This is a genomic window from Pseudomonas sp. NPDC007930, assembly GCF_042958985.1.
In the GTDB taxonomy this organism is placed as follows: Bacteria; Pseudomonadota; Gammaproteobacteria; order Pseudomonadales; family Pseudomonadaceae; genus Aquipseudomonas.
On record NZ_JBIBKC010000002.1, the window covers coordinates 1 to 57,121 of the forward strand.

Below are 57,121 nucleotides of genomic sequence, written 5' to 3' on the forward strand. Positions count from 1 at the left end.
CTGTCCCGCGCGCTCTAATCGTAACAAAGCCAAAGGCGGCTGCCCCTTCGGGTCAGCCGCCTTTGGCTTTTAATCAGGTCGGATCACCTTGGCTCTAATGCCGTGCGCCCCCTGTTTGCTGCGCGACAGCGCGGCGCCTTGGCGGCGGGGCGACTCCCACCAGGTCTGTGTTGTCCTTGATTTCCGAGACAATATAAATCTGGTGGGAGGCCGGCTGTGCCGGGCGAAGGGTCCGCGAACCCGGCTACTGCGCCGAAGGGTTGCGGATCTTCTCGATCGTCGCGAAATCCGCCGCGGTCTTGCCCAGCAGCCGCTGCGGGCTGTAGTCGGCCAGCAGCGCCGGGCGCGTGCCGTGTAGCAGCTCTTCGGCAATCAACTCGCCCAACGCCGGGGCCAGGGTGATGCCGCTGTGGGTGGCGGCCAGGTACAGGCGGCGCTGGGCGCTGACGAAACCCAGCGCCGGCAGGCCGTCGGCCGGGCGCGCCCGTTGGCCCACGGCGATGCGTTGCAGCCGCGCGCCTTCGCTGTTACGCACGCGCTTGGCGAGCCGCGCCAGCAGTTCGCGGGCGATCTCGCCGTCGGCGGCGGGCGGCGCGGCGGGGTCGGCGAGGTCGTCGAGGTCCAGCGCCTGCAGAATCAACCCGCCTTCGCCGTCGGGGCGCAGGTTCAGCTCCGGGGCGATCAGGTTGATCGGCAGCGCCGTGGCCAGCGGCCCGGTATAGCCGAGGAAGCTGCAGCCGACGCTGCCGGGCCGGTCGGCGTCGATCATCGCCAGCTCAATGCCCATGCCCGCCAGCAACGGCGCGCTCCAGCGGCCCACCGCGCTCACCGCGTAATCGCCGGCCCAGTGCTCGCCATTGGCCAGTTGCAGGCGGATGCCCTGGGGTGTTTCCTCGATGCCCGCCACTGCGGTGTGCTCGCGCACCACCACGCCCAGGCGCTGCAGTTCCTGGCGCAGGAAGGCGACAAAGCGCGCGGGGTACACCAGGGCTTCTTCGGCGAACCGCCAGAGGGCGACCGCCTCGGCCGGCAGGCGCAGGTCCGGGGCCACCCGGGCGAGCGCTTCACGGTCGGCCAGTTCGGCGGCGTAGCCCTGGCTTTGCAGGCTGTGCGCGCGGGCATTCAGGCGCGCGGCCTCTGCCGGGTCCGTTGCCCATTCGTAGGTGCCGCATTCGTCGAGCCAGCGCGGCTGGCCGCTGTGCTGCCGCTGCAGCGCCTGGTGGGCACGCATGCCAGCCACGTTCAGCGCGTGGTAAGCCGCCGGCGCCTTGCCGTTGGAGTTGACCCAGGCGAAGGTGGTCTGGCTGGTGCCGGCGCCCAGTTGGTTGGCTTCCAGCAGGGTGACCCGGGCCCCTTGCAGGGCCAGGGCGCGCGCGGTGCAGAGGCCGATCACGCCGCCGCCGATCACTGCAAGGGTGGGGTTCACGTGGGGGGGCCTCGGTTCAATGGGTGAAGGGGGGATGGTAACAGCCAGGCGGCAGGCATTTGGGTGAATTTTACCGCCTTTCGCCCTCCCGTAAGGGCCGCGGCGGGCAGCCTAGCCAGCCCGCACCATCACCCAATCGCGGTGCACATCCGCGCCACAGAGAAACTGCGTTTCCCCCACCTGCACAAAGCCGTTACGCCGGTAAAAGGCGATCGCGCGGGGGTTCTGGTCGTTGACCGTCAGCCGCACCGGCCCGGGCACGCTGGCCAGGGTCGCGGCGAGTAGCGCCTGGGCGGCGCCCTGGCCGTGGTGCTGTGGCGCCACGTAGCAACGGCTGAGTTCGGCCAGGCCGTCGGCAGCGGCGATGCCCAGGGCTGCGGCGGCATGGTCGACCAGGCTGTAGCCGGCCACTTGGCCGTCGTGCTCGAGCACCCACAGCTGCTGGGCCGGGTTGCCCAGCGCGGCGGCGAAGCGGTCAGGGCCGAGGTTGCCACGGATATAGGCGTCGATTTCGCCCTGGGGCGTGCCCGGTGGGCAGGCGAGGGCGAAGGTCTGGCGGGCCACGGCGCTGATGGCCGCGGCGTCGGCGGCGGTGGCGGGGCGTACGTGCATGCTCGGGCTCCGGTGGGGTCAGGGTTCAGGTGGCCAGCGCCAGGCGGGCGTGGCCAGGTGTTCAGCGAAAAAGTCCGACAGCGCCTGGATTTTCCGCGGCCGGCTGCGCGCGGACGGGGTGACGAAATACAGCCCGCCGCGGGTCATGTGCCAGTCGGGCAGCAGCCGTTGCAGTTGGCCGCTGGCCAGGTACTCGGCGGCGATGAATTCGGGCAGCTCGGCGATTGCCAGGCCGTCGAGCAGCACTGGCAGCAGGGCATCGGAGTTGGTCACCCGCAGCGGGCCGCTGGGCACCACGTCTTCTTCCTCGCCGCTGCGTGCGTGGGTAAAGCGCCACACCTGGCTGCGCGCGCGGTAAGCGTAGCTCAGGCAGGGCCGCTGGCTGAGCTCGCGGGGGTGGCTTGGGGTACCGTGCTCCGCCAGGTACGCCGGGGCCGCCACCAGGTACTGGCTGACCGCGCACAGCCGCCGCGCCACCAGGGAGGAGTCCGGCAGGGCGGCAATGCGCAGGGCGGCGTCGAAGCCGTCGGCGATCAGGTCGGCCGCGGCGTCGGCCAGGTGCAGGTCAACGCTCAGCTCTGGGTACTGGCGCAGCAGCCGCGGCATCAGCGGTGCCACCCAGCGCAGGCCGAACGACATCGGGATCGCCAGGCGCACTTGCCCGCGCGGTTGCACGGAGAGGTCCTGGGCCTCGCTTTCGGCCTCTTCGGCGTGGCGGTAGAGCTCACCGGCCTTGCCGGCCAGGCTGTGGCCGAACTCGGTCAAGGCCAATTGCCGCGAGGTGCGGTTGAACAGCCGCCCACCCAGGCGCGCTTCAAGCCGCGCCACCGCCCGTGACACGGTCGGCACCGACACCCCCATCACCCGCGCGGCGCCGGCGAACGAGCCTTCTTCGGCCACCTTGGCGAACATCGCCAGCCCTTCGAAATCCGGAAGTTTGCTCATGTTCACCGCTGCAAGGATACGTGCCGGGCGATTCTATTTTGAAAGGCCCGCCCACTCAATGCCGATGCAGCCAGGCGAGAAACCCGCCCTTGGGCGGCGCCACCGGTTTGAGCAACAGCGAGCGGCTGTTGGCCTGGCGCAAGGCGTGCAGCTTTTGCAGGGCCTGGCTGACGTCCACGCGGTTGGCCAGGCAGGCGCGGATCACGCTGCGCTCCACGCTCAATACCTGGCAACTGGTCAGGGCGGTGAAGCGTGCCAGGTTGGCGCCGTCGTCGAGCACGCTTTGCTCGCCCAGCACCTCGCCGGGGCCCATGCGCCCGGCCTCGAGGTACTCGGCGGCGCCGGGCTCGGGGTTTTTCAGGGTCACGCTGACCACCCCGGCGGCGATGATCACCAGCGCCTCGGGCACCGCGCCGATGTCGAGGATCACCTGCCCGGCAGCCACCTCCTGCAGCGCCAGGGCCTCGGCGAGGCGGTCTTTTTCCTCGGCGCTCAGCGCCTTGAATACCCGCACTTCGTCGAGCAGGGCGCGGCTGCGCGAGGCCTGCTGGTTGGCCTCGCCCGGCCAGTGCACGCCAGCGGCCTCCAGGTGGCGGTAGGCCAGGTCGAACAGCGCATTGCGCACCTCGGTCTTCTGCCCCAGGTGGGCAATAAAGCCACTGGCGCTGTACTGCGTGACCTCGGCGCCGGCCTCTTTCACCGAAGCGCTGGGGGCCGGCTCCGGTAGCAGCGCGTGGGTGCCGCGCAGGGCGCGCTCCAGGGCGTCGAGCACGCGGCCGGGGCGCACGTGGTTGGGGATCGACAAACTGATGCTGACCCCGTGCAGGTTGGCCGGGCGGCTGAGGTTGACGATCCGCGCCTTGGCCGCCACCGAGTTGGGCACCACGGCGGTGGCGCCACTGGCGGTGAACAGGTGGGTGGCGCGCCAGTTGATGTCGAGCACGCGGCCCTCGGTGCCGTCGATGCTCACCCAGTCATCCACCTGGTAGGGCTTGGTGGCGTTGAGCACGATGCCGGAGAACACGTCGCTGAGGGTGCTCTGCAAGGCCAGGCCGACGATGATCGCCAAGGCCCCGGAGGTGGCCAGCAGGCCTTTGACCGGCAGTTCGATCACGTACGCCGCGGCGGCCACCACCGCGGCGAGAAACACCAGCGCGCCGACCACGTCGCGCAGCAGCCGGCCGCTGTGGCCGATGCGCTGGCTGAGCACAATGCCCAGCACCTCGCTCAGGGCCCGCGCGGCGAACAGCCACCAGATGATGGCCAGCACCAGCGCCGCCATGTGCGCCAGCAAGGCGTCAGGCCACGGCGCCGGCTGCAGCGGGCTGATCCCGGCGCGCAGAATCACCGCGCTGTAGGCCAGCAGCAACAGCACGCGCACGGCCACCCGCAAGGGTTGGGGTTTGATCAGGCGGCCTTGCCAGAGCACCAGGTCCGTGGCGAACAGCGCCACGGCGCAGAGCATCCATTCGGTGGGGATCGTTAGCATCTGAGGTGTGGTCCTTGATTTCCTAGGCAACACAGAACCCATCATTGAGGGTCAAAAGCCCAGTCTTTTCCAAGTGATTTTACCGAGCGTATGACCTGACTGGCCCATCGCCCGGCACAGCCGGCCTCCCACCAGATTTGTGTAACTGCTTGATTTACGAGGCAACACAAAACCCGTGGGAGGCCGGCTGTGCCGGGCGATGGGCCCTTGAGCCAAGCGCCGAGCGTAACCGACGGCGGGGGCCGCAGCCAGCGGCTCGGGCGGCGGAAAAACGCCTGCCTCTCGCTCGGCGGCCACTGTTGTGCCATTTGTTGGCGCTGTTCAAGCCCGGGCCCGGTACCTGGCACTATAGTGCCGCCATTTTATTGGCAATCTAGAAATAGAGTGAGCTATGGTGTCATTTTAAATATCTATAATAAACATATAGATAGGATTGGTAGTTAAAGCTGAAAATAATCTTTGCCGTTTAGGTGACAACCGGCGATGGGCAAGCATTGCCGCCACCGGTACGCCCCCTCACTATCGGCAGCAACCGCCGAATTCATGAAGAACGGGCGGCGCCTAAGGATGAGGTAAACAGCGATGATGATGGTCTACTACATGGTCATGACACTCTGCACCGGGCAGGAAGGCTGCCTGGATGAACGCAAGCCGGTGGCCTTCGCCACCCAGGCCGAGTGCCAGAGTTCGATCAGTGAGATCGAGCCGCGCCGTGGGGTGAAGTACCGCTGCCACCGTGGCCCGCAAACCCTGATCAGCAACGACATCCGCGCCAAGAGCAAACCCCACCTGGCGACCCGCGCCACGCCGGCGGCACTGCCGGCCAACGCCATCGCCCAGCCCTGAATCGAATAACCGCTAAAACTGTATTTGAAGGGTTACTCGAATTCCGCCCGCAGCCAGGCCTGCACCTGGCGGCACGCTGGGTCATGGTCTTTGTCTTCGCGCACGATCAGGTACTGCACTGACTCGCTGAGCGTCAGTGCCTCGCGCAGCGGGCGCACCAGCCGGCCTTGCTCCAGCCAATGGCGTACCAGGTGGTCCCAGCCCAGCGCCACCCCCTGGCCGTCGAGGGCCATCTGCATCAGCAGTGGGTAGTCGTTGCTGCTCAGCCCCGGCGGCGCGCCGCGGCTCGGTGCTTGCTGGCCCTGGCCGTGGAAGGCGAACCAGACGTTCCAGTCGACCTGTTCGCTCAACTGCGCGCGGCCGTGCGGGTGCAGGTCGAGCAGCGCCGCCTGGCGCAAGCCTGCCAGGCTGCCCAGCTCGGGCTGGGCCGCCAGCAGGGCCGGGCTGCACACCGGGTACACCACTTCATGGAACAACCGCGTGCGCCGGTAGCCGGGGCGCAGGTCAAGGGTTTTCGAAATGAAGATGTCTGGTTCCATGCCGGGCTCCAGGTCCCAGGCGTGCTGGGTGGTGATCACTTGCAGGTCGAGCCCGGGGTGGGCTGCGCGCAGCGCCTTGAGCCGCGGCGCCAGCCACAGCGCCGCCAGCGCCGGCGAGCAGCACAGGGTGAGGCTGTGCGGGTCGGTTTGTTCGCGGCGGATGCGTTCGGTGGCCTGGAAGATGTTCAGGAACGACACCTGGGCGGCGTCGAACAGCGCCGCGCCGGCGGCGCTGAGTTTCAGCTCACGGCCGCCGCGCACGAACAGCTCGCTGCCCAATTGCAGCTCCAGCTCGCGGATCTGCCGGCTGATCGCCGCCTGGGTCACGCACAAGGCGTCGGCGGCCTGGGTGAAGCTGCGGTAGCGCGCCGCCGCCACGAACGAGCGCATCGCCTTGAACGAGGGCATGCGCAGCAAGGCTTGGTCGGGCAATACGGGTTTGGCCATAACAAAAGTGTCCGGGTTCGGCACAAAAAAAGTCGGTTCAGCGGCGCCGGGGTGGCCACTACACTGTGGGCATTTCCCGCCGGCTCACTCAGGAGGCCACATGCCGTACCGCAGCGCAACGGATGCGTTCATTCAAGGCGCCCGCGCGCTCGCGCCACTCGCCCCCGGGGTGGTGCCGTTCGGGCTGGTCACCGGGGTCACCGCGATCGACCTGGGCATGACGCCAGCCACGGCGATCGGCATGACCCTGCTGTTTTATTCAGGCTCGGCGCAAATGGCTGCCCTCGAGCTGATGCGCCACGGCGTGTTGCCGGTGGCGATTTTGTTCACCGCGTTGATCATCAACCTGCGCTTCGTAATGTACAGCGCCACCCTGGCGCCGCACATGCACCACCTGCCGCGGCGCGGGCGCTGGTCGCTGGCCTACCTGCTCTCGGACCAATCCTTTGCCCTGTGCAGCCTGAAGCTGGCCAACGGCGAGCTGGGCCGCTACGCCTACCACTATTACGCCGGCACCGCGGTGGCGATGTGGCTGGCCTGGCAGCTCTCGGTGGCCGCTGGTGTGGGCTTGGGCGCAGGCATCCCGGCCAGTTGGCAACTGGGCTTTGCGATTCCGCTGTCGTTCCTGGCGCTGCTGGTGCCGGCGGTGCGCAACCTGCCCAGCCTGGGCGCGGCCATTGTGGGCGGGGTGCTGGCGGTGGTGGCGATCGGCTTGCCGTACAACCTTGGGCTGGTGCTGGCCTCGCTTGGCGGCATCGCCACCGGCCTGCTGCTTGAGGGCGCCAAGGGCCGCGCTGCGCTGGCCCGGCGGGAGGCGCCATGAACGAGCCGTGGGTGTGGGGGTTGTTCGTCGCGGTGGGGCTGGGCACCTTTGCCTTGCGCCTGTCATTCGTTGAGCTGCACGGGCGCTGGCGGCCGCCGCCGGTGCTGCAACGGGCACTGGCCTATGTGCCGGCCAGCGTGCTGGCGGCGCTGGTGCTGCCGGCGGTGGTGTACCCCGGCGGGCACGCTGCGTTCAGTTGGGCCAACCCGCAACTGCCGGCGGCGCTGGTGGCCACGGCGGTGGCCTGGTATACACGCAGCACGCTGCTGCCGCTGGTGGCGGGCATGCTCACGTTGTGGGGGCTGATGTTCATCCTCGGCTAACCGTCGCAACCAACGCACCGCCGCGGTGGTCTCAGCGTGTGGCTGGGCACTATGGGCGCGGGGGCGCTGGGGATGAACGAACAAGCGGCGATCGACACACTCACGGCGCAGGTGGCGCAACTGCAGGCGGAACTGGCCGGGTTGCGCGCCGGGCCGGCGCCCAGCGTGGCGGAAAAATACCAGGCCCTGTGCGGCATGATGGACGCCGGCTTCTGCCTGATCGAAATGAAATTCGGCGCCGATGGCCAGCCGCTGGACTACAAATTCCTCGAAACCAACCAGGCCTTCGAGCGCCACACCGGCCTGCGCCACCCCGAAGGGCTGTGGATCCGCGACATCGTGCCGGACCACGACCAGCACTGGTTCGACGTTTACGGGCGGGTGGCCAGCAGCGGTGAGCCGGTGCGCTTCGTCGAGCGCGCCGACGCGCTGGACCGGGTCTACGAGGTCCACGCTATGGCCATCGGCCCCGCCGGCAGGCGGCAGGTGGCGGTGCTGTTCAATGATATTTCCGCGCACCGCAACGCCGAGCGCGCCCTGGCGCAGAACGAGGGCCATTGGCGCGGGCTGTTCGAGCGGCTCAACGATGGGTTCATCCTCGCCGAACTGGTGCGCGATGCCGCTGGCGTGGCGGTGGACTGGCGCTACCTCGACGTCAACCCGGCCTGGGCCCGCCTGGTAGGGCTGGATGCTGAGCAGTCCAAGGGCAAAACCCTGTATGCGTTGTTCCCCGGCATCGAACGCTGCTGGGTTGAAGATGCCGTGGCGGTGATCGAAAGCGGCCGCGCGGTGAGCTTCCAGCGCCAGATCGGCGCCCTCGGGCGTTGGTATGAAGGCCGCATCAGCCATTTGGCCGATGACCGCTTTACCGTGATCTTCCAGGAAATCACCGAGGCGCGCCGCAGCCAGGTACGCCGCCAGGGCCTGCTGGAGCTGAGCGACAGCCTGCGCGAGGTCGACGACCCGGCCCAGGTGCCGCACATTGCCGCGCAGAAAATCCGCGAAGTACTGGAAGCCGACAATGCCCTCTACGTTGAAGGCGGCGAACCCGCGGGCCCGAGTGCCGCGGGCGCGATCGTGGCGATCCCGTTCGGTGACCGCGAGCCGCTGGCGGCGATCTACATCGCCAGCGCCGAGCCCCGCGAGTGGGGCGCCGAAGACCTCGCCTTCGCCCGCGAAGCCGCCGCCCGCGCCGCCAACGCCATGGGCCGGCGCCAGGCCGAGGCCGAGCTGCGGCGGATCAACACTTACCAGGAGGAGTTGATCCAGGCGCGCACCGACGAACTGCTCAAATCCGAAGAGCAACTGCGCCAGTCGCAAAAGATGGAAGCCGTCGGCCAGCTCACCGGCGGCATCGCCCACGACTTCAACAACCTGCTCACGGGGATTTCCGGCAGCCTCGAGTTGCTGCAGGCGCGGGTCACGCAGGGGCGGGTCAACGAGCTCGACCGCTACCTCAACGCCGCCATGGGCGCGGCCAAGCGCGCCGCCTCGCTGACCCACCGGCTGCTGGCGTTCTCCCGCCGGCAAACCCTCGACCCGCAGCCCACCGACGTGGCCCGCCTGCTCGTGGGCATAGAGGAGCTGATCGGGCGCACCGTCGGCCCGGAAATCCACACCCGGATGTTCGCCGCGCCCGGCACCTGGGCCACCTTCATCGACCCCAACCAACTGGAAAACGCCTTGCTCAACCTCTGCATCAACGCCCGTGACGCCATGCCCGGCGGCGGCGAGCTGATCGTCGAGGCGAGCAACCTGGAGGTGGGCCCGGCGCTGGCGGCGCGCATGGAACTGCCGGTGGGGCAGTACGTGTCGGTGTGCGTCAGCGACAACGGCCAGGGCATGCCCGAGGCGGTGGTGCAGCGCGCCTTCGAGCCGTTCTTCACCACCAAGCCGCTGGGCATGGGCACCGGCCTGGGGCTGTCGATGATCTACGGCTTCGTGCGCCAGTCTGGCGGGCAGGCGCGCATCCATTCGGTGGTGGGCGAGGGCAGCACGGTGTGCCTGTACCTGCCGCGCCACCACGGCGAGCTGGGTACGGCGGCGGCGCCGCCGGCCGAGGCAATGCCGCGGGCGGTCGATGGCGAGACCGTGCTGGTGGTCGACGACGAGCCCACCGTGCGGGTGTTGGTTACCGAAATCCTCGAGGAACTCGGCTACAGGGCCATCGAGGCCGCCGATGGCGCCTCGGGCTTGAGCATCCTGCAGTCGAACGTGCGCATCGACCTGGTGGTGTCTGACGTCGGCCTGCCCGGCGGCATGAACGGCCGGCAGATGGCCGACGCGGCGCGGCTGAGCCGGCCGGGGTTGAAGATCCTGTTCATCACCGGCTACGCCGAGAGCTCGGTGATCGGCCGCGACCGCCTCGACGCCAACATGCATGTGATGACCAAGCCGTTTTCGGTGGATGCGCTGGCGGTGCGGATCCGCGGGCTGATCGAAACCGGCGGCTGAAGCGCACCGAAGCGGGGCGCGACGCCCCAAAATTGGGCTGAAAATTACGAGTGGCAAAGGCCGTGGAAGCCGGCTGTGATTGGTTTTGCTGCGCGCATGGCCTGACTGGCCCCTCGCCCGGCACAGCCGGCCTCCCACGGGTTCTGTGTTATCCAGTAAATCAAGTACTTACATAAATTCGGTGGGAGGCCGGCTGTGCCGGGCGAGGGGCCCTTAAGCTCATGCACGGAATCACCCAAGCTCACAGGCTGATCCACCCCCTAAACCCAGAATTGGCACGGCAATCGCATCCCCACATGGCATGCAGGAGAAGTCACACTTCGCGGCATCACAATTTGCAATGGCTGACTAGGGTTCCGGCTCGCTGACGCGAGTGGCTGGTCCGAGAGTTGGCGACCTCCAGTTGAGGTTACACGGCGGGATAAAAGCCCGGGAGACAGCACGCCTTCATCGGTGTCGCGAAGCTCCTGGCCGCCCATGATCAACTGGAGATAGACCATGCAAAAAAGCCGTTTGATGGCACTGTGTGCCGCCGCCTTCAGCGCCGCGCTGAGCTTCAACACCCTGGCCGCCAGCAAAGATCACTTCAACGTGTGCTGGACCATCTACGCCGGTTGGATGCCCTGGGAATACGCCCAGGCCCAAGGCATCGTCGACAAGTGGGCGAAGAAATACGGGATCGACATCAAGGTCACCCAGCTCAACGACTACGTCGAATCAATCAACCAGTACACCGCCGGCCAGTTCGATGGCTGCACCATGACCAACATGGACGCCCTGACCATCCCCGCCGCCGGCGGGGTAGACAGCACCGCGCTGCTGGTCACCGACTTCTCCAACGGCAACGACGGCATCGTCATCAAGGGCCAGGGCAAGACCGTGGCCGACCTCAAGGGCATGGACGTCAACCTGGTCGAGCTGTCGGTCTCCCACTACCTGCTGGCCCGCGCGCTGGATACCGCCCAGCTCAAGGAAAAAGACCTGAAGGTGATCAACACCTCGGACGCCGACATCTCCGCCGCCTTCGACACCGACCAGGTGCAGGCGGTGACCACCTGGAACCCGATGCTCTCGGACATCAAGGCCAAGCCGGGGGTGACCGAAGTGTTCAACTCCAGCCAGGTGCCCGGCGAAATCATGGACATGATGGTCGTTAACAGCCAAACCCTGAAAGACAACCCCGCCCTGGGCAAAGCGCTGGCCGGCGCCTGGTTCGAAGTCGCGGCGCTGATGCACAGCCAGGGCGCCGCCAGCGACGCGGCGCTGGAGCACATGGCCAAGGCCTCGGGCACTGACCTGGCCGGCTACAAGGCGCAGCTGGCCACCACCAAGCTGTTCTACACCCCGCAAGAAGCGCTGGCCTTCGCCAACAGCCCGGAACTGCCGAAGACCATGGCCAAGGTCGCGGCGTTTTCCTTCGAGCACGGCCTGCTCGGCGAAGGCGCGAAAAACGCCGATGCGGTGGGCATGAGCTTCGCCCACGGCGCCACCCTCGGTGCCACCGGCAACCTCAAGCTGCGCTTTGACCCCACCTACGTACAGCTGGCCGCCGACGGCAAGCTGTAACGGAGCCCCCATGCGCCTGATCAACCGCCACCCCGATCGCCCCGGCCGTTTGATGCTGGTGATCCTGCCGTTCGCTTTGCTGCTGTGCGCCTACTTTCTGGGCTCGGCGGCGCGGCTGAACGAAAACCCCAACGACAAGCTGCTACCCAGCGCCAGCCAGATGGCCAGCGCCGTGGAGCGCATGGCCTTCAGCGAAGACAAACGCAGCGGCGGCTACCTGCTCTGGCAAGACACCGCCGCCAGCCTGCAGCGCCTGGCCATTGGCCTGGGCCTGAGCGCCGTGCTCGGGCTGTGCCTGGGCATTGCCTCCGGCGCATTGCCGCTGTTCGGCGCGCCGCTGTCGCCGTTGCTGGTGGTGCTGTCGATGGTGCCGCCGTTGGCGATCCTGCCGATCCTGTTCATCGTGTTCGGCCTGGGCGAGTTGGCCAAGGTGATGCTGATCGTGATCGGCATCACCCCGATCCTGGCCCGCGACCTCGAGCAACGGGTACGGGAAATGCCCGCCGAGCTGTTGATCAAGGCGCAAACCCTCGGCGCCAACAGCTGGACGCTGATCTTGCGGGTGATCCTGCCGCAATTGCTGCCGCGCTTGTTGATCGCACTGCGGCTGGTGCTCGGCTCGGCCTGGTTGTTCCTGATCGCCGCCGAGGCGATCGCCTCCGAAGACGGCCTTGGCTACCGGATTTTCCTGGTGCGGCGCTACCTGGCGATGGACGTGATCCTCCCCTACGTGGTGTGGATCACGCTGTTGGCCTGGCTGATGGACTGGGCACTGAAGGGCCTGGGTCGGCGTGCCTTCCCTTGGTACGAGGGGGGCCGGCCATGAGCTTCATTCAAGTGCGCAACCTCTGGCAGCAGTACGGCGACCATGTGGTGCTCGAAGGGCTGAACCTCGACGTGGCCGAGGGCGAGTTCTGCACCCTGGTGGGCACCTCCGGCTGCGGCAAGTCGACCTTCCTGCGCCTGCTGCTGGGCCAGGAGCGCGCCAGCCGTGGGCAGATCCTGCTCGATGGCCAGCCGCTGGCGGGCGAGCCAGACCCTAGCCGCGGGGTGGTGTTCCAGCGCTACTCGGTGTTCCCCCATTTGACCGTGCTGGACAACGTCGCCCTTGGCCTTGAGCTGCCCCGCGCGCCCTGGCTGGGCCGCCTGCTCGGCGGGCACAAGCGCGAAGCGCGCGAGCAGGCCGCGGCGCTGCTGGCCAAGGTCGGCCTGGGCCAGGCGCTGGGCAACTACCCGGCGCAGCTCTCCGGGGGCATGCAGCAGCGCCTGGCGATTGCCCAGGCGTTGATCATGCGCCCGCGGGTGCTGCTGCTCGACGAACCGTTCGGCGCGCTTGACCCCGGCATCCGCAAAGACATGCACGCGCTGTTGCTGCAACTGTGGCGTGAAACCCACCTGACCGTGTTCATGGTCACCCATGACCTTTCTGAAGGCTTCAGCCTGGGCACCCGGCTGATGGTTTTCGACAAGGTCCGCGTCGACCCGCAAGCCCCCCAGGCCTATGGCGCCCGGGTGACCTACGACCTGCCACTGAACAGCGCCCGCAGCGCCGCCCGGGCCGCCGCGGCGCCGTTGGCGGCGGTGTTTCCAACCCCTACAGGGATTTGACCGATGACTGAACCCACTGTATTTGCCGAAGACCTGCTGCCTGGCGGCGGGCATTTGTCGTTCGTGCTCAAGCGCGGCCAATTGCTGCGCTTGGTCGACGTAGAAGGCGGCGCCAACGTCAGCTTGATGCTGTTCAACGCCCATGAAAAAACCGAGCGGCTGAACCTCCCCGACAGCCTCAAGTGCCAGCACACCGCCAAGCTCACCGCCGGCCACTGCCTGTATTCCGACATGGGCCGGGTGCTGGCGGCGATCACCCGCGACACCTGCGGCTGGAGCGACAGCCTGGGCGGCGTGCTGGACGCCGCCGAGGTGGCGGAAAAATACGGCGCCGGGCGCTACCAGGAGCTGCGCAACGGCTTCTACCGCAACGGCACCGACAACCTGCTGGTGGAAATGGGCAAATGGGGCCTGGGGCTAACCGACCTGAGCATGGTCCTCAACCTGTTCAGCCGGGTAGACGTGACTGCCGACGGCAGCCTGCGTTTCGCCCCAGGCAACGCCAAGGCCGGTGACTGCATCGAGCTGTACGCGCCGATGGACACCTTGTTCGTGATCACCGCCCTGCAGCACCCGATGGACCCCACCCCGGAATACGCGCCCAAACCGGTGCAACTGGCCTTCCTGCACGCCGATGCCAGCGTGGCCGAACACTGCCGCACTTCACGCCCGGAAAACACCCGCGGCTTCATCAACACCGAACGGCTGTTCGCCTGAGGAGCCAGCATGGCACACGCACTGACCCCCGACACCGCGGTGTACCGCGCCACCGTACCGGCCGGCGAGCCCTGGCTGACCGAAGTCAAGGCCGGGCAAACCCTGCGCATCCTTGACCTCGAAGGCAACCAGGCGGTCGACACGCTGTTCTACAGCGCCGCCAACCCGCGCGAACGCTACGACGTGCAGCGCACCCTGCGCCGCCAGGGTAACGTTTACCTGGGCACCGGCACGGTGCTGTACTCCAACCTGGGCCGGCCCCTGCTGACCATCACCGAAGACAACTGCGGCCGCCACGACACCCTGGGCGGCGCCTGCGCCCAGGAAAGCAACACCGTGCGCTACGCGCTGAACACCCGGCACATGCACAGTTGCCGCGACAACTACCTGCGCGCCTGCTGCCACGACGGCCGCCTGGGCAAGCGCGACATCAGCCCGAACATCAACTTCTTCATGAACGTGCCGGTCACCGCCGAGGGCGGCCTGACCTTCGAGGACGGTATCTCCGCCCCCGGCAAGTACGTGCAACTGCGCGCCGAAATGGACGTGATCCTGTTGATTTCCAACTGCCCGCAGCTGAACAACCCGTGCAACGCCTACAACCCGACCCCGGCGCAGATCCTCATCTGGGACTGACCACCGCGGCGCTGTAAGGCCAGTGCGGGGACGGCCCCGGCACTGCGTTGAAACCCTGCGGGACGGCCCGCAACCCAGCCGAGGCGGGCACAGCCGGCCTCTGGGGAACTGCCATGTTTAGCACCCTGTTGATTGCCAACCGCGGCGCCATTGCCTGCCGCATCCTGCGTACCCTGCGTGAACTGCAGGTCAACGGCGTGGCGGTGTACGCCGACGCCGACATCGCCAGCCGCCATGTGCTCGAGGCCGAGCAGGCCATCAGCCTGGGCGAGGGCGCCGCCGCCGCGACCTACCTCGCGGTCGATAAGATCCTCGCCGCCGCCCGCGCCAGTGGCGCCCAGGCGATCCACCCCGGGTATGGGTTTCTCTCGGAAAACGCCGCCTTCGCCGAAGCCTGCGAGCAGGCCGGGATCGCCTTTGTCGGCCCCACCCCGGAGCAACTGCGGGTGTTTGGCCTGAAACACACCGCCCGCGCCCTGGCCCGGGCCCAGGGCGTGCCGCTGCTCGAAGGCACCGAGCTGCTCGACAGCCTCGACCACGCGCTGAGCGCGGCCACCGAGGTGGGCTACCCGGTGATGCTGAAAAGCACCGCCGGCGGGGGAGGGATCGGCATGCGCGTGTGCCGCGACGCCGAGCAACTGAGCGAGGCCTTCGACGCGGTCAAGCGCCTGGGGCAGAACAACTTCAGCGACGCTGGGGTGTTTATCGAGAAATACATCGAGCGCGCCCGCCACCTCGAGGTGCAGGTGTTTGGCGATGGCCAGGGCGAGGTGCTGGCGCTGGGCGTGCGCGATTGCTCGGTGCAGCGGCGCAACCAGAAGGTGCTCGAGGAAACCCCGGCGCCGAACCTGCCCGCCGGCATGGCCGAGGCCCTCTGCGCCGCGGCGCTGAAGCTGGCCAAGGCGGTGAACTACCGCAGCGCCGGCACGGTGGAATTCGTGTTCGACAGCGCCGCCGAGCAGTTTTACTTCCTTGAGGTGAACACCCGCCTACAGGTGGAGCACGGGGTGACCGAGCAGGTGTGGAACGTCGACCTGGTGCGCTGGATGGTCGAACTGGCCGCCGGCACCCTGGCGCCGCTGGCCGAGCTGCGCGCGCGATTGGCGCCGGAGGGCCACGCGGTGCAGGCGCGGCTGTACGCCGAAGACCCGGGCAAGGATTTTCAACCCAGCCCCGGCTTGCTCACCGCCGTGGCCTTCCCCGCGGCCGAGGGCCGCGCCCGGCGCATCGACACCTGGGTCGAGGCCGGCTGCGAAATCCCGCCGTACTTCGACCCGATGATCGCCAAGCTGATCAGTTGGGCGCCCAGCCGCGAGCAGGCGCGCCTGCAACTCGACGCCATGCTCGGCGCCAGCGAGCTGTATGGCGTGCAAACCAACCGCGGCTACCTGCGGCAGATCCTCGCCGATGCGCCGTTCGCCAGCGGCCAGCCCTGGACCCGCTGCCTCGAAGGGCTCGCCTACCAGGCGCACACCTTCGAAGTGCTCAGCGGCGGCACCCAGACCACCGTGCAAGACTACCCCGGGCGCCTCGGCTACTGGGCGGTGGGGGTGCCGCCGTCGGGGCCGATGGACAGCCGCGCGCTGCGCCTGGGCAACCACCTGCTGGGCAACCCCGCCGGCAGCGCCGGGCTGGAAATCACCATGAGCGGGCCGGCGTTGCGCTTCAATGCCGAAGCGGTGGTGGCAGTCACCGGCGCCGCGCTGCCGGTGACCCTCAACGGCGCCGCGGTGCCGATGAACACCGCCGTGCGCATTCCGGCCGGTGGCCTGCTCAGCCTGGGCACGATCAGCGGCGCCGGCGCGCGCAGCTACCTGCTGCTGCGTGGCGGCGTGCAGGTGCCGGATTACCTCGGCAGCAAAAGCACCTTCACCCTCGGCCAGTTTGGCGGCCACGGCGGCCGCGCCCTGCGCGCCGGCGATGTGCTGCAACTGGCGCCGCTGCTCGACGCTGCCGCCGGCGCCGAACTGCCGGCGCAACCGGCGTTGCCGGCGCTGCGGCACATCCGGGTGATCTACGGCCCCCATGGCGCCCCGGAATACTTCACCGAGGGTTACATGGGCAGCTTCTTCAGCACCGACTGGGAAGTGCACTTCAACTCCAGCCGCACCGGCGTGCGGCTGATCGGGCCCAAGCCTGAATGGGTGCGCAGCGACGGCCGCGAAGCCGGCCTTCACCCCTCGAACATCCATGACAACCCCTACGCCATCGGCGCGGTGGATTTTACCGGCGACATGCCGGTGATCCTTGGCCCCGACGGCCCGAGCCTGGGCGGCTTCGTGTGCCCGGTCACGGTGATCGAAGCCGACCTCTGGCAACTGGGCCAGCTCAAGGCCGGTGACCGCCTGCGGTTTGTTCCGGTCGGCCTGGCCGAGGCCCGCCAGTTGGCCACCGCGCCATTGCTGGGCACGCCCGCCACGGTGCCCACCGCGCAGCCGTTGCCCTCGCCGGTCGTGCTCGACCTCGGCGCGGGCGACACCCGGCTGGTCGCCCGGGTGGCCGGAGACACCCACCTGCTGCTGGAAATCGGCGCGGCCGAACTCGACCTGGTGCTGCGCTTTCGCGCCCATGCGCTGATGCAGGCGCTGCAAGCCAAGGCCCTGCCCGGGGTGATCGACCTGACCCCAGGCATTCGCTCGCTGCAGGTGCACTACCAGCCCGAACAACTGCCGCTGGCCAAGCTGCTCGCGGTGCTGGCCGGGGAGTGGGATGCAGTGTGCGCCGCCGGCGACCTGCAGGTGCCGTCGCGCATCGTGCATTTGCCGTTGTCCTGGGATGACCCAGCCTGCCAACTGGCCATCGAAAAGTACATGACCACCGTGCGCAAGGACGCCCCCTGGTGCCCGAGCAATCTGGAGTTCATCCGCCGCATCAACGCCTTGCCCAACCTCGATGAGGTGCAGCGCACAGTGTTCGAGGCCAGCTACCTGGTGATGGGCCTGGGCGATGTGTACCTCGGCGCGCCGGTGGCCACCCCGCTGGACCCACGCCACCGCCTGGTGACCACCAAGTACAACCCGGCGCGCACCTGGACCGCCGAGAACTCGGTGGGCATCGGCGGCGCCTACCTCTGCGTGTACGGCATGGAAGGCCCTGGCGGCTACCAGTTCGTGGGCCGCACCCTGCAGATGTGGAACCGCTACCGTGAGGTCGAGGCGTTCGCCGGCAAGCCCTGGCTGCTGCGGTTTTTCGACCAGATCCGCTTCTACCCGGTCACGGCGGATGAACTACAGCGCATCCGCCGTGATTTCCCCCTGGGCCGCTTCGCCCTGAACATCGAGCACAGCCAGCTGCGCTTGGCCGACTACCAGCGCTTCCTCGCGCAGGAGGCCGAGGGGATCGCGGCGTTCCGCGGCCAGCAGCAGGCGGCCTTCGAGGCCGAGCGGCAGCGCTGGATCGCCAGTGGCCAGGCGCACTTTGAAAGCGAAGAAGCCGCCACTGACAACGCCGAGGAGGCGCCGCTGTTGCCGGCACACACCGGGGTCGACAGCCCGATCGCCGGCAACCTCTGGCAGGTGCAGGTGGCGGTGGGTGACGCCGTCGAGGCGGGTGCGCCGCTGGTGGTGCTGGAGTCGATGAAAATGGAAATACCGGTGCTGGCGCCCTGCGCCGGGACCGTGCGCGAGGTGCGCGTGCAGCCTGGCTCGGCGGTACGCGCCGGCCAGCGAGTGGTGGTTCTGGGCCCCCTGGGCGAAGGAGAAACAGCATGAAGATCGATCTGCAACTGGGCGCGCTGCGCGATTATTACCTGAGCGGCGAAGGCACCCCGCGCAGCCTGATCAGCGCGCTGCGGGCTGAGGCCGAGGCGCTGAACCCGGCGTTCAAGCTGTTCATTCACCTGCTCAGCGAGGCGGAGCTGGCGCCGTACTTCAGCGCCCTCGACGGGCACAGCCCGGCCAGCCTGCCGCTGTACGGCGTGCCGTTCGCCATCAAAGACAACATCGACCTGGCCGGCATCCCCACCAGTGCCGCCTGCCCGGCCTTTGCCTACACCCCGGAGCGCTCGGCCACGGTGGTGCAGCGCTTGATCGAGCTGGGCGCGGTGCCGCTCGGCAAGACCAACCTCGATCAGTTCGCCACCGGCCTCAACGGCACCCGCTCGCCCTATGGGGCGTGCCGCAACAGCGTGCTCGCCGAGTACCCCTCGGGCGGCTCCAGCGCTGGCTCGCCGTTGGCGGTGGCGCTGGGCCTGGCCAGCTTTGCGCTGGGCACCGACACCGCCGGCTCCGGGCGGGTGCCGGCGGCGCTGAACAACCTGGTCGGGCTGAAGGCCAGCAAGGGCCTGGTGCCCACCGCCGGGGTGGTGCCGGCCTGCCGCACGCTGGACTGCGTGACCACCTTCAGCCACAGCGCCGCCGACGCCAGCCGCCTGCTGGCACTGCTGGCGCAGTTCGACCCGCGCGATGAGTACAGCCGCGCCAACCCCAGTTGGAACGACGCCAGCGCCTTTGGCCAGGTGCGGCCGTTCCGCTTTGGCGTGCCGCGCCCGCAGGACTTGGAATTCTTTGGCTGCAGCGAGGGCCCGGGCCTGTTCGCCGCTGCCGTGGCGCGCTTGCAAGGCTTGGGCGGCGAGGCGGTTACGCTTGACCTGTCGCCGTTCCTCGAAGCGGCCCGGCTGCTCTACGACGGCCCTTGGGTGGCCGAGCGCTACAGCGTGGTCGGCGAACTGGCCCAGGCCCAGCCCGAGGCGCTGCTGCCGGTGATCCACGCGGTGCTGCACAAGGCGCCGCAGGTCACTGCAGTGCAGACCTTCCGCGCCCAATACCGGCTGCAGGTGCTCAAGGCCGAATGCGACCGCCTGCTGGCCGGGCTCGATTGCGTGCTTACGCCCACTATCGGCCGCCCGGTGACCCTCGCCGAACTGGCCGAAGAGCCGGTGCTGCGCAACGCCGAGCTGGGCTATTACACCAACTTCATGAACCTGCTCGACTACGCCGCGGTGGCAGTGCCCAGCGGTTTCATGGCCAACGGCCTGCCCTGGGGCGTGACGCTGTTCGGCCGGGCCTTCACCGACCAGTACCTGCTCAGCCTGGCCAACGCCTACCAGGGCGGGCCAGCCCCGGCGCAACCGGCGCGGCATGACCGCGCCCGGCTGGTGGTGTGCGGCGCGCACCTCGACGGCCTGGCCCTCAACGGGCAATTGCAGCAGCGCGGCGCGCGCTTGCTGCAGGCCACCCACAGCGCACCGCACTACCGCCTGTACGCCCTCGCCGGCGGCGGAGTAAAGCGCCCAGGCATGGTGCGGGTCGCCGAGCAGGGCGCGGCGATCGCTGTGGAAGTGTGGGAACTGCCCAGCCTGGAACTGGGCTCGTTCCTCAACGGCATCCCCGCGCCGCTGGGGCTGGGCAAGGTGGAGCTGGCCGACGGCAGTTGGGAGACCGGGTTTATCTGCGAGGGCTATGGCCTGGCCGGGGCGGTGGACATCACCGAGTGGGGCGGCTGGCGGGCGTGGTTGGCGGGGGCTTGAGGCGGGCTTGACTGGCCCCTCGCCCGGCACAGCCGGCCTCCCACCAGATTTGTGTAAGTCCTTGATTGACTGTGCAACACAGAACCCGTGGGAGGCCGGCTGTGCCGGGCGAAGGGCCCTGAAGGTCATGCACGGAATCAGCAGTGCTCACAGTGGCCTCACACGCTCCGCCACTGCCGCGGGCTGACCCCGAACCAGCGGCGGAACGCCCGGGAAAACGCGCTGGTTTCCGAATAGCCCAACAGCGGCGCCAGCTCGCTGATGCTCAGGCTTTGCTCGCGCAGGTGCCGCAGCGCCAGCGCCTGGCGCACCTGCTCGACCAGTTGGCTGAAGCTCAGGCCGTGCTCGCGCAAGCGCCGTTGCAGGGTTGCCTCGCCGATCTGCAAGGCGCAGGCGATGCGCTCCAGGTTCGGTTCACCCAGGTGCAGGTGGTCACGCACCGCCGCCTGGGCGCGGCCGAGCAGGTCGGGCTGGGCCGGGGCTTCGCCGAGTTGGCGCAGGGTGTCTTTGACCAGCATTAGCAGCATCGGGTCGGCACCCGGCATGGCCACGCCGGCCAGGTCACGCTTGGGGATCAGCAGGCTGTTGCAGGCCTGGCCAAAGTGCACCGGGGCCTGGAACGCCTCGCGGTGGGCCTGCCAGTCGGCCGGGCGGGCGTGTTCGAAGTGCACCTCGCGCGGCGCCCAGTGGGGGCCCAGGGCGTGGCGCACAAGGTTCAGCGCCATGCCCAGGGTCAGCTCGGCATCCTGGCGGCACTGGCCGATGGCAGCGTGGCGCACCTGGTAATCGAAGCGGTAGCACTCGCCTTGGTCTTGCAGGGCGATCAGGGTGTCGTGCTGGTGCAGCGGGAAGGCTTCGGCAAAGTTGACCAGGGCCTCTTCCAGGGTGCCCGAGCACAGCCCCACATAGCCCAGCAGGCCCAGCGCCTGCGGGGTGAACTGCTGGCCGTAGCGCAGGCCGAAGTTGTCACAGCCGGTTTGCCGGGCGGCTTCCTCGAGCACCTGGCAATAGTTGGGCAAGGCCAGCGACAGGGTAGGGTGGCGCAGTTGCTCGGGGTCGATCCCGGCGTGGCCGAATACCCGGTCGAGGTCGCCACCGTGGCCGAGGATGAACCGGTCCAGGCCGCTGGCGGCAGCCGACAGTACGCCCTGGTTGGCGCCACGGGGCAGGGAAGCGGAGAGGGGCTGGGCCGAGTTTTGCAACATGTAGCAGGTTCGCCAGGTAATTTGTATGAAACTGTTTCAAGCAAACCCCGTACCTGTTTCATATTCAAGGCGTTGTGGCGCTTTGCGCCATGCCAACCATAATCAAAAAAGCCCGGTTCTGGTGCAGGGGCAGGCATTTCGCCCCAGGCTGGAACACCCCGGTAAAACTTGACCGCAGCGCGCCAAACGCGGTTTTTACGGTCAAGTCTTGCGGGTTTCCCGTGGTTATTCTGCCGCCATGCCAATTTCCGGCTTCCCTTGCGAGGTGTGACATGACCGCGACAAAACTCAAGCCCACATTGGGCACTTTGCACCTGTGGGGCCTGGCCGTGGGCCTGGTGATTTCCGGTGAATACTTTGGCTGGAGCTACGGCTGGGGCACCGCCGGTACCCTGGGCTTTCTGGTCTCGACGCTGCTGGTGGCGGTGATGTACACCTGCTTTATCTTCAGCTACACCGAGCTGACCACCGCCATCCCCCACGCCGGCGGCCCGTTCGCCTACAGCCTGCGCGCCTTCGGCCCCGGCGGCGCTACCGTGGCCGGCATCGCCACGCTGATCGAATTCGTTTTCGCCCCACCGGCGATCGCCATGGCCATTGGTGCCTACCTCAATGTGCAGTTCCCCGAGCTGAACCCCAACGTCGCGGCCGTGGGCGCCTACCTGGTGTTCATGGGCCTGAACATCATTGGCGTGAACATCGCCGCCACCTTCGAGCTGGTGGTCACCGTGCTGGCGGTGCTCGAGCTGCTGGTGTTCATGGGCGTGGTCGCCCCGGGCTTCAGCTTCAGCAACTTCGTGCTGGGCGGCTGGGCTGGCTCAGACACCTTCAGCCCGGCGGCGATCAGCGGCATCTTCGCGGCCATCCCGTTCGCCATCTGGTTCTTCCTGGCCATCGAAGGCGCCGCCATGGCCGCCGAAGAAGCCAAAGACCCGAAACGCACCATCCCGCGCGCCTACATCGCCGGCATCCTCACCCTGGTGGTGCTGGCCCTGGGCGTGATGATTTTCGCCGGGGGCGTGGGTGACTGGCGCGCGTTGTCGAACATCAACGACCCGCTGCCGCAAGCGATGAAAACCGTAGTGGGCAACAACTCGGCGTGGATGCACATGCTGGTGTGGATCGGCCTGTTCGGCCTGGTGGCGAGCTTCCACGGGATCATCCTCGGTTACTCGCGGCAGTTCTTCGCCCTGGCCCGCGCCGGCTTCCTGCCGCCGAGCCTGGCCAAGCTGTCGCGCTTCCAGACCCCGCACCGGGCGATCATCGCCGGCGGCGTGGTGGGCATCGCCGCGGTGCTGAGCGACGGCGCGGTCAACCTGCAAGGCATGACCCTGACCGCCGCGATGATCACCATGTCGGTGTTCGGCGCCATCGTGATGTACATCATGAGCATGCTCAGCCTGTTCAAGCTGCGCCGCAGCGAGCCGCATCTGGAGCGGACCTACCGCGCCCCGGGCTACCCGCTGATCCCGGGCATCGCCCTGGCGCTGGCGGTGGTGTGCCTGATCGCGATGGTCTGGTTCAACCCGCTGATCACGGTGATCTTCGCGGTGCTGATGGCCCTGGGCATGGGCTTCTCGAAACTGGTCCGTGGCCGCAACGCCATCGACCCGCAACTGGCAACGGAGGTTTAACCGATGGCAGGCTTCGCCCATATAGTCGCCGGCACCACCTGGCGTTTCGAGAACCTGCGCGAGCTGATGGCCAAGGCCAGCCCGGCGCGGTCCGGTGACTATCTGGCCGAGGTCGCCGCCGCTTCCGACGCCGAGCGCGCAGCGGCGCAGATGGCCCTGGCCGACGTGCCGCTCAAGCGCTTCCTTGAAGAGGCGTTGATCCCCTACGAGGCCGACGAGGTCACCCGGCTGATCATCGACAGCCACGACCGCGCCGCCTTCGCCCCGGTCAGCCACCTGACCGTGGGCGGCTTTCGTGACTGGCTGCTGGGCGACCAGGCCACCGAGCAGAGCTTGCGCGCGCTGGCCCCGGGGCTGACCCCGGAGATGGCCGCGGCGGTGTCGAAGATCATGCGCATCCAGGACCTGGTGCTGGTGGCGCAGAAGATCCGCGTGGTCACTGCCTTTCGCAATACCGTGGGCCTGCGCGGGCGCATGAGCACCCGGCTGCAGCCCAACCACCCGACCGACGCCGCCGCCGGCATCGCTGCCAGCGTGCTCGACGGCCTGCTGTACGGCAACGGCGATGCCATGATCGGCATCAACCCGGCCACCGACAGCCTTGGCGCGATCAGCGAACTGCTGAAGATGCTCGACGGGGTGATCCAGCGTTACGAGATCCCTACCCAATCCTGTGTGCTGACCCACGTGACCTCTTCGATCGCCGCGATCGAGCGCGGGCTGCCGCTGGACCTGGTGTTCCAGTCCATCGCCGGCACCCAGGCCGCCAACGAGAGCTTCGGCATCAGCCTCAAGCTGCTGCAGGAGGGCTACGAGGCCGGGCTGAGCCTGAAGCGCGGCAGCGTCGGGCAGAACCTCATGTACTTCGAAACCGGCCAGGGCAGCGCGCTGTCGGCCAACGCCCACCATGGCGTCGACCAGCAAACCTGCGAAGTCCGCGCCTACGGCGTGGCCCGGCATTTCAAGCCGTTTCTGGTCAACACCGTGGTCGGCTTCATCGGCCCGGAGTACCTGTACAACGGCAAGCAGATCATCCGCGCCGGCCTCGAAGACCACTTCTGCGGCAAGCTGCTCGGCGTGCCGATGGGCTGCGACATCTGCTACACCAACCATGCCGAAGCCGACCAGGACGACATGGACATGCTGCTCACCCTGTTGGGCGTGGCCGGCATCAATTTCATCATGGGCATCCCGGGCTCGGACGACGTGATGCTCAACTACCAGACCACCTCGTTCCACGACGCGCTGTACGCGCGCCAAGCCCTCGGCCTGAAGCCGGCGCCGGAGTTCGAGGCGTGGCTGGCGCGTACCGGCATCCTCCAGCAGAACGGTGGCCAGTTGCGCCTGGGCCGCGAAGTGCCGGCGGCGTTCCGCCAGGCCCTGGCGCAGCTGACCTGAGGTAACCATGCACGACGAACACGACTGCAGCCCCGCCCAGCCCGATCCCTGGCACGCCTTGCGCCAGCTGACCCCAGCGCGGATCGCCCTGGGCCGCGCCGGTACCAGCTTGCCAACCCGCGCCCAGCTCGACTTTCAGTACGCCCACGCCCAGGCCCGCGACGCGGTGCACCTGCCGCTGGACGCCGCGGCGATGGGCCAACTGCTGCGCGAACAGGGCCATCAGGTACTAGACCTGCACAGCGCCGCGCCCGACCGCCACACCTACCTGCAACGCCCTGACCTCGGCCGCCGGCTCGACGCCGCCAGTGGCGAGCAGCTCGACGCCTGGGCCGCCGAGCACCCCGAGGGCTATGACCTGGCGCTGGTGCTGGCCGATGGTTTGTCGTCGCTGGCGGTGGAGCGCCACGGGCCGCTGATGGTCGAGCGCATCGCCGAACTGGCCGGTGCCGAAGGCTGGCGCCTGGCGCCGGTGAGCGTGGTGCGGCAAAGCCGCGTGGCCCTGGCCGACGAAGTGGCGCAACGGCTGAAGGCGAAGATGGTGGTGATCCTCATCGGCGAACGGCCGGGCCTGAGCTCGCCCGACAGCCTGGGGCTGTACTTCACCTATGCGCCGCGGGTGGGGCTGACCGACGCCGCGCGCAACTGTATCTCCAACGTGCGCCTCGAAGGCATGAGCTACGCCATGGCCAGCCACACCTTGTTGTACCTGATGCGCCAGGCCTGGCAGCGGCAGTTGTCGGGGGTCAACCTCAAGGACGAGGCCCAGGTGCCGGTGCTTGATGGGCCGGCGGCGCGGGTGGGGAATTTTCTCTTGCCGGAGTGATGGCGGGGCCTCTCGAACTGCGGCTACTCAAGCACCTTCAGGGCTTCTTTGAGGCGATTAACCTGTGAGCTCTGCTAATTCCGTGCATGAGTTCCAGGGCCCATCGCCCGGCACAGCCGGCCTCCCACCAGATTTGTGTAAGTACTTGATCTATTTGGCAACACAGAACCCGTGGGAGGCCGGCTGCGCCGGGCGATGGGCCCTGAAGCTCATGCCGAAATCAGCAGGGCTCACAGATCGATCCCCTCCATGAAGCCCTGAAATGGCTTAAGTGAACAGCACTCCGGCTGTGCCGGGCGATGGGCCCTCAAGCCCTGCCCAGCATGGCCGCCCCGATCACCGCCTCGCCACGGTCCAGCAGTGCCTGCGCGGCCCCGGCGATGTCCGCCGCGGCCTTGTTCTGCCCCAGCTTGAACTTGCCTTGCAGATCACGGATCGGGATGCTGATGCCGACGATGGCCGCGGCCATCTGCTCGAGGTAATCCCGCGGCGCGTCGCTCATCTTCCACGGTTTTGGCTGGCTGGCTTCGTGCTGGCGCGTGAGCTTGGCCACCAGGCCGCGCACGTAGCGGGCATCGTCGTGTACCCGCAGCGGGCCGCGGGCGTGGACCACACGGTAGTTCCAGGTGGGTACCTGGCGGTGGGTTTCATGCTTGCTGGGGTAGCTGTTGGGGGTGATGTAGGCATCGCCGCCGCGAAACACCACCAACACCTCGGCGCCCTCGGCCAGCGCCTGCCACAGCGGGTTGGCCCGGGCCACGTGGGCGTGCAGGGTGCCCAGCGGGCCTTCGCCGGCTTCGAGCACGAACGGCAGGTGGTCGGCGTCGAGCCCCTCTGGCCCCTGGTGCATCAGGGTGGCGAAGGGGAACTCGCGGATCAGCCCGTGCAGGCGGTCTAGGTCGTTCACGGCAAACGCGGTGGGCAGGTACATGGCGCCTCCTGGGGTCGATGGGGCCATTCTCACCCGGCCAATGGCCCCCGTGAAGAGCCATTGGCCTGCGCTTTTACCGGGCCATTAGCTGAAGTCTTCTTCGTAGAACTCCAGCGGGCCGCGCTGGCCCACGGCGCAGCGGCCGGCTTCGAGCTGGCGCAGCTCGACCCGCCGCACCTTGCCGGAAATCGTTTTCGGCAGCTCGCTGACGAACTCCAGCCGGCGCACCCGCTTGTACGGCGCCAGGTGCTCGCGGGCGAACGCCAGCAAGGTCGCGGCGGTGTCGCCATCGCCGCGGGCGCCATGGGCCAGCACGAGGAACGCCTTGGGCACCGCCAGGCGCACGGGGTCGGGGCTGGGCACCACCGCCGCCTCAAGCACCGCCGGGTGCTCGATCAGCGCGCTTTCCAGCTCGAACGGGCTGATGCGGTAGTCCGAGGACTTGAACACATCGTCGGCGCGGCCAATGAAGGTGATGTAACCGTCGCCGTCGCGCTGGGCGGTGTCGCCGGTGCGGTAATACCCGCCCTGCAGGGCCTCGGCGGTTTGCTCCGGGCTGCCTTCGTAGCCGAGCATCAGCCCCAGCGGCCGCTCGGCCAACGGCAAGGCCAGCTCACCCACCTCGCCGGGTTGGCCGTCGGCATCCAGCAGGCTGACCGGGTAGCCCGGCAGCGGCCGGCCCATCGAGCCGGGCTTGAGGCGCTGGCCAGGGCTGTTACCGACCATCGCGGTGGTCTCCGATTGGCCGAAGCCGTCGCGCAGCCACAGGCCCCAGGCGGCGTGCACCTGCTCGATGATCTCCGGGTTCAACGGCTCGCCCGCGCCCACCAGCTCGCGCAGTTGCAGGCGGCCGCGGTAGTGCGCGAGGTTGTGCTTGATCAACAGCCGCCACACCGTGGCCGGCGCGCACAGGCTGGTGATGCCATACCGCTCGAGCACCGCCAGCAGGCCTTCGGCGCTGAACCGCGCGGTGTTGTGGATGAACACACAGGCGCCGGCGTTCCACGGCGCGAACACGGAGCTCCAAGCGTGCTTGGCCCAGCCTGGGGAGGAGATATTCAGGTGCACGTCGCCCGGTTGCAGGCCGATCCAGTACAGCGTCGAGAGGTGGCCCACCGGGTAGCTCTGGTGGCTGTGCAGGACCATCTTCGGCTTGGAGGTGGTGCCGGAGGTGAAGTACAGCAGCAGGGGGTCGCTGGCCTGGGTGGGGCCGTCGGGGTGGAAGCTGTGCGGGTACTCCAGCGCTGCCTCGTGGCGCACCCAGCCAGGCACCTGGGCGCCTACGCTGATGCGTGTGCAACCGCCGGCCAGGCCGTCGAATTTACCCGTGTGGGCGGCGTCGGCCACCAGGTGCCGCACCTGGCCACGGGCGATGCGGTCGGCCAGGTCTTCGGCGGTGAGCAGCGGCGTGGCCGGGATCACCACCGCGCCAAGCTTGAACGCCGCCAGCAGGGTTTCCCACAGCGCCAGGTCGTTGCCGAGCATCAACAGGATGCGTTCGCCGCGGCGCACGCCCAGCGCCCGCAGGTGGTTGGCCACCCGGTTGGAGCGCTCGCTGAGGGCCTGGAAGCTGTAGCGCTGTTCGCTGCCGTCTTCCTCGACGATCCACAATGCCGGGGCGCTGTTGCCCTCGGCCAGGCTGTCGAAGTAGTCCAGCGCCCAGTTGAAAGTGCCGAGCACTGGCCAGCGGAACTCGCGCAGGGCGCTGGCGTAGTCGGTGCGGTGGGTGAGCAGCAGGTCGCGGGCAGCCACGAAGGCTTGGCAGTCGGGGGTCATGATGAGGCCCGTTTTTGTTGTTATGGGTGCGGGGCAGTATAGGCGGCGTGGGCGGGGGTGCCGAGGCGGGGGATATGCGGGTCGGACAGGCGAAAATGTGATGGGGGCAGGCATCGGGGGCCCTGCGCCCGGCGGTGCCAGGCGAAGGGCCAGCCAGGCTTAAACCGGGAACAGTTCGCTGAGCTTCATCGCCAGCATCATGTCGCCCTCGGTGCGCAGCTTGCCGCCCATGAAGGCCTGCATGCCGTCGGTTTCACCACTGACGATGCCCTTGAGGGTGTCGCTGTCGGTGACCAGGGTGACGTTGGCGTCGGGGTTTTCGCCCTCCTGCAGCTCGCAGGTGCCGTTCTTGACGATCAGGTTGAAGTGTTTTTCTTCATCGATGCGAAAGCCGAAGATCAGGTCCAGGCCGCTGGCGGCGGCGGGGTTGAACTTGGCTTTCATGGCGGCGATGGCGGCGGAGACGTCGGTCATGGAGGTGTCCTGTGAACGGTGGCGGAAGGCACTCGCCCAGCGAGCGATGAGGGCAGGTTAGGAAAAACTTCCCGCGGCTGTCAATGGCATTTCATACGATCGTTTCAAAAGGTTGTTTAATCACGTAACAGTCGATCGCTGGCCGGCCGCCGAGCGCGCCGGTATGCTGCCTGCATCGCCGCGCCTGGCACGGGCGCACCAGCCGTTTCAAAGGAGACACCGTGGAGTTTTTCACCGATTACCTGGGCTTTCTCGCCAAGACCGCCACCCTGGTCATAGCCATCCTGATCGTGCTCGCGGCCGTGGCCTCGCTGCGTGGCAAGGGCCGGCGCAAGGGCGGCCAGTTGCAGGTGCACAAGCTCAACGATTTCTACAAGCAGCTGCGCGAGCGCCTCGAGGCCAGCCTGGTCGACAAAGACGGCCTCAAGCGCCTGCGCAAGCAGCAGGCCAAGGCGGCCAAGGCGAAAAAGAAAAACAAGGACAGCGGCGAGCGGGTGTTCGTGCTCGACTTCGACGGCGACATCAAGGCCTCGGCCACCGAAAGCCTGCGCCAGGAAATCACCGCGCTGCTCACCGTCGCCACCCCCAAGGATGAAGTGGTGGTGCGCCTCGAGAGCGGCGGCGGGCTGGTGCACAGCTACGGCCTGGCCTCCTCGCAGCTGGCGCGCATTCGCCAGGCCGGGGTACCGCTCACCGTGTGCATCGACAAGGTCGCCGCCAGCGGCGGCTACATGATGGCCTGCATCGGCGAAAAAATCCTCTGCGCGCCGTTCGCCGTGGTCGGTTCCATCGGCGTGGTCGCGCAGTTGCCGAACATCCACCGGCTGCTGCGCAAGCACGACATCGACGTTGAAATGCACACCGCCGGCGAGTTCAAGCGCACCCTCACGGTGATCGGCGAAAACACCGAAAAAGGCCGGGAGAAGTTTCAGGAAGACCTGGAAATCACCCACCGCCTGTTCAAGAACTTCGTGGTGCACTACCGCCCGCAGCTCAATATCGAAACCGTCGCCACCGGCGAAGTGTGGCTGGGCGTGAGCGCGCTAGACATGAAACTGGTCGACGAAATCAAGACCAGCGACGAGTACCTCGGCGAGCGGGCCAAGGTCGCCGAGGTGTTCCACCTGCACTTTGCCGAGCGCAAGTCGCTGCAAGAGCGGGTCGGCCTGGCCGCCAGCCATGGCGCCGAACATGTGTTCAGCCGCGTGTGGGGCAGCCTGGCGCAACGCCACTGGTGGTAAACCCTTAACACCGGTGCGGCGGCGGGCGAGGGCAGGGTAGCCACCCTTTCCTTGAACGAGGCCGCACCCGATGGAACACCTGCTTCCCCACTCCGCCGTATTCAAGGCGCGCCTGCCGAGCTGGTTGCTGCAGGCCAGCGCCGAGGCGCGTGACACCCTCAAGGCGCTGACGCTGCACGCCCAGCGCTGCACCGATGCGCTCAACAGCCCACTCAGCGCCCTGCCGGCCATCCGAACCTTTGCCCTGGAACAACTGCAGCCGGGCCTGAGCACAACCTTCGGCATGGCCCTGGACGCCGAGGCCACTGTGTTGGCGCGCAGCTATCGGGTGCAGTGCGTACCGCCGCAATCGGACCTCGACCCAAACAAGTCGGTTGGCGACCTGATCTCGCTGTTTTGCCCCACGGATACCGTGCGCAACACCTTATTGCACGCGGCGCTGGGCAACTACCCCACCGCGGTGGGCTTCAACGTGCCCGAAGAAGCCTTCAGCCTTGAAGGCCACCCAAGCCTGGACGCCAGCCGTTTCGTGGCGCTGGTGTACCAACTGGACATCGGCAGCGCCTACCAGGCGCGCTTGGCGGAACTGCTGCCGGAACCCGCGGAGCCTGCTTCGGGCGTGCAGGCGGCCTACAGCGCTTGGGCCGCCGCGGCGCTGGCGGTAGCGGCGTTCGAGGCGCAGTTGCAGGGCACCCTGAGCGCCGCTGAGGTGGCCCAGCTCAACGCCGGCCTGCCGGTGCACGGCGTAGAGCTGTTCGGTAAACCCTTGCACGGGCTGTGGGCTTGCCCCTTGGGTGAGCAATGGTTGTTGTACCAACCCACCGCCATGGGCGAGGTACTCAAGGGCTACGCCAGCGAGCAGGCGCTGCAGGATGACCTGGTCAACCGCCTCAAACAGCCCAAGGGCCGGGCGGCCCTGCTGCGCTGCGCCGCGCTGGCCGCCCAGCCGCACCTGGCCGACCAATTGAACGCTAACCTCGGCCCGGCCACGCCTGGCGCTGCCGAGGCGCCGCCCAGCGACGCCGAACGCAGCGTGCTGCAATGGGCCGCGGCCACCCAGCCCAGCGCGAGTGACGCCTACGGCGCCTGGCGCGGGCTGTTGCTGGCCAACGCCGCCACCGTGGCGGTGCCGGCCAGTGATCTGCGGCAGCAGGCCCATGAGCGTTTCATCGCCCGGTTGGTCAACGACGCCGAGCAGGTACTGTTCACCGCCGCCATGCTGGTGCCCGGCTGCCAGCCCTTGGGCCTGGCAGCATTGGCGGTGTTCGTGCACGGCATCGCCGACCAGGTGTACGAGGGTTACCACGCCTGGCAGTTGGGGGATCGCGAGCAGGCCACCGAGCTGCTGTTCAATACGGCCGCCAACCTCGCCGCCGGGGTGCTGGCGCAGCGCCTGAGCAGCCGTTTCGCCGGCCAGTTGCAGGTGCTGGGCGACGCTGCCGAAGCGCGCCTGTGGAAACCCGAGCCCGCCGCCTATGGTGCGCCGGCCGACGTGACCGGCGAGCCAGATACCGACGGCCTGTATAGCGCTGCCGGGCGCCGCTGGCTTGCGCTGGAGGGCCAAGCGTACCCGGTAACGGGGGAGGGTACCGAGCTGCAACTGGCGGTGCCGGCCAACCAAGTGGCGGCCGCGCCAGAACTCGAGCCGGCGCTGGCCGGGGGGTGGCAATGGGCACACAACGAACCCTTGGGGTGGCAGGGGATTCACCTGCTGCGCCAGTTCAGTGAGTTGGCCGATACCCCCAGCGATGCGCTGGCACTGCGCGCCTGGCGGCTGTCTCAGGTGCCAGAGCCTGAGCTGCGCTATGCCCGCGCCAACGACCAACCTTTGCCCGCTGCCCTGGCCTATTGGTTACGCCGGGCGGGCTTGCGCCAGGCGCTGGGCGAGTGGGCCATGGCCCTGGAAGCGCACGGGCAGGCACCGGTCAATGAGCCTGAGGCGTTGATCCAGTTGTTGAGCGTGCCGCAGTGGCCTGCCCGGGTGGGCCTCGACTGGCAGTTGGGGGAAGCCCAAGGCCAGCTTGGCGACAGCGCCGAGGTATTTGTTACGGTCGATGCCAGCAACCTTCAGGATGGCCGCTGGCACGCCGAGCTGCTGGCAGCGATGAGCCCCGCCGAGCGCCAGGCGCTGGCCGGCGAGGGCGATAGCGCCGAACAGGGCGCGGCGCTCGCGCGGCAGTGGGCCACGCAACTGCGCGCCCATTTGCCGCAAGTGCTCGAGCGCGCCTTGCGTGGCGATTCGTTGTATGAGCGCGGCGTGGTGGTGCTGCGGGCGTTCCCGGGGCTGCCGACCGAGTACGCGCAAGCGTTGGTGGAGGGCGCCGATAGCGCCGAGCGCACGGCGCTGGCGGCCGGTAAAGTGCCCCAGGTCATGGCCGAGCAGGCCGTGCGTGCCCTGCGCCGCCTACGCGTGGCGCGCGCCTTGGAAGCGCTGGACGCCGGCGAGCCTGGTGACGACCGCGACCGGCTGTTCATGGCCAACCTGGCGCGCTTGCCGAACTGGCCAGCGACCTTGCGCCTGCGCCTGACCAGCAACTCGTACGTGCGCACCGCGTTGGGCGATGCCGGCCCCGAGGCGGCGCCCCTGCAGCACATTTGCCGTTTCGAGGGCGTTTATCGGCGCGAACTGGGCGGTGAGTTCGGCCCACCGCTGCCCCTGGAACAGGCCGTGTACGAAAGCCTGCCGGCCGATACCCAAGCCGCCTGGGCGGGCAGTGAAGGCGTTACCCGGTTGAGCCAGCGGGTGCAGGCGCTGGCCTGGGAGGACCTGCCCCGGGCCCGCGCCGACCTGGCCATCCAGCCAGAGCAGGCCGCGACCGCCAACCTGCCGCGGCGCCTGAACGGCGGCATCGGCTATGCGCTGTCCGGCCGCCCGCGCATGCCTTACCCGGCGGGCCACTCGCCGCTGCTCTGGCGGCTGGGGCGGTTGTACCCAGGGTTGGGCCGGGCAGCGCTGAGCGAGCTGCAGCAACAGCTGCAGCTTAGCCAGCCGCGGCCGTTGACCGAGATCGTCAGCCGCCTCGAGGCGCAATGGACCACGCTGGACCGTGGCCTGCGCGATTGGCAGCGCAACCCCGCGAATAACATGGCACAGCCCGCGCTACGTGAGGCCCAGCAGATACTCCGCCAACGCATGGCTGAGGCGTTGCGCGCCTGTTGGCGGCGTGAAAGCCTGTTGGCCGGGCACAACGCCGAACTGGCCGTGGGCCTCGACCTTTCGTTTTTCGACATAGGCGAATTGCCGCCGCTGGCGGTGGATCTCAGCCACGTGCAGATCCTGCGCTTGTCCGGCCTGGGTTTGAACGACGGGTTCGAGGCGTTCCTCAGCACGTTTACCGGTGCGCGCGAAGTGTCGCTGGATTACAACCTGTTCACCCGCCTGCCTTCGGCGCTCGGCCGCATGCCGAACCTGGAGTGGCTGAACGTGGCCAATACCGCGTTGGAGGGCAGCGATACGCTGTTCGATGGCTTGGTGGCGGGCGCGCCGAACCTGGCCACCCTGGACGTATCAGGGGTGCCGAGCTTGCCCGAGGCCGCGCTGCGGCGCTTGGGCGAGTTGGCGCACCTGCAGGTGCTGCGTTGGGACCGTGCCGCCGGGGTTGACGACGCTCAGCTCGCGGCCATCGGCCAGTTGACCGCGCTGCGCCGGCTCAGCCTGGAGCAGAGCGGTATTCGCTTGAGCGCTGCCAGCCAGGGTTTCCTGCGCCCCTTGCAACATCTCAAGGTGCTGAACCTGAACGGTAACCCGCTGGGCCTGGCGCCCGACCTCACCGGCCTGGCCGAGCTCAGCGAGCTGCAACTCGACGGTACCTTGTTGGAGCAGCCGCCCGAGGGCCTGGTGGGGGTCCTGGCGGCGCGCCCACCGCAGTTGTACCGCATTGATCTGAGCAATAATCAGATCCGCCAATTGGGCGAGCTGTTGCCGGCGCTCGAGGGGTGCGCGCGCGACGGCTATACGATCACCGTGGAACTGGACGAGAACCCGGTGCAGGCCGCCGAGGTAGCCGCCTTGGAGGCTATCGACGTGGTCATCAGCCACCACGCCGACCAGTGGATCGCGCCCGCGTCAGCAGTACAACGCGCGGTGCGCCAAGTGCGCGGGGTGACCCTGGGCGCTGCGTTTCTCGACTGGATCAGCGCGCTTGCCAGCCGTAATTTCGCGACCAAGCGGCGCTGGACGGCGTTCTTGGGTGAGCTGCTCGACAGCAACCAGCAGTTCGCCAGTGAACGGGCATCGATCGCGACTTTCGAGCAACGCCTGAGGGCCTTCCAGCATCGATTGTTCGCGCAGATCTACGACCCGATCCCGCCCACCTTGCGCGGCTTCGAGCGCCAGTTGGCGGCGTTTCGCGCAGCCCAGCAGATTGACATCGTGCAGGGCGACGACCCGTACGACGCGCTGCTGCGCCACCTCTACGACCTTTGGCAAGGCCTGCTGCGCGAGCGGTATGGCGCCGAAGGCGTGCAGCCGCGCACCCAGCGCGGGGCCTTCGTTGAATTTTTGCTCGAGCGCCAGGACGAGCTCAGCCAGATCGACCTGGAGCCGAGTATTGCCGAGCAGGATTGGCGCCCTTACCTCAACCTGATCGACCCGCGCTGGACCACCGAGGCCGAGCGTTGGGACGCCGCCTTGGGCGTGCTCGAAGACGCCGCGAGCGAGCCGGTGGACGCCGGGCAACTGCCGGTGGAATTACTTGAGCAGTTGCAGGCGCCGAGTGAGCAGCTACCGCGCGCCTGGCTTGGGCTGGGGGCGCCGGCCGATGTGGTCGAGCCGGTCGACGATGTGGCCTGGCGCGTCGACGGCGTGGCGCAAACCGTGCAACTCACTGAAGACCAGTACCGCCGCGCCGCGCAGATTTACCGGCGTACGCGGTTGTGGCTGCAGGAGCGCCTGGCGCGGGAGATCACCGAGGCGGCGGTAACGCCGTGGTGGGAGCCGGTCGAGGAGTAACGCCGTGGCGGCCTATCGCCCGGCACAGCAGGAGTGCTGTTCATTTAAGCAATCAGAGCGCTAAATTGAGGGTGAAAAGCCCTGGTTTCTCCCGAGGGTTTTATCGAGCGCATGACCTGACTGGCCCCTCGCCCGGTACAGCCGGCCTCCCACGGGTTCCATGTTGCCTCGCAAATCAAGTACTTACACAAAACTGGTGGGAGGCCGTGGTCCGGCACTCCGGCTGTGCCGGGCGAGGGGCCCTGAATCCCACCCTCACTGGGCCTGCGCGTTGCGCGCATGGCGGTACTCGCTGACCGCGTCGTACACCGCCCGGCGCAGGCGGTTGATGCCGCCTACCGGGCGGTGCGCGTCGATGCCGTGCCAGGGGCTGAACGAGAGGTTGTCGCACGCCAGGTTTTGCGCCGGGGTGTCGAAGTCCTGGGCCGGCACGCGGATGTGCGCCACGGTCTGGAACGCCGAATCGCTTTCCTTCCACAGCACGCTGGTGTCTTCCAGCGGCATGTAGCGGCGCGCGTCCTGCAGTTGTACCTGCAAGGCGAAGCACGCCGGCACCCGGTCGGCGGAGAGCTGCTGGTACAGCGCCGCGCGCAAGAAGTTGGGCTCGTCGCGGTTCTGCGCCGGCAGGCTGTAGCTGGGGCAGGCGCTGGGCTCGGGCACCACGCGGAACTTGGCGTTGGCGCTGCCGTACTTGTACGGCGACACCGAGTAGTAGCTGGCCTCGACCGGGCTGGCCGGAGCGTCGGCGAGGGTTTGCAGGGCGATCAGCAAGTGCCGCACCTGCCAGGTGCGCGGGTCCCAGCCAGGGAAGAACGCCAGCACCTTTTTCCCCGCGGCCTGGGCGGCGAAGTTCTGCTGGTACTCGGCCACGTCGCTGACGAAAAAGTTCGGGTGGTTGAACATCACGAAGTCCTGCTCGCGGCGTGCCTGCTGGCTGGGCATCAGCTGCGTGCCGGGGACCTCGAGCAGTTTCAGCGCCATGCCGCGGGCGTCTTGCAGGTTGTCGAATTGCGGGTAGGCGTTGCCGTTGGACAGCCGCATCCAGGCCTGCCAGGTCTTGCCCGGCTCGCTGAACACGCCCTGGCGCAGCGGCGCGGGCAGGCCGGCGGCCACGCTCACTTCGGCCTGTACGCAGCCATGCGCCTTGGCGTGGGCATCGCGCAGGTAGCGGGTGTTGTCGCGGTGCTGGTCAACGATGCGAATCGCGGTCTGGATGATGCTCTGGGTCATCGCCGCCTCGCCAGGCGGGATCACCTCCTGCGCCGCCACCGGCCCGGAGAACTTCCACGCGTACCAGGCGCTGGCGCCGCCCCACACGGCCAGCGCCAACAGGCCGCCCCAGAGCAACAGGCGGCCAAGCAGCCGGCCCAGGCGCAGCCACAGCCGCGCCAACAGGCCCAGGGGTTTGCCGCCGGTAAAGAGGATGCGATCGTTCATGGCAGTTGTTTCTCCAGCGGGCCGCCGAGGACTTTAAGGTATTCGATCAGCGCCCAGCGCTGTTCCGGTTGCAGCAGGGGGCCGATCACCCCGCGGCCGAGGGGCCCGGCGCGGAATTCATGGCCGCTGTTATGGTTGCCGGTCACCCGCGTGTCGTACCGGAAGCCACCGCTGAAGGCCTCGGTGCGGTAGCCCACGTGGCGTGGGTCGAACTCGAGGTTGCCACGGTAGAAGGTGCTGTCGCGTTCGTCCTGCGGCGACAGCAACTGGTAGAGGTTCGGCACCGAGCCGTTGTGCAGGAACGGCGCGGTGGCCCAGGCGCCGGCCAGCGGGCGGGCCTTGTACACGCGCTGTTCGAGCACGCTGATCGGCAGGTTGAAGCCGTTCATGGCGCCTTGCTCGGCGGGGGCGATGGCGGCGTCCTGGTAGGCGCGTTTTTCCACGAACGCGGTGATCCAGGCCAGCCCCATGGCCACCGACACGTTGTGCAGGTCAGGGTTTTGCACCTTCGGCTCAACGTTCAGCGCGTTGAGCTCCTCGGGCGCCCACTGCAGGGCGCTGACGTCATAGCGGTGGTCGGCGATGTTATCGGCAGCGGTCGGGTCGGTGCCGATCACGCTGGTGGGGATCAAATGCAACAGCGCCTCGGGGCGGCCATCGGCCCATTTCACCTCGGGCACGTGGCACATCTGGCAGTGCTGTTGGAACAGCGCGCGGCCCTGGGCGGCGCGGGCCAGGTCGACCTTGCCCAGCGCCGCTTCCGGCCAGGCCGGCGGTTGCAGCTTTTGCAAGGTGGTTTCGATCCGGTAGAGGTCTTCGAGGCGCACGCTGGAGGGGTAGCGGGCGTCGCCGGCCAGCGGTTGGCCGTTGTGGTCGAACAGGCTCAGGGTGGCGCCTACGCCGAGCGATTCGCCGATGTTGCGCGCCATTGGCTGGCGCGCCGAGCCGTTCCACTGCACCCAGTCGAAGGTCCAGATGTCCCACAGTTGCGGGTAATCCACCGGGGCGTTGCCGGGGCGGTAGTTGCTCGCGCTCAGGGCATCACCAAAGGTGGCGTTGGCGATGCGGCCAAAGGCGTCGGTGCGGCCGGGGCCTTCCTGGGTGGGGTAGAGGCCGCGGTGGGTGTCGTTCCAGGCGGCGTGCAGGAAGCGGTCAAGGGAGGTTTTCAGCTCGCCACGCAGGTTGGCCTTGCTCGCCTCGTTGTAGCCGCTGCCGAGCACTTGCTGGGCAAAGCGGTCGAACTTCCACGGCAGGTAATAGGTGGCCGCCAGGCTCGCCACCAGTGCCTGGCCGAAGCTGCCGCCACGCAGGGTCGGCACGGTGGAGGGCAGCACGTGCTGGGCGCTGCCGCCGTCGATGCGCACGGCGGTGCCATTGAAGCGCAGCTCGCCGGTGTGGCAGGCGGCGCAGGTGATGTCCAGATAGCGCTGGCCGTCTTCACGGCTGACGTGCTGGGTGAAGCCCACCGGCAGGTTGCCAGGGTTCTGCGCGCTGGGCTGCTGGTTGGGCTCGAGCAAAAAGCCGAAGCGCCCGAGGTTATCCGGCGCGGCGAAGCGGGCGCTGGAAAACGGCTGCTCCAGCGCGGTGAACCAGCCGTAGCGCAAGCCCTTCACCTGGGTACCCTGGGGGGTGAAGTAATACAGCTGGCGCTCGGACGCGCTCCATTGGTCGAGGTACACCAGGCTCTGCGCCGGCTGGTAGGCGGGCAGGTTGGGCCGGGCGATGAAATACAGCACCACGCCGATGGCGGCGATGGCCAACAGCAGCAGGCACCCCAGGGCTTTGAGCAACAGGCGCATCAGGCACTTCCTTGGCGATGAAGCCGCCCGTTATGCCTGAAGCGCGCGGTAGTGGCAAGTGGCTTTAGCTGTGGACGAAATCCCCGGCCTGGAGGGTTTTGACGCCGGTCAGCTGAACCTCGAATTCAGCGCTGGCATCGGCGTTGGTACTGCCGTACAGCACGCCGTTTTCAAAGCGCAACTGGCCGCTGGCGTCGGTGCTGCTGAAGGCCTGGCTGCCGATGAAGGTGGTGGCGCCCAGGCCGCTGAAATCGAGCTGGTCATGCTCGGCGCTTTTGAAGCCGACAATCACATCCCGCGCCGCGCCCAGGCCCATATCGGCCAGGCTGTTGAACACGTAGGTGTCAGCGCCACTGCCGCCGGTCAGGGTGTCTGCCCCAGCGCCGCCAACCAGCCGGTCATCGCCGGCACCGCCGATCAGCGCGTCGTTGCCGGCGCCGCCCTCGAGCACGTTGTTGCCACTGCTGCCGGTAAGCTGGTCGGCGAAGGCGCTGCCGATCAGGTTCTCGAAGTATTTCACCGTGTCGGTGCCCGAACCACCCGTGGCCTGGGCCTTGGTGGTGGCCAAGGCGAGGGTGATGCCGGCGCTGGCGTTGGCATAGGACAGCGTATCGACGCCGCTGCGGCCATCCATCAGGTTATCGCCGCTGCCGGCAAGGACCAGGTTGTCGAGGGCGTTGCCGGTGCCGTTGGCGGCCAGGCTGCTGTCGATCACCAGGATCTCGGTGTTGCTGGGCAGGGTATAGGCGGCCAGGCGGCTGTACACCGTGTCGATGCCGCCGCTGGCGGCGTCGCTGTTGGTTTCGATCACCGCGTCGTCGAGGTTATCGACCACGTAGATGTCCGAACCATCGCCGCCGGTCATGCTGTCGGCGCCACCGCCGCCGTCGATCAGGTTGGCCGCGGCGTTGCCGGTGATGAAGTTGCGCAGGTCGTTGCCCATGCCATTGATCGCCGACACGCCGGTGAGCTCCAGGTGTTCGAGGTTGGCGCCCAGCACCCAACTGACCGAGCTTTTTACCGTGTCGACCTGCTTGAGGTCCGGGTTGGTTTCAATCACCTGGTCACCGGCGTTGTCGACGATGTAGGTGTCTTTGCCGTCGCCGCCGATCAGCACATCGGCGCCGAGGTCGCCGTCGAGGGTGTCGTTGGCATCGGTGCCGACCAGGGTGTCGGGCTCATCGGTGCCCTGGATAAAGTGCCCCTCGTGGCTGGCCGCTTCATCGAAAATGCTTTGTATGCTGTTGTTGTCGCTGGGGTCGCCTTGATAGCCCAGGTCGTTGGCGATGTAGTCGGCCAGGCGCTGGCCAACGATCTCGTCGCTTTCTTCATGCAGGTGCCAAACGTCGTCGGGGTACACCACCGGGTCGACGTCATAGCGCAGCGGCAGGTCGGCGTAATCCACCGCCAGCGCCACATCGCCGCGCTCGGCGGCCATTTGTTCCTGGGCGGCGCGCACCGCCAGCACGCCGTTTTCGATGCTGCTGATCTTCGCCGCGTCATAGCCGCGCGCGGCGGCGGCTTCGGCCTGGTAGTTGCCGGTTTCCATCAGGTACACCTTGAAGTCTCCCACCTGGCTGTGCAGGTAGTCGAACACCTTCAGGGTGGAGGCCTTGTACAGCGCGGTGGCGGCGGCTTTGTCCGCCGCCCGGGCGATCTCCTGGGCGCCTTGCTCGCCCTGGCCCCAGACGATACCCATCGTCACCTGGTCAAGGGCCTTGAGCGAAGCCAGTTGCGCCTGCAGCAGGCCAACGGCGCGCAGCAACAGCGGGCCAGGCTGGTTGGTGTCGGTCAGCCACCAGCTCAGGCGCAGCGCTTCGTCGTCGCTGGTGGACAACCCGCACACGGTGCTGCCGCCAATGGCGATGTCGATGGCATTGCCGTCGGCGTCGGTAAACTGGCTGCGCACATCGTAGGGGGTGTAGTGAGTCAAACCCTTAACCATTTCAGTGATGCCCGACTGGTCATCGTCTTCGGTCATGCGCATCAGCCGGGCGTTGGACTGCCCCAGGGTGGGCAGGTACAGGATCGGCTGCGCGGGGCGATCGGCAAACAAGAAGTCCGAGGCGTTCAGGGTGGCGCTGAGGTCGCCTAGCAGGGCCACTTCGAAGCGGTGGCCATTGGCGTCGGCGTCGGCGCTTTTGATGTAGGTTTTGCCGCCGCTGGCGGTGATGTACAGGGTGTGCGCGTGGCCGTCGCCCAGGCCGGTGATGCCCAGGGCGCGGACGTCGAGCTTGTCTTGGCCGGGGGTGAAGTCGTACAGGGTGTCGCTGGCGGTGGCGCCGCCGGGGTTGTAGTCGCGGTAGCTGTCGTCTACCTGGGTGTAGCGGAAGGTGTCGGCCCCGGCTTCGCCGTAGAGGGCGTCGCGGCCCAGGCCGCCGTCCAGTACGTCATTGCCAGCGCCACCCTTGAGGGTGTCGTCGCCGGCCAGGCCGAGCATCAGGTCGCTGGCGCTGGTGCCGGCCAAGGTGTCGTTGCCGGCGGTGCCGGGTACGCTGTTGGCCGGGGCGTCGGCCACGCTCAGGGTGAACAGGTCGCTGACCGAGGCGCCGCTGGGGTCGGTGGCGGTCACCGCCAGGCTGTAGCCGCCGGCGGCGTTGGCGTCGGGGGTGCCGCTGAAGGTGCGGCTGGCGGCGTCGAAGCTGAGCCAGGCGGGCAGCGCGGCGCCGCCTTCGAGGCTGGCGCTGTAGCTCAGGCGGTCGCCGTCCGGGTCGCTGAAGGCCGTGGCCGGCACGCTGTAGCTGAACGCCACCTGCTCGCTGGCCTGGGCGTCGCTCAGCGGCTGGGCCAGCACCGGGGCCTGGTTGGCCGGCGCCGCGCCGGCGAACACGAAGTGGCTGGCGTTCAGCGCCAGGTTGCCAGCCAGCGCCACTTCGAAGCGATTGCCGGCGGCGTCGGCTTGCAGGTCTTTGAGGTAGGTGCGGCCGGTGCTGGCGTTGTACAGCACCTGCAGGGTGCCGTTGCGGCCGTTGCCCAGGCCGGTGTAGCCCAGCGCGGACACATCGAGTTGGTCAGTGGCCGGGTCGAAATCCAGGATCACATCGCTGAAGGCCTGGGTGGCGTTGCGATAGCTGTCGGTGACCGCCTCGAAGGTAAAGGTGTCGTGGCCACCGCCGCCGGTCAAGCGGTCGGCCCCGCCGGCGCCGATCAGGGTTTCATCGGCGGCGGTGCCGGTGAGCTTGTCGTTGGCCTGGGTACCGCGCAGCACGGTCTTGGAGGCGGGCGCCAGGGCGGCGGGAGTGCTGTAAAGGGTGGCGAACGCCTCGCTCAGGGTGCTGCCGGGGGAATCGCTGAGTAAATCATCTGCCTTGAAAATCATTGGGTTACCTTCACGGCTTCGCTTCGTGGCCAATGGCCGCCAAACTGCCGGCGGGCTCAACTAGGGGCAGATATCCCACGAAACGTACCGAGCGAGGCGCCCGTATGTCAGTTTTCAGGCGGTTTTTGGACGGAAGGTCGTAAGGTACGTTGAGTATGGCGGTTTGTTGACGAGGGCGAGGATTGTTGCACGGAAGGCAAAAGATTTTCTCATGCTGATAGATAGCTAACTATCAAAGTAGGGCGTACAGTTCAGAACGTCGAGCTGCCCAACGGCTCGAACATTCCCCCCGCGTAAAGGGCCAGGCACTGTTTAGGTTGAGCCTGGCTTTTTTTTGCCTGGCGTTTGGGGCCTTCGCCCGGCAGTGCCGGGATGCTGTTTACTTAAGCAATCAGAGCGCTAGATTGAGGGTAAAAAGCCCTGACCTCTCCCGAGGTTTTACCAAGCGCATGACCGGACTGGCCCATCGCCCGGCACAGCCGGCCTCCCACCAGATTTGTGTAACTACTTGATTTATCGGGCAACACAGAACCCGTGGGAGGCCGTGGTCCGGCACTCCGGCTGTGCCGGGCGAAGGGCCCTCAAGGGCAATCGATCACCGCCCCGGCATCACTGAAATAGCAGTACTGCTTGCGGGTGGTGTCGTACCGGTAGTTGGGCCCCAACGGCTGGACCGCCGCGCGGTCGCGCACCACCTGGTTGAGCTGGTCGCAGGCCGGCGTGCCATTGTTGGCGCGGAACATCGAGGCTTTTTGCTGTTCGCATTTTTGCCGCAGGCCTTGGGTCACCACCTGGGTGCGCGCCTCGTAGTCGCTGTAGATCTTCGCCAGCTTGTCGCAACTGGGCGTGCCGTTGTTGGCGCGGAATATCGAGGTTTTTTCCTGTTCGCACTTCTGGTTGAGCACATCGACCTGGCTGCCGGCGGCCATGGCCATGGCAGGGCCGCACAGCGCGGCCAGTGAAAAAAGCACCTTGTACACGGTGGGCGTCCTTAGCTGCGTTCGCTGCTGATTTCTACCACACGCCCATCGATAAAGCGCACCTGCTGGTAAAAGCCTTTGGCCGGCCCGTACACCCAACGCTCGACCGCCACCGGCCCGGCACCCGGGGCGGGGCCGCGGCGCAGTAACGCGGGGGGCATCAGCCGGCGCACGCCGGGTTCGCCGCAGTGTTCGAGCACATCCTGGCGGCTGGCGCCTTCTTCGATCAGGCCCTGGGCGCACTGCAACGTTTCAGCCTGGGCGGCGGTGGCGAGGGTAAATACAGCGGTGGCGGCGCAAAGCAGTTTCAGCATCAGTGCAGCTCTCCTTGCAAAAACCGCAGGATAGACCACTGGCGGCAAAACGTTGGGATCCTTTTTGAACGTTGCGCGTTGGGCCCGGTCACCTGCCAAAGACCTCTGAGCATTCTGGAGCAGGCCCATGGACGTGTACCGCATCAAACCTTCGGAAAATGGCTGGGCGTTGTTCGAGAACGGCCAGCCCGAGCCGGTGCTCGAGGCCAGCGCCTTGCATGAGGTGATGGGCCTGGCCGAGCGGGTGATCGGTGAGCGGCGTATGTCGGTGCAGATCCACTACCGCCACGGCGCGCCCCATGAGTTCCAGCTCGACGCCGCCAGCGACCCGGCCGATTAACCCTCCAGGCGCAGCCGCCAGTGGCCGTGGCGGCTCAGCTGCAGCGCCGCCCAAGGGGCCACGTCCAGGCGATTGAAGCAAGCCGGCGGTAGCGCCAGGGCGCTGATCAGCAGCGCGCGGATCACCGCCGGGTGGGTAACCGCGGTGTAGCTGCCCGGGCCCAGGGTGGCCAGCCAGGCACCCAGCCGTTCACCCAGTTGCAGCAGGCTTTCGCCGCCCGGCGGGGTGAACGCCGGCTCCACCAGCCACTGGCCGAGGGCAGCTGGCTGGTGTTGTTCGAGGGTGCTGAGCCGCCGGCCCGCCCACTCGCCCAGGTTCACATCCCGCAGTGCCTCGCACTGTTCAGCCTGGCCCAGCCCGGCGGCGCTGGCCTGGGCGCGGGGTTCGGGGGCGCAGAGCAGGGTGCCAGCGGCGCGCCAGGTGGGCGGCGCGGTGCCCAGGGGCAGGTCCGCGGCACGGGCCAGGCGGCCCTCGCGCTGGCTCGCGGTAGGGCCGTGGCACAGCAGCAACAAGCGGGTGGCTTTCAAACGTTTCATCCTTTGGTGGGTCAGAAGCGGGCACGCTGTGTGTTGGCGCAGCAGTCTAATCCCGATCGAGAGACCTTTGCATGAAGCCGTTGTTCGCTGCCGTGTTGATGTTGTGCTGCGCCTTTGCCCAGGCGCAGCCGGTGCTGCAAACCGACCTGCCACTGAAATACCTGGTGCAGACCAGCGCCCAGCCCGAAGGCCAGCCGTTGGTGATCTTCCTGCACGGTTACGGCGCCAATGAGGAAGACCTGTTCACCCTCAAGCAGATGCTGCCCGTGGATTACACCTACATCTCGGTGCGCGCGCCGCTGGAAATGAGCAACGGCGGCTACAAGTGGTTCACCCGCCTGCCGGGCAACGGTGAGTACGACGCGGTACCCGCCGAACTGGCCGCCAGCGAGCAGCGTTTGACCGCGTTCATCCAGCAGGCCCAGCGCAAGTACCACGCCGATGCGGCGCACACGGTGCTGGTGGGCTTTAGCCAAGGGGCGATCCTCAGTTACCAACTGGCCCTGGGTGACCCGCGCCTGGTCGGTGGCTTTGCCGCGCTCAGTGGCAAGGTGCTGCCAGCGTTGCGCGGCAGTGCCCAGGCCCAGCCGGGCCTGGATCAGGTGAAGGTGTTCATTGCCCATGGCACGGCGGATTCAGTGCTGCCCTATAGCAACGCGCCGGCGGCGGACGCGCTGCTCAAGCGCTTGGGCAATACGCCGCAATTCCATGCCTATCCGGGGATGGACCATACCGTGAACATGCAGGAGGCCAGTGATCTGGCCGGGTGGTTGCAGCAGGCGGTGAGGTAGGCCTGGGGCGGCCCATCGCCCGGCACAGCCGGAGTGCCGGGCGAGGGGCCAGCCAGATCATGCGCTCGGTAAAACCACCGGGAGAATCAGGGCTTTCAGGGTTTTTTCAGCGGCTGGCGCGGCAGCCGCGTGCGCGGCTTGGCCGCCCTGCGTTCGGGAGGTTCGTCGCTGTCGGCGGCCACGCTGGCGGCCGGTTCCGCGGGTGCCGGGCGCATGGCCAGGGCACTGGCGACGATTTGCACGGGGTTGAGAATCTTCGACATCGGGTAACCTTCGTTTTCGAACGTCTTGCGTTCGAAACGCAAAACCGGGCTTTGTTCCCCGCCACGGCTCAACTCCGCCCAGCGGCACCCGGGCCCCGCGGCTGCCAGTGGGCCACGGCCAGCACGCCCAAGCCCAGCAGCAAGGCGCCGGCGGCGTAGTGGCCGAAGCGTGCCAGCCACGGCAACAGGGCGTCGCCCAGCCAGGCGCCGAGCAGCAGCGCCGAGCCCACCCACAGCGCCGAGCCGGCCACCGAATATTTCAGGAAGCGGCCAAACGGCGTGGCCTGGCTGCCCGCGGCCAGGGTGACCCAGGCGCCGGCGCCGGGCACGAACTTGGCCAGCAGCAGTGCCTGGGCGCTGACCCGGCGTGGGGTACCCCGCGGCGCACCGAACAGGCGGCCGCGGGCGCGCTGAATCCACCCGGCGTAGCGCCGCGCGGCCCAGTACCAACTGGCGTCGGCCAGGGTACAGGCCAACACCCCCAGGCCCCAGAGTGCGGCAAACAGGGCTGGGTCACGCAGCGCCAGGGCGCCGCTGACCACCAGCGTCGGGTAGGCGGGCAGGGGCAGGCCGAGCTGTTCGAGCAGTACATTGAGAAACACCAGAAGCACGGCGCCGGTGTTGTCCAGAGGTTGCAGGCTGTCCATGGCGGGATACCGGCGGTGGGTGGCGATGGGGCTATGATCCCCGCGCCCCTGCCGCGGTACCACTTACGATGGCTGATAGTGATTATCAGCGCCGCGCTTAGCCGGCGAGGTGCTTCCAGGCCTTGTTGGCCTCAGCGGCCAGTTCGCGGGTGTCGATGCCGATCAGCAGCCCGCCGCGCTTGATCACCCGGCCGTCGGCGATCACCGTGTCGACGTCACTCGGGCTGGCCGCCTGCACCACCGCGGCGGCGGGGTCGGTGAGCGGCAGCAAGCCCAGGCGGCGGCTGTCGATCAGCACCAGGTCGGCGCGCTTGCCGGGGGTGATCGAGCCCACCTTGCCGCCCAGCCCCAGGCTGTCGGCGCCGCCCTGGGTCATCCAGTACAGCACCTGCTGTGGGCTCAGGGCCATTTCATCCTCGGCCAGGCCGGTGGCCAGGCCCAGAGTGGCCTGCATCACCTGGTAAGGGTTGGCATTACCGGCGAGGGTCAGCGTGTCGATGCCCAGGCTCAGCGGCACCTTGGCCGCGAGCAGCCGCGGCAGCGGTGCCAGGCCATAGCCCACGCGCAGTTCGGTGAGCGGCGTGAGGCACAGGCTGGCGCCGCTTCCAGCCACCGCGCGGAGGTCTTCATCGCTAAGGTGGGTGCCGTGCACCAACTGCACGTCGGCGCCCAGGCCATTGGCCTGGGCTAATTGCTGCAGGCCCTGCTTGGCCTGGGCCTGGGCGGTCACGCCGATGTGGGTCGAGATCGGCAACCGGTGCTGGCGGGCGAAGGCCCATTCGGCCTGCCAGATGCCCGCCGGGGTGCGCTCCGGGCCGCGCGCGGCGAGGCCGAAATCCAGCAAGCCGTTGGCCTGGCCCAGGCGCCGTTCGAGGTCGGCGTAGTCCATCGGCGCATCGGCGGGTAAATCCTGCCGGTAGCCGTACCAGAAGCGCCCGCGCAGGCCGCTTTCGGCCATGGCGTTGAGTTCGGCGCTGGCGTGTTCCGGGCTGCGCAGGTTATGCGCCCAGTTGTTCACCGTGGTGATCCCGGCCTCGGCGGCCTGGGCCAGGCCGATGCGCACGCCAAGGTAGCTCAGCGCCGGGGTAAAGCGCTGGCTCACCGCCGCCATGGCCTTGAAGTACGGCTGGCGCTCGGCGGTGGGCGCGTAGTTGCGCAGGCCGCTGTTCCATAAATGCCAGTGGGCATCGACCAGCCCGGGAATCAGCAACATGCCACGGGCGTCGATGATCTGCGCCCCCGCGGCGCTGTGGTGGGCGGCCACCGCGATGATCTGGCCGTCGCGTACTTCCACATCGCCCTGGCTGAGGGTACCGAGGCGGGCATCCATGGTCAGCAGCGTGGCGTTGCGGATCAACAAGTGCGGGCGCACCCCGGTGGCGGTGGCCGGGTGCACCCGGGCGCTGGCGCCGCCACTGGCGAGCAGCGCGCCGAGCCAGGCGGCGCCCTTGAGCAGGTGGCGGCGGTCGAAGGAGCAGGGCGTACGCATACAAGGCTCTCCCATCGGGCGTTGAGGTGGGCTTCGGCGTTGGAGGCAGCGCGCGCGGCGATGGTTCCGGGCGCAGCGGCGCGCTGACCGCTTGTCGGCTCGCCAAGCGCAACCTGCGAATTAAACGCCTCAGGTGTTGACGAACCCCATAAGTGAGGCAGCAAACCTTCAAATGCAAAAAATCAGGAAATAAATCAAATGGCTGGCGCAATCTTCAAAGAAACGGAATTACTGGGTGGCATCCACGAGGCGCGCCGGGTACTGGTGGTCGAAGACGAGCCGATCATCCGCGAATTCGTGTGCGAATTGCTGGCCGGCGAAGGCTATGAGGCCGAAGCCTGCGAAAACGCGGACCTGGCCATGGCCAGCCTGCTGGACCACGCCGACCGCTTCAACCTGATGATCACCGACATCCGCATGCCGGGCTCGATCGACGGCGCCGAATTGACCAACCGCGTGCTCAGCCAATGGCCGAACATCCCGGTGATCGTGATGAGCGGCCACGAAACCCCGGAAACCGCCGGGATTGCCAACCAGGTGGCGTTCTTGCCCAAACCCTGGAGCATTGGCCAACTGATCGACAGCGTGAACAAGGTGACCTGCGAGCCGGCCCGCCACTGAGCCGGGTTATTCGCGGGCGCGCATGAAAAAGCCCGCGACGTACTTGCAGAACGTGTCGATGCTTTTGAAATCCGCCAGGCGCTTGAAGGTGTCTGACTGGGGTTCCGGCCCCCGTGGCTGGCCCAGCAGCGAAACGGCCAGCACCCGGTCGCCGGCGGCGCTGAGCAGCAGTTCGTCTTCCCCATGCCCCCCCAGCACGGGCCGGCGCAAGGTGACCTGAACACCTTTGCCGGCCATCCACTCGATTAGCCGGACCAACGCATGCAGTGGCTCGCGCTCTTCGGCGCGGAACACCGGGAACAAGTGCTGGCGCGACAGCACCGGCAGGCTGGCGATGTGGATCAGTTCATAAAACTGGCTGCCCGGCACCGCCGGTGAATACAGCGCCATCGCCAGCAGCGGCCCGCCACTGTGGGCGCCACCCCAGAGGCTGTGGTGGCCCTGGAAGTCGAAGCCGGCGCTGCTGCGCTCACTGTACACCTTACGCCCACGCACTTCGTTCACGCAGTCGAGCAGCAGCCCATGGCGGCGGTGCCGGCCAAAGGCGCTAGAGGCCTGCAGCCGCGCCTTGAGCATCATCAGGTGTTTCATGTCCAGGCGGGTTTCGAGGTAGTGGCTGGCCGGTACCCGTTCGATCAGCGGGTAGCGCGCCGCGACGTCGCGCAGGGCGGAAAATTGCTCCGTCAGGCTGCGCTTGTGGCTGGGCACGAAGGTGTTCAGGCCCGCGGCCTCGAGCCAGGTGAGCAACAGGTTGAGTAGCATCGCGCGGTGTTTGCCGCGTTCCGGGTCGTTGAAGTCGGCCAGCAGCTTGAGCGGTGCGTCTGGCGCCAGCCAAGCCGCCGGCAAGGAGGGCTCGCCGCCTTCCTCGGCGCGGGCCTGGTGGGCGAACGGGCATTGTGCGGCGTGGTCGGGGGTGCCCGGGTTGTTTTTCAGGAACAGCGTGCCGGTGTGGCCGTTGAGGGTGACGTTGAGCATCGGCCAGGCGCCGGCCTGGCAATCGCAGGCCAGCCAGTGCCCGGCGGCGCGTACGCCGAGCAGCCATTGGTTGGCCTGCAATTGTTCACGGCCCTGCAGGCGCGCCAGGGCAAAGCCTTCGAGCAGCGCTTGCTCGGCGGCGGTGAGGCTGCGCAGCAGTGCGCCGTGTTTGTCGACCAGGCGCATCACCATGCTCGGGCCTCCACGCAGTGGGTTGATAAGGGCTGTATCTATATACAGTCGGCGCGCTAAAAATGCAAACCCGCCCCGGCGCAACCCGGCCAAGGCGGCCATACTGCCCCGGTACCCCATGTTGTAAAGGAGGCCCCCATGCCTGATCGCCCGCAGGTAGAAGCGTTTTTCGACTCGGTTACCTCGACCTTCAGCTATCTGGTGCTCGACCCCGCCACGGGTGACTGCGCGCTGATCGACAGCGTGCTGGACTATGAACCGCGCTCGGCGCGCACCGGCACCGAGTCGGCCGACCGCCTGGCCGCGCGGGTGCGCGAGCTGGGCGCCACCGTGCGCTGGATTCTCGACACCCACGTGCACGCCGACCACCTCTCGGCAGCGTTGTACCTCAAGGGCGAGGTGGGCGGGCAGGTCGGTATCGGCCAGGGTGTGTGCCAGGTGCAGGCGGTGTTTGCCCATTGGTTCGACCTGGGCCGCTACCCGGCCGGCAGCGGCCAACCCTTCGACCTGCTGCTCGACGACGGCGCCACCCTGGCGCTGGGCAACCTGGCCCTGCGGGTGCTGCACACCCCCGGGCACACCCCGGCCTGCGTGACCTACGTGCTGGAAGTGGGCGGCGAGCCCTGCGCGGCGTTTGTTGGCGACACCCTGTTCAGCCCGGACTACGGCACCGCCCGCTGTGACTTCCCGGGCGGCGATGCAGGCCAGTTGTACCGCTCGATCCAGCGCATCCTAGCGTTGCCGCCGGCCACCGCGCTGTACCTGTGCCACGACTACCAACCCGAAGGCCGCCCGCTGCAGTGGGTGCACAGCGTGGCCGAACACCGCCAGGCCAACCTGCATGTGCATGAGGGCAGTGACGAGGCGAGTTTCGTGGCGATGCGCAAGGCCCGCGATGCCGGGCTCGAACTGCCGCTGCTGATGCTGCCGGCGGTGCAGTTGAACCTGCACGCGGGGCAGTTACCGGCAGCCGAAGCCGGTGGGGTGCGTTATTTGAAGATCCCGATGAATGTGTTTTGACCGGCCCTTCGCCCGGCACAGCCGGCCTCCCACGGGTTATGTATTGCCTGGTAAATCATGGGCTTACACAAATCTGGTGGGAGGCCGGCAACCCCTACAACACCACCCGATCCGGCGGCACTTCCCCTCGCAACCCCGCCAGCAGGTTTTCCACCGCGCAGGCCGCCATCGCCTCGCGGGTTTCATGGGTGGCCGAGCCGATGTGCGGGGTGGGCACCACGTTGGCCATCGTCAACAAGGGTGAATCCGGCGCCACCGGCTCCTGGCTGAACACATCCAGCCCGGCGCCGCGCAAGCGGCCGCCGCGCAGCGCATCGATGAGCGCCGCTTCGTCCAGCACCGGGCCGCGGGCGATGTTCACCAGGATCGCCCCCGGCTTCATCAGCCCCAGCTCGCGGGCGCCGATCAGGCCTTCGGTGGCGGCGGTGAGGGGCACCGTCAGGCACACGAAATCACTCTCGCGCAGCAGTTCATCCAGGCTGCAATGGCGCGCGCCAAAGCGCGCGTCGACCTCCGGCTTGGCGCTGTGGGTGTGGTACAGCACCGGCATGTCGAAGCCGAAATGCCCGCGCTGGGCGAGGGCCTGGCCAATGCGGCCCATGCCAACGATACCCAGGGTTTTGTGGTGCACATCGGTGCCGAATTCGCTGGGGCCGACGCTTTCCTTCCACTGCCCGGCGCGCACCTTGGCGGCCAGCTCCACCACCCGCCGGGCGGTGGCCATCAGCAGGGCAAAGCCGGTATCGGCGGTGGTGTCGGTGAGTACATTGGGCGTGTGGGTCAGGGTCACGCCACGGCGCTTGAAGGCTGCCAGGTCGTACTTGTCGACCCCCACCGACACGCTGGCCACCACCTCCAGTTGGGGCGCCAGTGCCAGTAGTTCATCCCCCACCCGCAGGCTGGCGCCGAGCAGGCCATGGGCGCTGGGCAGGGCCTGCAGCAAGCGCGCCTGGCCCTCGGGGCTTTTCGGGTCTTCGATGTAGGTCACCTCGGTGGCCGCTTCGAGCTGGGCGAGCAGGGCCGGCGAGAGGCTTTTATAGAGCACCACGTGCTTTTTCATGGGCGGTCCTTATACGTGTGCGTGGCGCGCGCGGCGCTCAGCAGAGGGGGCGGGTTCACGGTGTTTGCGCAGGCCCAGGATGAGCAGTGCCGAAGCCAGCAAGGCGCCGCTCATCAGCAGGTACGACGCGCTCAAGCTGCCGGTGGTGCCGTTGAGGTAGCCGACCAGGTAAGCCCCGGCGAACGAGCCCAGCGCGCCCATGCTGTTGATCAGCGCCATGGCGCCACCGGCCACGTTGCCTGGGAGGATTTCCGGCACGATCGCGAAGAACGGCCCGTAGGGCGCATACATGCAGGCGCCGGCGATCACCAGCAGCGCGTACGACCACCAGAAGTGCGTGGTGCCCAGCGCGTAGGAGAGGTAGAACGCCACCGCGGCCAGCAGCAGCGGCGGCCACACAAAGGCTTTGCGCGCTTGCAGTTTGTCTGAGCCCCAGGAGCACACCAGCATGCCCACCGCCGCGGCCAGGTACGGCAGCGATGACAACCAGCCGGCCTCGACCATGTCCATCTGCTGGCCCTGCTTGAGGATCGACGGCAGCCAGATCACGAAGCCGTACACGCCGATGCTCCAGCAGAAGTATTGCAGCGACAGCAGGATCACCTTCGGCGAACGGAACGCTTCGGCGTAGTTCTTCACCGGCTTGATGCCTTTTTGTTCCTCCCGCAGCGCGTGCTCCAGGTCAGCCTTTTGCTGCGCACTGAGCCAGCCGGCCTGGGCCGGGCGGTCATCGGCCAGGCGCCACCAGACGAACGCCCAGATGATCGCCGGCAGGCCCTCGATAATGAACATCCAGCGCCAACTGAAGTGGTACACCAGGTAGCCCGACACCACCGACATCCACAGCATCGTCACCGGGTTGCCGAGGATCAGAAAAGTGTTGGCCCGCGAGCGCTCGGCCTTGGTGAACCAGTGGCACAAATACACCAGCATGGCCGGCATCACCACCGCCTCGACCACCCCAAGCAAGAAGCGGATGGCGATCAGCCAATAGGCGTTGGAGACCACCCCGGTCAGGCTGGCCAGCGCGCCCCAGACGATCAGGCTGGCGAAAATCAGCTTCTTCACGCTCTGGCGTTCGGCGTACAAGGCGCCCGGCACCTGGAAGAAAAAGTAACCCAGAAAGAACAACGCCCCGAGCAACGAGCTCATGCCCGGGGTGATATGCAGGTCGTCGGCCATCCCGGAGGCGGCGGCGAAGCCGTAGTTGGCGCGGTCCAGGTAGGCCAGGCTGTAGGTGATGAACACCACTGGCATCAGGAACCACCAGCGTTTGGCGGCGAGTTTGAGTGCGGTCATGGCGGGTACCTCACAGGGCTTTATTGTTATCACTCGGTTGACGGCGCGCGCCTCAGGCGGTTCGCGCCCATTCGGCGGCTTGCAGGGCGGCGCGGGTCGGCAAGCCTTCGCTGTCGCCCACGCTTTGCACGGCCAGGCTGCCGACCCAGTTGCCGCGCCGGGTGGCCTCGGCAAAGCCCTGGCCCTCCAGCAAGGCGCTGATCAGCCCGACGGCAAAGCCATCGCCCGCGCCCACGGTGTCGACCACCTCGGCCACCGCGAAGCCCGGCACCGTGGCCTCGGCATGGGCGGTGCGAAAGTACGCGCCTTCCGGGCCCAGCTTGATCACTACCGCGTCCACGCCCTTGTCGAGGTAGAACGCGGCGATGTCGGCCGGCTCGCGCTGGCCGCTCAGCAGGCGGCCCTCGGCCAGCCCCGGCAGCACCCAGTGGGCCTTGGCCGCCAGGGCGTTGATGCTGTCGATCATCACCTGCTCGCTGGGCCACAGGCTGGGCCGCAGGTTAGGGTCGAATGACACGCTGCGGCCCAGTTGGCGCATGCGCTCCATCAAGTGCGTGGCCAGCGCGTGGGCGCTGGCCGAGAGCGCCGGCGGGATGCCGGTGGCATGCAGGTGGCGGGCCTCGAGCAGGCCCTCGGCGACATCGCTCACGCTCAGGTGGCTGGCCGCCGAGTTGCGCCGGAAGTACTCCACCGCCGGGTCGCGGCCATCGGCCTCGCGGCCCTTGAGCTGAAAGCCGGTGGGGTGGTGGGGGCACACCGCCACGTGGCTGCAGTCCAGGCCCTCGGCACGCAGCGTGTCGACCACGAAGCGGCCGAACGAATCGTTGCCCACCCGGCTCAGCCAGGCCACGTTGAAGCCCAGCCGCGCCAGGCCGATGGCGACGTTACTGTCGGCCCCGGCGATACGCTTGTGAAAGTCCCGCGCGGCGGCCAGGTCGCCACATTCGTTGGCCACGAACATGGCCATGGTCTCGCCGAACGACAACACATCCAGTGCGCTCATGCTCAGGCCTCCTGTGCCACGGCCAACGGCTGGCCCAGCGCGGCCAGGCGCGCCACCTCGGCGCGGGTCAGCGCCAGTAGGTCGTCGCCTTGCAGCGGGTATTCGATGGCGCGCAACTGGGCATTGGGCATGCGCTGCAACAGGCGCGGCCATTGGTTCAGCTCGATCAGGCTGGGCGCCACCGCCACCAGCTTTCCGCTGCTGGCCAGGCGCACGCCCTTGCAGTGCACGTAGCGCACGTACTGGCCCAGCTGCGCCGCGGCGCCCAGCGCCGACTGCGCCTGCCATTGCCAGTTGCCAATGTCGAAGGTCATTGCCACCGGCACCTGGCGCACCCCCGCGGCAGTGAAAAACTGCACCAGCGGCTCGACCCGGCCGCCCTGGGCGGTCTGGTCGTTTTCCACCAGCAGTTGCACCGGCTGCTCGGCCAGCAAGGCCGCCAGGGCCTTGAGGTCGGCATTGGGGGTGTAGTGGCCGAGCGACACCTTCAACCATTGGGCGCCGCAGGCCTGGGCCTGGGCCAGGGTGTGCGCCAAGGCCAGCGCCGGCGCGTTGCTGCCGGCCTGCCACAGCTCCAGCGGCGAGGAGTACACGCAACCCAGGCCCAGCGCGGCAATGGCTTGGCCCAGGGCCGGCAGGTTGGGCGCCTCGGGCAGGAGTTCTTCGCGCACTTCGAAGGTGCTGGCGCCGGCGCGGGCGGCCAGCTCGGCAAAGGGCTGATGGCCCTGCTGGCGGATCAGGTCGGCGCCGAAGCTGGAGGCGCTGATGGAAACGGGGGTGAGCGACATTGTTATTGTTCCTCTGAAACCGGTTTCATTTGTAGATACGACGGTGCGCCGCGCGGGGGAGTTCCCCGGTGGCGCCTACGTTCGGTCGGGCGTGGAGCCGCGCACGATCAGCGCGGCCGGCAGGTTCACGCTGCGCGGTGGGCATTGCTCGCCCTGCAGCCGTTGCAACAGGCAGGCAAACGCCTGTTCGCCAATCGCCTGGGTGGGTTGCGCCAACGCGGTGATCCCGGCACCCACCAGCGGGTACCAGTCGAGGTCGTCCAGGGCCAGCAGGCCCACCTCATCGAACAGCCCCAGGCCTTGCTCGCGCAGCGCCAGGGTGGTGGCCAGCGCCGCCACGCCGTTGGCGCAAAACACCGCGTGCGGGCCCTCGCCCTGGGCGCGCCAGGCGGCCAGGCGCGGGCCCAGTTGCTCGCCGGTTTCGAGCACCTGGCCACGCAGCCCGGGGTGGGCCGCCAGCCACTGCTCGAAGGCTGCCGCGCGCTCGCGGCGGGAACTGGTGTTCTGCACCGGCTCACTGACCAACAGCAACTCGCGGTAGCCGCGCGCGGCCAGGTGCTCCAGCGCCAGGCCGACCGCCTCGGTGTTGGCCAAGCCCACCAGGTCAGTGCCCAGGCCGTCGACCTTGCGGTCGACCAGCACGATCGGCAGCTCATGCTGCAGCTCGCGCAACTGCGCCACATGCTGGCCCAGGGTGTTCACGATCAAGCCTTCGACGTTGTACGAGCGCAGCGCCGCCAGCTGGCGGTTTTCCTGTTCGGGGTCGCGGTCGGTGTTGCACACCACCAGGCTGTAGCCGTGCTGCCGGCAGGCGGTTTCGACGCCGTGCATCACCGCGATGGAGTAGGGGTTGCGGATGTCTGCCACGAGCATGCCGATCAGCCGCGTACGGCCGTGCTTGAGCGCGCGGGCCATTTGGTTGGGGCGGTAGCCCAGGGTGGCGATGGCCTGCTCGATGCGCTGGGCGATCGCCTCGCTGAGCAGCCCGCGGCCCTCGCCGATAAAGCGCGACACACTGGCCTTGGACACGCCGGCATGGCGGGCGACGTCTTCCATGGTCACGCGGGAAGGGGGCAGGGCGTTGCTGCTCATGGGGGCCTGTTCCTTGTTGTGGCTGTTGTGTACGCCAGGCGGGCGTTGAAAACGGTTTCAGGAAAGCGTATTTGCGGGTTGGGCGTCAAGAGGGGCTTTGCTGGGGGGCGTGAAAGGCTTGCAATAGAAGGGTTGAGAGTTGAAGTAAAAATTCCTACAGAGGCTTCGGAATCGTCTTATTTCGTGGCGGTGGGGGGATGGTTAAGCTCGGTTCCGGGGTGAGTGGCTGGCCTTAAAGGATCGGGATAGAAACATCCCTAACCTTGGTGGTCGCGTTGAAGCTAATAAGGTGGGAGGGTGAGCGTTGGCAATGGACCCGAATGATGGGCATGAGATGGATGTGCCGCCTGTACTCGAACCGACGTGGGGGGCGCTCCTCTGGGATACGGTCAAATTGGGAGCGACGGGCCTGGCGGTATGCCTGGTGGCCATGCTGTTGTGTGCCTATGCACTGATGGCTGCGCTTTTTCACGGCCTCACATGGCTTGTACTGAAAGACCTGTTTTGGATGTTTCTCGTGTGATCAGTAGGTGGCGTGGGGCGCAACGTTCCGGCAGTCACGCGGCCAAGATGACCACTGGCAAGCACCGCCCACCTCACCGAACGCTAACCGCCAACAAACCGCCACAAAAAAACCACCTGGATCCCAACAGTTAGCGTCCCTTCGTCGGATACCGGCCCATTGCCGTCAACGAAACGGCGAACCCTGCGGTCTCACCACCTTCGCAGTGGACCGACACGTACGTTAAGGAGCACGGCATGACCCAGGTTTTCGACATTAGGGCCTACGGCGCCAAGGGCGATGGGGTTACGGACGACACGGCAGCGATCCAGAAGGCGATCAACGCCGCCAGTGCCGCCGGTGGCGGCCAGGTGGTGGTGCCCAAGGGCACGTTCATCGTGGCGGACGCCGATGGCGACGGCAGCGCGCTGGTGCTCAAAAGCGGCGTAGAACTCACGGGCAGTGGCGCCGCGCAGAGCACCCTGGCCCTGGCCGAGGGCGCCAAGGGCAAGCTGGCGTTGCTGGCGGTCACCTCCAGCAGCAGCCACGACCTGGGCGTGAGCAACCTCAACCTCGACGGCAACGCTGCTGCCAGCAGCGCCACGGTGACCGGCGTGCGCGTGCAGGGCAGCAACGTCACCCTCGACGGCGTGAGCGTGCGCGATGCCAGCGCGGTGGGCATCGATGCCAGCCAGGACGCCAGTGGGCTGGTGCTGCGCAACAACCTGGCCGAGCACAACGGCCTGGATGGCTTCGCCCTCGGCGCGTTGGTCAATGCCACCGTGCAAGACAACCGCGCCGTCGATAACGGCCGCCATGGCTTCGACGTGGCCGTGGGCAGCAAGGCGCTGACCCTGGCCGACAACGACGCCCAAGGCAACGCCGGCGACGGCCTGTACCTGCACAGCAATGGCGGCGGCAACGGTTTTATCAACGTGATCGGCGGTGAGCTGCAGGGCAATGGCGGCGACGGCGTGCGCGTGCGCGGCGTCGAGTACGGCGGGGTGAACCGCGTCACCGCCCACGATAACCAGGGCTCGGCGGTGGAGCTGCAAGGCAGCAGCTACGTCAATGTGGCGTCCAACGAGCTGTACGGCAATGCCCTCGGCGGCAGCGCGGCGGAGGTGAGCATCCGCGCCGTGGACGGCCAGCCGGCGGTGCAGAACCTGGTCTACGACAACCTCATCACCGGCAGCGCGCAGTCCACCTACGGCGTGGCCGAGATCGACGGCCAGGTCAGCGGCACGCTGGCCTTTGGCAACGTGATCAACGGCACCCAGTTGGGCGACCTGCAGGTGACCAGCGCCGGCAGCCAGGTGAACAACAACCCGGCCGGGTTGATCGTGCAGGGCACCGCGGCGGCAGACACCCTCGACGGTGGGCGCTGGAGCGAACTGCTGATGGGCGGCGCCGGCAACGACCAACTGGCCGGGGGTGGCGGCGACGATGTGCTGGTCGGCGGCGCCGGCGCGGATGCACTCAGCGGCGGCAGCGGCAACGATGTGTTCCGCTTCGACCGGGTCAGCGACAGCTATGCCGGCGGCCACAGCGACCTGATCAGCGACTTCGACGTGGCCCACGACACCCTCGACGCCGCCAGCCTCGGCTACGGCCAACTGGGCGACGGCCACGGCGGCACCTTGCGCCTGCGCTATGACAGCTTGGCCAACGTCACCTACCTCGAAAGCCTCGACGCCGGCAGCAATGGCCAGCGCTTCCAGGTGGGGCTCAGCGGGGACTACCGCGGCAGCTTCAGCGACAGCAACCTGCAGCCGCTGGTCAGCGGCACCTCCCACGCCGATGTGCTGGCCGGCAGCGGCGCCGACGAAACCTTCAAGGCCGGTGCCGGCCGCGACAGCGTCGACGGCGGCGCTGGCGATGACCGGCTGATCGGCGGTGCCGGTGGCGACACCCTCACCGGTGGCGCCGGCGCCGACACCTTCGTCTACACCCAGCGCAGCGACAGCTACCGCAACGATGCCAGCAATAGCTACGCCGGGCGTGACCTGATCACCGACTTCAACGGCAACGCCCACGACACCATCGATGTGTCTGCCCTGGGCTATACCGGCCTGGGCAACGGCTACGATGGCACCCTCAAGGTGGTGCTGAACCAGGCCGGCGATGCCACCGCGTTGAAGTCCCTCGAGCCCGACGCCAACGGCAACCGCTTCGAAATCCTCCTGGCCGGCGACCACACCAACGAGCTCAACGCCTACAGCGTGCTGTTCGCGCCAGCGCCGGGGGCGACAGAGGTGAGCTCGTCGCAGCCGCTGACGTCGCTGCACCTCAGCGGCGGCGCCGAGGCCAACAGCCTTTA

45 protein-coding genes, 1 pseudogene and 1 riboswitch (1 of these 47 cut by a window edge) are annotated in these 57,121 nt (G+C 67.7%); of the genes and pseudogenes, 22 read left to right on the top strand and 24 right to left on the bottom strand.

The window, feature by feature from the left end; all coding sequences use genetic code 11:
* Window positions 1-244: 244 nt before the first annotated feature.
* From ACFZCE_RS04430 to ACFZCE_RS04445, 4 genes are all read right to left on the bottom strand, one after another.
* Entirely contained in the window at window positions 245-1,426 is a 1,182-nt protein-coding gene (locus tag ACFZCE_RS04430; RefSeq protein ID WP_390936463.1) for an FAD-dependent oxidoreductase, read from the bottom strand.
* A gap of 111 nt (window positions 1,427-1,537) precedes the next feature.
* Complete coding sequence (locus tag ACFZCE_RS04435; RefSeq protein ID WP_390936465.1) at window positions 1,538-2,038, bottom strand: GNAT family N-acetyltransferase; 501 nt, start codon at window positions 2,036-2,038, stop codon at window positions 1,538-1,540.
* Between the two features lie 18 nt (window positions 2,039-2,056).
* Window positions 2,057-2,983 (bottom strand): LysR substrate-binding domain-containing protein, encoded by a 927-nt coding sequence (locus tag ACFZCE_RS04440; protein ID WP_390936467.1) that lies wholly within the window; start codon window positions 2,981-2,983, stop codon window positions 2,057-2,059.
* A gap of 55 nt (window positions 2,984-3,038) precedes the next feature.
* Window positions 3,039-4,472: a mechanosensitive ion channel domain-containing protein gene (locus ACFZCE_RS04445; protein WP_390936469.1), complete on the bottom strand. Its 1,434-nt coding sequence runs from the start codon at window positions 4,470-4,472 to the stop codon at window positions 3,039-3,041.
* A 582-nt stretch (window positions 4,473-5,054) separates the two neighbouring features.
* Here ACFZCE_RS04445 and ACFZCE_RS04450 point away from each other — a divergent pair.
* The gene (locus ACFZCE_RS04450) at window positions 5,055-5,318 is read left to right on the top strand and encodes a hypothetical protein (RefSeq protein ID WP_390936471.1); all 264 of its coding nucleotides are present in this window, start codon (window positions 5,055-5,057) and stop codon (window positions 5,316-5,318) included.
* A 32-nt stretch (window positions 5,319-5,350) separates the two neighbouring features.
* On the opposite strand, the gene ACFZCE_RS04455 is transcribed toward ACFZCE_RS04450, so the two are convergent.
* Window positions 5,351-6,304: a LysR substrate-binding domain-containing protein gene (locus ACFZCE_RS04455; protein ID WP_390936473.1), complete on the bottom strand. Its 954-nt coding sequence runs from the start codon at window positions 6,302-6,304 to the stop codon at window positions 5,351-5,353.
* Window positions 6,305-6,404: 100 nt separating this feature from the next.
* On the opposite strand from ACFZCE_RS04455, the gene ACFZCE_RS04460 reads away from it, so the two are divergent.
* From ACFZCE_RS04460 to atzF, 10 genes are all read left to right on the top strand, one after another.
* Window positions 6,405-7,127, top strand: a complete 723-nt coding sequence (locus ACFZCE_RS04460; RefSeq protein WP_390936474.1) for an AzlC family ABC transporter permease — start codon at window positions 6,405-6,407, stop codon at window positions 7,125-7,127.
* Entirely contained in the window at window positions 7,124-7,450 is a 327-nt protein-coding gene (locus ACFZCE_RS04465; protein WP_390936476.1) for an AzlD domain-containing protein, read from the top strand. Before ACFZCE_RS04460 ends, ACFZCE_RS04465 begins: the two co-directional genes overlap by 4 nt.
* Window positions 7,451-7,486: 36 nt before the next feature.
* A complete protein-coding gene (locus ACFZCE_RS04470; protein ID WP_390936478.1) occupies window positions 7,487-9,904 on the top strand; it encodes an ATP-binding protein in 2,418 nt (805 codons plus the stop codon).
* A gap of 337 nt (window positions 9,905-10,241) precedes the next feature.
* Window positions 10,242-10,342: riboswitch (guanidine-I (ykkC/yxkD leader) on the top strand.
* 60 nt (window positions 10,343-10,402) lie between these two features.
* The gene (locus ACFZCE_RS04475; protein ID WP_390936480.1) at window positions 10,403-11,470 is read left to right on the top strand and encodes a putative urea ABC transporter substrate-binding protein; all 1,068 of its coding nucleotides are present in this window, start codon (window positions 10,403-10,405) and stop codon (window positions 11,468-11,470) included.
* 10 nt (window positions 11,471-11,480) lie between these two features.
* Complete coding sequence (locus ACFZCE_RS04480; protein WP_390936481.1) at window positions 11,481-12,296, top strand: ABC transporter permease subunit; 816 nt, start codon at window positions 11,481-11,483, stop codon at window positions 12,294-12,296.
* On the top strand, window positions 12,293-13,078 hold the full coding sequence (locus ACFZCE_RS04485) for an ATP-binding cassette domain-containing protein (RefSeq protein WP_390936483.1): 786 nt from the start codon (window positions 12,293-12,295) through the stop codon (window positions 13,076-13,078). Before ACFZCE_RS04480 ends, ACFZCE_RS04485 begins: the two co-directional genes overlap by 4 nt.
* Window positions 13,079-13,081: 3 nt before the next feature.
* A complete protein-coding gene (locus tag ACFZCE_RS04490; RefSeq protein WP_390936484.1) occupies window positions 13,082-13,795 on the top strand; it encodes an urea amidolyase associated protein UAAP1 in 714 nt (237 codons plus the stop codon).
* 9 nt (window positions 13,796-13,804) lie between these two features.
* Complete coding sequence (locus ACFZCE_RS04495) at window positions 13,805-14,431, top strand: urea amidolyase associated protein UAAP2 (RefSeq protein ID WP_390936486.1); 627 nt, start codon at window positions 13,805-13,807, stop codon at window positions 14,429-14,431.
* 113 nt (window positions 14,432-14,544) lie between these two features.
* A complete protein-coding gene (gene uca, locus ACFZCE_RS04500) occupies window positions 14,545-18,141 on the top strand; it encodes an urea carboxylase (protein WP_390936488.1) in 3,597 nt (1,198 codons plus the stop codon).
* Complete coding sequence (gene atzF, locus ACFZCE_RS04505; RefSeq protein ID WP_390936490.1) at window positions 18,138-19,898, top strand: allophanate hydrolase; 1,761 nt, start codon at window positions 18,138-18,140, stop codon at window positions 19,896-19,898. The genes uca and atzF overlap by 4 nt, the downstream gene beginning before the upstream one ends.
* Before the next feature lie 158 nt (window positions 19,899-20,056).
* On the opposite strand, the gene ACFZCE_RS04510 is transcribed toward atzF, so the two are convergent.
* Window positions 20,057-21,103 (bottom strand): AraC family transcriptional regulator ligand-binding domain-containing protein, encoded by a 1,047-nt coding sequence (locus ACFZCE_RS04510; RefSeq protein ID WP_390936491.1) that lies wholly within the window; start codon window positions 21,101-21,103, stop codon window positions 20,057-20,059.
* 272 nt (window positions 21,104-21,375) lie between these two features.
* Between ACFZCE_RS04510 and eat the strand changes: the two genes are divergently transcribed.
* The 3 genes from eat to eutC are packed head-to-tail and all read left to right on the top strand — an operon-like array spanning window position 21,376 to window position 24,961.
* Window positions 21,376-22,737 carry an ethanolamine permease gene (gene eat, locus ACFZCE_RS04515; protein WP_390936493.1) on the top strand — a complete coding sequence of 454 codons (1,362 nt, stop codon included), beginning with the start codon at window positions 21,376-21,378 and terminating at the stop codon, window positions 22,735-22,737.
* Between the two features lie 3 nt (window positions 22,738-22,740).
* On the top strand, window positions 22,741-24,135 hold the full coding sequence (locus ACFZCE_RS04520; protein ID WP_390936494.1) for an ethanolamine ammonia-lyase subunit EutB: 1,395 nt from the start codon (window positions 22,741-22,743) through the stop codon (window positions 24,133-24,135).
* 7 nt (window positions 24,136-24,142) lie between these two features.
* Complete coding sequence (eutC, locus tag ACFZCE_RS04525) at window positions 24,143-24,961, top strand: ethanolamine ammonia-lyase subunit EutC (RefSeq protein ID WP_390936496.1); 819 nt, start codon at window positions 24,143-24,145, stop codon at window positions 24,959-24,961.
* Window positions 24,962-25,268: 307 nt separating this feature from the next.
* Here the strand turns inward: eutC and ACFZCE_RS04530 are convergent, their stop codons facing one another.
* The 3 genes from ACFZCE_RS04530 to ACFZCE_RS04540 all read right to left on the bottom strand — a co-directional run bounded on the left by ACFZCE_RS04530 (window position 25,269) and on the right by ACFZCE_RS04540 (window position 28,142).
* Window positions 25,269-25,892, bottom strand: coding sequence for an FMN-binding negative transcriptional regulator (locus tag ACFZCE_RS04530; RefSeq protein ID WP_390936498.1), 624 nt, complete (start codon window positions 25,890-25,892; stop codon window positions 25,269-25,271).
* 84 nt (window positions 25,893-25,976) lie between these two features.
* Window positions 25,977-27,668, bottom strand: a complete 1,692-nt coding sequence (locus ACFZCE_RS04535; RefSeq protein ID WP_390936499.1) for an AMP-binding protein — start codon at window positions 27,666-27,668, stop codon at window positions 25,977-25,979.
* A gap of 159 nt (window positions 27,669-27,827) precedes the next feature.
* On the bottom strand, window positions 27,828-28,142 hold the full coding sequence (locus ACFZCE_RS04540; RefSeq protein WP_390936501.1) for an SCP2 sterol-binding domain-containing protein: 315 nt from the start codon (window positions 28,140-28,142) through the stop codon (window positions 27,828-27,830).
* A 221-nt stretch (window positions 28,143-28,363) separates the two neighbouring features.
* Between ACFZCE_RS04540 and sohB the strand changes: the two genes are divergently transcribed.
* Both sohB and ACFZCE_RS04550 read left to right on the top strand, forming a co-directional pair.
* Window positions 28,364-29,383: a protease SohB gene (sohB, locus tag ACFZCE_RS04545; protein WP_390936503.1), complete on the top strand. Its 1,020-nt coding sequence runs from the start codon at window positions 28,364-28,366 to the stop codon at window positions 29,381-29,383.
* 70 nt (window positions 29,384-29,453) lie between these two features.
* Window positions 29,454-34,334, top strand: a complete 4,881-nt coding sequence (locus ACFZCE_RS04550; RefSeq protein ID WP_390936504.1) for a dermonecrotic toxin domain-containing protein — start codon at window positions 29,454-29,456, stop codon at window positions 34,332-34,334.
* A 255-nt stretch (window positions 34,335-34,589) separates the two neighbouring features.
* Here the strand turns inward: ACFZCE_RS04550 and ACFZCE_RS04555 are convergent, their stop codons facing one another.
* The 5 genes and pseudogenes from ACFZCE_RS04555 to ACFZCE_RS04575 all read right to left on the bottom strand — a co-directional run bounded on the left by ACFZCE_RS04555 (window position 34,590) and on the right by ACFZCE_RS04575 (window position 42,183).
* Complete coding sequence (locus ACFZCE_RS04555; RefSeq protein ID WP_390936506.1) at window positions 34,590-35,771, bottom strand: catalase family protein; 1,182 nt, start codon at window positions 35,769-35,771, stop codon at window positions 34,590-34,592.
* Window positions 35,768-37,570: a di-heme-cytochrome C peroxidase gene (locus ACFZCE_RS04560; RefSeq protein ID WP_390936507.1), complete on the bottom strand. Its 1,803-nt coding sequence runs from the start codon at window positions 37,568-37,570 to the stop codon at window positions 35,768-35,770. Before ACFZCE_RS04560 ends, ACFZCE_RS04555 begins: the two co-directional genes overlap by 4 nt.
* Before the next feature lie 64 nt (window positions 37,571-37,634).
* Window positions 37,635-40,787 (bottom strand): annotated as a pseudogene (locus tag ACFZCE_RS04565) (putative Ig domain-containing protein); the annotation flags it as partial.
* A 683-nt stretch (window positions 40,788-41,470) separates the two neighbouring features.
* Window positions 41,471-41,869 carry a hypothetical protein gene (locus ACFZCE_RS04570; protein WP_390936509.1) on the bottom strand — a complete coding sequence of 133 codons (399 nt, stop codon included), beginning with the start codon at window positions 41,867-41,869 and terminating at the stop codon, window positions 41,471-41,473.
* Window positions 41,870-41,880: 11 nt separating this feature from the next.
* Window positions 41,881-42,183 carry a DUF2845 domain-containing protein gene (locus ACFZCE_RS04575; RefSeq protein WP_390936511.1) on the bottom strand — a complete coding sequence of 101 codons (303 nt, stop codon included), beginning with the start codon at window positions 42,181-42,183 and terminating at the stop codon, window positions 41,881-41,883.
* Window positions 42,184-42,310: 127 nt separating this feature from the next.
* Here ACFZCE_RS04575 and ACFZCE_RS04580 point away from each other — a divergent pair, with 127 nt between their 5' ends.
* Window positions 42,311-42,523, top strand: coding sequence for a hypothetical protein (locus ACFZCE_RS04580; protein ID WP_390936512.1), 213 nt, complete (start codon window positions 42,311-42,313; stop codon window positions 42,521-42,523).
* Here the strand turns inward: ACFZCE_RS04580 and ACFZCE_RS04585 are convergent.
* Window positions 42,520-43,050, bottom strand: coding sequence for a histidine phosphatase family protein (locus ACFZCE_RS04585; protein WP_390936513.1), 531 nt, complete (start codon window positions 43,048-43,050; stop codon window positions 42,520-42,522). The genes ACFZCE_RS04580 and ACFZCE_RS04585 overlap by 4 nt on opposite strands.
* Window positions 43,051-43,130: 80 nt before the next feature.
* Between ACFZCE_RS04585 and ACFZCE_RS04590 the strand changes: the two genes are divergently transcribed.
* The gene (locus tag ACFZCE_RS04590; protein ID WP_390936514.1) at window positions 43,131-43,850 is read left to right on the top strand and encodes a dienelactone hydrolase family protein; all 720 of its coding nucleotides are present in this window, start codon (window positions 43,131-43,133) and stop codon (window positions 43,848-43,850) included.
* Between the two features lie 95 nt (window positions 43,851-43,945).
* Here the strand turns inward: ACFZCE_RS04590 and ACFZCE_RS04595 are convergent, their stop codons facing one another.
* The 3 genes from ACFZCE_RS04595 to ACFZCE_RS04605 all read right to left on the bottom strand — a co-directional run bounded on the left by ACFZCE_RS04595 (window position 43,946) and on the right by ACFZCE_RS04605 (window position 46,249).
* A complete protein-coding gene (locus ACFZCE_RS04595) occupies window positions 43,946-44,113 on the bottom strand; it encodes a hypothetical protein (RefSeq protein WP_390936515.1) in 168 nt (55 codons plus the stop codon).
* 68 nt (window positions 44,114-44,181) lie between these two features.
* Window positions 44,182-44,760, bottom strand: coding sequence for a DedA family protein (locus ACFZCE_RS04600; protein ID WP_390936517.1), 579 nt, complete (start codon window positions 44,758-44,760; stop codon window positions 44,182-44,184).
* Window positions 44,761-44,857: 97 nt separating this feature from the next.
* A complete protein-coding gene (locus ACFZCE_RS04605; protein WP_390936518.1) occupies window positions 44,858-46,249 on the bottom strand; it encodes an amidohydrolase family protein in 1,392 nt (463 codons plus the stop codon).
* Window positions 46,250-46,447: 198 nt separating this feature from the next.
* On the opposite strand from ACFZCE_RS04605, the gene ACFZCE_RS04610 reads away from it, so the two are divergent.
* Window positions 46,448-46,870 carry a response regulator gene (locus ACFZCE_RS04610; RefSeq protein WP_390936520.1) on the top strand — a complete coding sequence of 141 codons (423 nt, stop codon included), beginning with the start codon at window positions 46,448-46,450 and terminating at the stop codon, window positions 46,868-46,870.
* Between the two features lie 6 nt (window positions 46,871-46,876).
* On the opposite strand, the gene ACFZCE_RS04615 is transcribed toward ACFZCE_RS04610, so the two are convergent.
* Window positions 46,877-48,031, bottom strand: coding sequence for a hypothetical protein (locus tag ACFZCE_RS04615; RefSeq protein WP_390937478.1), 1,155 nt, complete (start codon window positions 48,029-48,031; stop codon window positions 46,877-46,879).
* A 144-nt stretch (window positions 48,032-48,175) separates the two neighbouring features.
* On the opposite strand from ACFZCE_RS04615, the gene ACFZCE_RS04620 reads away from it, so the two are divergent.
* Window positions 48,176-49,057: an MBL fold metallo-hydrolase gene (locus ACFZCE_RS04620; protein WP_390936522.1), complete on the top strand. Its 882-nt coding sequence runs from the start codon at window positions 48,176-48,178 to the stop codon at window positions 49,055-49,057.
* Window positions 49,058-49,151: 94 nt separating this feature from the next.
* Here the strand turns inward: ACFZCE_RS04620 and ACFZCE_RS04625 are convergent, their stop codons facing one another.
* From ACFZCE_RS04625 to ACFZCE_RS04645, 5 genes are all read right to left on the bottom strand, one after another.
* Complete coding sequence (locus tag ACFZCE_RS04625) at window positions 49,152-50,117, bottom strand: NAD(P)-dependent oxidoreductase (RefSeq protein WP_390936524.1); 966 nt, start codon at window positions 50,115-50,117, stop codon at window positions 49,152-49,154.
* Between the two features lie 9 nt (window positions 50,118-50,126).
* Window positions 50,127-51,416, bottom strand: a complete 1,290-nt coding sequence (locus ACFZCE_RS04630) for an MFS transporter (RefSeq protein ID WP_390936526.1) — start codon at window positions 51,414-51,416, stop codon at window positions 50,127-50,129.
* Window positions 51,417-51,468: 52 nt separating this feature from the next.
* A complete protein-coding gene (locus ACFZCE_RS04635; RefSeq protein ID WP_390936528.1) occupies window positions 51,469-52,419 on the bottom strand; it encodes a PfkB family carbohydrate kinase in 951 nt (316 codons plus the stop codon).
* A 2-nt stretch (window positions 52,420-52,421) separates the two neighbouring features.
* Window positions 52,422-53,207, bottom strand: a complete 786-nt coding sequence (locus ACFZCE_RS04640; protein WP_390936530.1) for a sugar phosphate isomerase/epimerase family protein — start codon at window positions 53,205-53,207, stop codon at window positions 52,422-52,424.
* A 75-nt stretch (window positions 53,208-53,282) separates the two neighbouring features.
* Window positions 53,283-54,299 carry a substrate-binding domain-containing protein gene (locus tag ACFZCE_RS04645; RefSeq protein ID WP_390936532.1) on the bottom strand — a complete coding sequence of 339 codons (1,017 nt, stop codon included), beginning with the start codon at window positions 54,297-54,299 and terminating at the stop codon, window positions 53,283-53,285.
* A 310-nt stretch (window positions 54,300-54,609) separates the two neighbouring features.
* Here ACFZCE_RS04645 and ACFZCE_RS04650 point away from each other — a divergent pair, with 310 nt between their 5' ends.
* Window positions 54,610-54,822 carry a hypothetical protein gene (locus ACFZCE_RS04650; RefSeq protein WP_390936534.1) on the top strand — a complete coding sequence of 71 codons (213 nt, stop codon included), beginning with the start codon at window positions 54,610-54,612 and terminating at the stop codon, window positions 54,820-54,822.
* A gap of 236 nt (window positions 54,823-55,058) precedes the next feature.
* Window positions 55,059-57,121 carry the 5' portion of a M10 family metallopeptidase C-terminal domain-containing protein gene (locus tag ACFZCE_RS04655; RefSeq protein WP_390936535.1) on the top strand. Its footprint extends 454 nt past the window's final position, so only the first 2,063 of its 2,517 coding nucleotides appear in the window; its start codon is at window positions 55,059-55,061; the stop codon falls past the right edge of the window.

Bases quoted from the DNA above. Each gene is read 5' to 3' on its own strand.
- ACFZCE_RS04435 (WP_390936465.1), bottom strand. From the start codon at position 2,038: ATGCACGTACGCCCCGCCACCGCCGCCGACGCCGCGGCCATCAGCGCC.
- ACFZCE_RS04440 (WP_390936467.1), bottom strand. From the start codon at position 2,983: ATGAGCAAACTTCCGGATTTCGAAGGGCTGGCGATGTTCGCCAAGGTG.
- ACFZCE_RS04445 (WP_390936469.1), bottom strand. From the start codon at position 4,472: ATGCTAACGATCCCCACCGAATGGATGCTCTGCGCCGTGGCGCTGTTC.
- ACFZCE_RS04450 (WP_390936471.1), top strand. From the start codon at position 5,055: ATGATGATGGTCTACTACATGGTCATGACACTCTGCACCGGGCAGGAA.
- ACFZCE_RS04455 (WP_390936473.1), bottom strand. From the start codon at position 6,304: ATGGCCAAACCCGTATTGCCCGACCAAGCCTTGCTGCGCATGCCCTCG.
- ACFZCE_RS04460 (WP_390936474.1), top strand. From the start codon at position 6,405: ATGCCGTACCGCAGCGCAACGGATGCGTTCATTCAAGGCGCCCGCGCG.
- ACFZCE_RS04465 (WP_390936476.1), top strand. From the start codon at position 7,124: ATGAACGAGCCGTGGGTGTGGGGGTTGTTCGTCGCGGTGGGGCTGGGC.
- ACFZCE_RS04475 (WP_390936480.1), top strand. From the start codon at position 10,403: ATGCAAAAAAGCCGTTTGATGGCACTGTGTGCCGCCGCCTTCAGCGCC.
- ACFZCE_RS04480 (WP_390936481.1), top strand. From the start codon at position 11,481: ATGCGCCTGATCAACCGCCACCCCGATCGCCCCGGCCGTTTGATGCTG.
- ACFZCE_RS04485 (WP_390936483.1), top strand. From the start codon at position 12,293: ATGAGCTTCATTCAAGTGCGCAACCTCTGGCAGCAGTACGGCGACCAT.
- ACFZCE_RS04490 (WP_390936484.1), top strand. From the start codon at position 13,082: ATGACTGAACCCACTGTATTTGCCGAAGACCTGCTGCCTGGCGGCGGG.
- ACFZCE_RS04495 (WP_390936486.1), top strand. From the start codon at position 13,805: ATGGCACACGCACTGACCCCCGACACCGCGGTGTACCGCGCCACCGTA.
- uca (WP_390936488.1), top strand. From the start codon at position 14,545: ATGTTTAGCACCCTGTTGATTGCCAACCGCGGCGCCATTGCCTGCCGC.
- atzF (WP_390936490.1), top strand. From the start codon at position 18,138: ATGAAGATCGATCTGCAACTGGGCGCGCTGCGCGATTATTACCTGAGC.
- ACFZCE_RS04510 (WP_390936491.1), bottom strand. From the start codon at position 21,103: ATGTTGCAAAACTCGGCCCAGCCCCTCTCCGCTTCCCTGCCCCGTGGC.
- eat (WP_390936493.1), top strand. From the start codon at position 21,376: ATGACCGCGACAAAACTCAAGCCCACATTGGGCACTTTGCACCTGTGG.
- ACFZCE_RS04520 (WP_390936494.1), top strand. From the start codon at position 22,741: ATGGCAGGCTTCGCCCATATAGTCGCCGGCACCACCTGGCGTTTCGAG.
- eutC (WP_390936496.1), top strand. From the start codon at position 24,143: ATGCACGACGAACACGACTGCAGCCCCGCCCAGCCCGATCCCTGGCAC.
- ACFZCE_RS04530 (WP_390936498.1), bottom strand. From the start codon at position 25,892: ATGTACCTGCCCACCGCGTTTGCCGTGAACGACCTAGACCGCCTGCAC.
- ACFZCE_RS04535 (WP_390936499.1), bottom strand. From the start codon at position 27,668: ATGACCCCCGACTGCCAAGCCTTCGTGGCTGCCCGCGACCTGCTGCTC.
- ACFZCE_RS04540 (WP_390936501.1), bottom strand. From the start codon at position 28,142: ATGACCGACGTCTCCGCCGCCATCGCCGCCATGAAAGCCAAGTTCAAC.
- ACFZCE_RS04550 (WP_390936504.1), top strand. From the start codon at position 29,454: ATGGAACACCTGCTTCCCCACTCCGCCGTATTCAAGGCGCGCCTGCCG.
- ACFZCE_RS04555 (WP_390936506.1), bottom strand. From the start codon at position 35,771: ATGAACGATCGCATCCTCTTTACCGGCGGCAAACCCCTGGGCCTGTTG.
- ACFZCE_RS04560 (WP_390936507.1), bottom strand. From the start codon at position 37,570: ATGCGCCTGTTGCTCAAAGCCCTGGGGTGCCTGCTGCTGTTGGCCATC.
- ACFZCE_RS04575 (WP_390936511.1), bottom strand. From the start codon at position 42,183: ATGCTGAAACTGCTTTGCGCCGCCACCGCTGTATTTACCCTCGCCACC.
- ACFZCE_RS04580 (WP_390936512.1), top strand. From the start codon at position 42,311: ATGGACGTGTACCGCATCAAACCTTCGGAAAATGGCTGGGCGTTGTTC.
- ACFZCE_RS04590 (WP_390936514.1), top strand. From the start codon at position 43,131: ATGAAGCCGTTGTTCGCTGCCGTGTTGATGTTGTGCTGCGCCTTTGCC.
- ACFZCE_RS04595 (WP_390936515.1), bottom strand. From the start codon at position 44,113: ATGTCGAAGATTCTCAACCCCGTGCAAATCGTCGCCAGTGCCCTGGCC.
- ACFZCE_RS04600 (WP_390936517.1), bottom strand. From the start codon at position 44,760: ATGGACAGCCTGCAACCTCTGGACAACACCGGCGCCGTGCTTCTGGTG.
- ACFZCE_RS04605 (WP_390936518.1), bottom strand. From the start codon at position 46,249: ATGCGTACGCCCTGCTCCTTCGACCGCCGCCACCTGCTCAAGGGCGCC.
- ACFZCE_RS04610 (WP_390936520.1), top strand. From the start codon at position 46,448: ATGGCTGGCGCAATCTTCAAAGAAACGGAATTACTGGGTGGCATCCAC.
- ACFZCE_RS04615 (WP_390937478.1), bottom strand. From the start codon at position 48,031: ATGCGCCTGGTCGACAAACACGGCGCACTGCTGCGCAGCCTCACCGCC.
- ACFZCE_RS04620 (WP_390936522.1), top strand. From the start codon at position 48,176: ATGCCTGATCGCCCGCAGGTAGAAGCGTTTTTCGACTCGGTTACCTCG.
- ACFZCE_RS04625 (WP_390936524.1), bottom strand. From the start codon at position 50,117: ATGAAAAAGCACGTGGTGCTCTATAAAAGCCTCTCGCCGGCCCTGCTC.
- ACFZCE_RS04630 (WP_390936526.1), bottom strand. From the start codon at position 51,416: ATGACCGCACTCAAACTCGCCGCCAAACGCTGGTGGTTCCTGATGCCA.
- ACFZCE_RS04635 (WP_390936528.1), bottom strand. From the start codon at position 52,419: ATGAGCGCACTGGATGTGTTGTCGTTCGGCGAGACCATGGCCATGTTC.
- ACFZCE_RS04640 (WP_390936530.1), bottom strand. From the start codon at position 53,207: ATGTCGCTCACCCCCGTTTCCATCAGCGCCTCCAGCTTCGGCGCCGAC.
- ACFZCE_RS04645 (WP_390936532.1), bottom strand. From the start codon at position 54,299: ATGAGCAGCAACGCCCTGCCCCCTTCCCGCGTGACCATGGAAGACGTC.
- ACFZCE_RS04650 (WP_390936534.1), top strand. From the start codon at position 54,610: ATGGACCCGAATGATGGGCATGAGATGGATGTGCCGCCTGTACTCGAA.